49 protein-coding genes and 3 pseudogenes are annotated in these 44638 nt (G+C 38.9%); 32 read left to right on the top strand and 20 right to left on the bottom strand.

Annotated elements, in window-relative coordinates; translation table 11 throughout:
- Positions 1-257 precede the first annotated feature (257 nt).
- Positions 258-1118: a hypothetical protein gene (locus FJR08_RS15380; RefSeq protein ID WP_174783114.1), complete on the top strand. Its 861-nt coding sequence runs from the start codon at positions 258-260 to the stop codon at positions 1116-1118.
- On the opposite strand, the gene FJR08_RS15375 is transcribed toward FJR08_RS15380, so the two are convergent.
- Positions 1093-1545, bottom strand: a complete 453-nt coding sequence (locus FJR08_RS15375; RefSeq protein WP_323294447.1) for a site-specific DNA-methyltransferase — start codon at positions 1543-1545, stop codon at positions 1093-1095. The two genes, FJR08_RS15380 and FJR08_RS15375, sit on opposite strands and share 26 nt — an antisense overlap.
- Before the next feature lie 135 nt (positions 1546-1680).
- Positions 1681-2532: a DNA methyltransferase gene (locus FJR08_RS15370; protein WP_254435770.1), complete on the bottom strand. Its 852-nt coding sequence runs from the start codon at positions 2530-2532 to the stop codon at positions 1681-1683.
- A 275-nt stretch (positions 2533-2807) separates the two neighbouring features.
- Between FJR08_RS15370 and FJR08_RS15365 the strand changes: the two genes are divergently transcribed.
- The 4 genes from FJR08_RS15365 (at position 2808) to FJR08_RS23680 (ending at position 4331) form a co-directional block, all read left to right on the top strand.
- Positions 2808-3140, top strand: coding sequence for a DUF433 domain-containing protein (locus FJR08_RS15365; RefSeq protein WP_168633750.1), 333 nt, complete (start codon positions 2808-2810; stop codon positions 3138-3140).
- Positions 3137-3496, top strand: coding sequence for a DUF5615 family PIN-like protein (locus FJR08_RS15360; RefSeq protein WP_168633749.1), 360 nt, complete (start codon positions 3137-3139; stop codon positions 3494-3496). The genes FJR08_RS15365 and FJR08_RS15360 overlap by 4 nt, the downstream gene beginning before the upstream one ends.
- Before the next feature lie 119 nt (positions 3497-3615).
- The gene (locus FJR08_RS15355; RefSeq protein WP_071188346.1) at positions 3616-3864 is read left to right on the top strand and encodes a type II toxin-antitoxin system ParD family antitoxin; all 249 of its coding nucleotides are present in this window, start codon (positions 3616-3618) and stop codon (positions 3862-3864) included.
- A gap of 5 nt (positions 3865-3869) precedes the next feature.
- Positions 3870-4331 (top strand): type II toxin-antitoxin system RelE/ParE family toxin, encoded by a 462-nt coding sequence (locus FJR08_RS23680; RefSeq protein WP_254435769.1) that lies wholly within the window; start codon positions 3870-3872, stop codon positions 4329-4331.
- 240 nt (positions 4332-4571) lie between these two features.
- On the opposite strand, the gene FJR08_RS15345 is transcribed toward FJR08_RS23680, so the two are convergent.
- On the bottom strand, positions 4572-4910 hold the full coding sequence (locus tag FJR08_RS15345; RefSeq protein WP_168633748.1) for a hypothetical protein: 339 nt from the start codon (positions 4908-4910) through the stop codon (positions 4572-4574).
- Positions 4911-4925: 15 nt separating this feature from the next.
- Between FJR08_RS15345 and FJR08_RS15340 the strand changes: the two genes are divergently transcribed.
- The 3 genes from FJR08_RS15340 (at position 4926) to FJR08_RS15330 (ending at position 7010) form a co-directional block, all read left to right on the top strand.
- Positions 4926-5228 carry a hypothetical protein gene (locus FJR08_RS15340; RefSeq protein ID WP_168633747.1) on the top strand — a complete coding sequence of 101 codons (303 nt, stop codon included), beginning with the start codon at positions 4926-4928 and terminating at the stop codon, positions 5226-5228.
- Positions 5229-5240: 12 nt separating this feature from the next.
- The gene (locus FJR08_RS15335; protein ID WP_168633746.1) at positions 5241-5642 is read left to right on the top strand and encodes a type II toxin-antitoxin system VapC family toxin; all 402 of its coding nucleotides are present in this window, start codon (positions 5241-5243) and stop codon (positions 5640-5642) included.
- A 450-nt stretch (positions 5643-6092) separates the two neighbouring features.
- Positions 6093-7010, top strand: coding sequence for an endonuclease NucS domain-containing protein (locus tag FJR08_RS15330; protein ID WP_168633745.1), 918 nt, complete (start codon positions 6093-6095; stop codon positions 7008-7010).
- A gap of 122 nt (positions 7011-7132) precedes the next feature.
- On the opposite strand, the gene FJR08_RS15325 is transcribed toward FJR08_RS15330, so the two are convergent.
- The 3 genes from FJR08_RS15325 to FJR08_RS15315 form a co-directional block, all read right to left on the bottom strand.
- Positions 7133-8536: an NAD(P)(+) transhydrogenase (Re/Si-specific) subunit beta gene (locus FJR08_RS15325; protein ID WP_168633744.1), complete on the bottom strand. Its 1404-nt coding sequence runs from the start codon at positions 8534-8536 to the stop codon at positions 7133-7135.
- A complete protein-coding gene (locus FJR08_RS15320; RefSeq protein WP_039199511.1) occupies positions 8533-8826 on the bottom strand; it encodes an NAD(P) transhydrogenase subunit alpha in 294 nt (97 codons plus the stop codon). Before FJR08_RS15320 ends, FJR08_RS15325 begins: the two co-directional genes overlap by 4 nt.
- A gap of 149 nt (positions 8827-8975) precedes the next feature.
- Entirely contained in the window at positions 8976-10130 is a 1155-nt protein-coding gene (locus tag FJR08_RS15315) for a Re/Si-specific NAD(P)(+) transhydrogenase subunit alpha (RefSeq protein WP_168633743.1), read from the bottom strand.
- Positions 10131-10993: 863 nt separating this feature from the next.
- Between FJR08_RS15315 and FJR08_RS15310 the strand changes: the two genes are divergently transcribed.
- The 9 genes from FJR08_RS15310 (at position 10994) to FJR08_RS15270 (ending at position 16218) form a co-directional block, all read left to right on the top strand.
- Positions 10994-11500 carry a DUF2808 domain-containing protein gene (locus tag FJR08_RS15310; protein WP_168633742.1) on the top strand — a complete coding sequence of 169 codons (507 nt, stop codon included), beginning with the start codon at positions 10994-10996 and terminating at the stop codon, positions 11498-11500.
- A gap of 234 nt (positions 11501-11734) precedes the next feature.
- Complete coding sequence (gene rpmH / locus FJR08_RS15305; protein WP_015081067.1) at positions 11735-11869, top strand: 50S ribosomal protein L34; 135 nt, start codon at positions 11735-11737, stop codon at positions 11867-11869.
- 27 nt (positions 11870-11896) lie between these two features.
- The gene (gene rnpA / locus FJR08_RS15300; protein ID WP_168633741.1) at positions 11897-12286 is read left to right on the top strand and encodes a ribonuclease P protein component; all 390 of its coding nucleotides are present in this window, start codon (positions 11897-11899) and stop codon (positions 12284-12286) included.
- The gene (locus tag FJR08_RS15295; protein ID WP_168633740.1) at positions 12273-12659 is read left to right on the top strand and encodes a PH domain-containing protein; all 387 of its coding nucleotides are present in this window, start codon (positions 12273-12275) and stop codon (positions 12657-12659) included. The genes rnpA and FJR08_RS15295 overlap by 14 nt, the downstream gene beginning before the upstream one ends.
- Before the next feature lie 231 nt (positions 12660-12890).
- The gene (gene yidC / locus FJR08_RS15290; RefSeq protein ID WP_168633739.1) at positions 12891-14036 is read left to right on the top strand and encodes a membrane protein insertase YidC; all 1146 of its coding nucleotides are present in this window, start codon (positions 12891-12893) and stop codon (positions 14034-14036) included.
- A gap of 2 nt (positions 14037-14038) precedes the next feature.
- Complete coding sequence (locus FJR08_RS15285; RefSeq protein WP_168633738.1) at positions 14039-14554, top strand: R3H domain-containing nucleic acid-binding protein; 516 nt, start codon at positions 14039-14041, stop codon at positions 14552-14554.
- An 86-nt stretch (positions 14555-14640) separates the two neighbouring features.
- On the top strand, positions 14641-15144 hold the full coding sequence (locus FJR08_RS15280) for a DUF177 domain-containing protein (RefSeq protein ID WP_168633737.1): 504 nt from the start codon (positions 14641-14643) through the stop codon (positions 15142-15144).
- Between the two features lie 389 nt (positions 15145-15533).
- Positions 15534-15833, top strand: a complete 300-nt coding sequence (locus FJR08_RS15275) for a type II toxin-antitoxin system HigB family toxin (protein WP_168633736.1) — start codon at positions 15534-15536, stop codon at positions 15831-15833.
- Positions 15817-16218 carry a type II toxin-antitoxin system HigA family antitoxin gene (locus FJR08_RS15270; protein WP_168633735.1) on the top strand — a complete coding sequence of 134 codons (402 nt, stop codon included), beginning with the start codon at positions 15817-15819 and terminating at the stop codon, positions 16216-16218. Before FJR08_RS15275 ends, FJR08_RS15270 begins: the two co-directional genes overlap by 17 nt.
- Here FJR08_RS15270 and miaA read toward each other — a convergent pair.
- Positions 16215-17144 (bottom strand): tRNA (adenosine(37)-N6)-dimethylallyltransferase MiaA, encoded by a 930-nt coding sequence (gene miaA, locus FJR08_RS15265; protein WP_168633734.1) that lies wholly within the window; start codon positions 17142-17144, stop codon positions 16215-16217. The two genes, FJR08_RS15270 and miaA, sit on opposite strands and share 4 nt — an antisense overlap.
- Positions 17145-17151: 7 nt before the next feature.
- Between miaA and FJR08_RS15260 the strand changes: the two genes are divergently transcribed.
- The 3 genes from FJR08_RS15260 (at position 17152) to rpoD (ending at position 21846) form a co-directional block, all read left to right on the top strand.
- The gene (locus tag FJR08_RS15260) at positions 17152-17322 is read left to right on the top strand and encodes a hypothetical protein (RefSeq protein WP_174783113.1); all 171 of its coding nucleotides are present in this window, start codon (positions 17152-17154) and stop codon (positions 17320-17322) included.
- Between the two features lie 241 nt (positions 17323-17563).
- Complete coding sequence (gene gyrB, locus FJR08_RS15255) at positions 17564-19501, top strand: DNA topoisomerase (ATP-hydrolyzing) subunit B (RefSeq protein ID WP_168633733.1); 1938 nt, start codon at positions 17564-17566, stop codon at positions 19499-19501.
- A gap of 1169 nt (positions 19502-20670) precedes the next feature.
- A complete protein-coding gene (gene rpoD, locus FJR08_RS15250) occupies positions 20671-21846 on the top strand; it encodes an RNA polymerase sigma factor RpoD (RefSeq protein ID WP_015081056.1) in 1176 nt (391 codons plus the stop codon).
- A 37-nt stretch (positions 21847-21883) separates the two neighbouring features.
- Here the strand turns inward: rpoD and FJR08_RS24045 are convergent, their stop codons facing one another.
- The 3 genes from FJR08_RS24045 to FJR08_RS23670 all read right to left on the bottom strand — a co-directional run bounded on the left by FJR08_RS24045 (position 21884) and on the right by FJR08_RS23670 (position 23079).
- Positions 21884-22006 (bottom strand): hypothetical protein, encoded by a 123-nt coding sequence (locus FJR08_RS24045; RefSeq protein ID WP_256369731.1) that lies wholly within the window; start codon positions 22004-22006, stop codon positions 21884-21886.
- Positions 22007-22714: 708 nt separating this feature from the next.
- Complete coding sequence (locus FJR08_RS23675) at positions 22715-22867, bottom strand: four helix bundle protein (RefSeq protein WP_235335026.1); 153 nt, start codon at positions 22865-22867, stop codon at positions 22715-22717.
- Between the two features lie 56 nt (positions 22868-22923).
- Entirely contained in the window at positions 22924-23079 is a 156-nt protein-coding gene (locus FJR08_RS23670; protein ID WP_254435768.1) for a four helix bundle protein, read from the bottom strand.
- A 345-nt stretch (positions 23080-23424) separates the two neighbouring features.
- Between FJR08_RS23670 and cysC the strand changes: the two genes are divergently transcribed.
- The 8 genes from cysC (at position 23425) to FJR08_RS15205 (ending at position 30715) form a co-directional block, all read left to right on the top strand.
- Complete coding sequence (gene cysC, locus FJR08_RS15240; protein WP_168633732.1) at positions 23425-23997, top strand: adenylyl-sulfate kinase; 573 nt, start codon at positions 23425-23427, stop codon at positions 23995-23997.
- Between the two features lie 208 nt (positions 23998-24205).
- Positions 24206-24913 carry a hypothetical protein gene (locus FJR08_RS15235; RefSeq protein WP_168633731.1) on the top strand — a complete coding sequence of 236 codons (708 nt, stop codon included), beginning with the start codon at positions 24206-24208 and terminating at the stop codon, positions 24911-24913.
- A 9-nt stretch (positions 24914-24922) separates the two neighbouring features.
- Entirely contained in the window at positions 24923-25330 is a 408-nt protein-coding gene (locus tag FJR08_RS15230) for a heme-binding protein (RefSeq protein ID WP_168633730.1), read from the top strand.
- Positions 25331-25332: 2 nt separating this feature from the next.
- Positions 25333-26463 (top strand): sulfotransferase, encoded by a 1131-nt coding sequence (locus tag FJR08_RS15225; protein WP_168633729.1) that lies wholly within the window; start codon positions 25333-25335, stop codon positions 26461-26463.
- Between the two features lie 43 nt (positions 26464-26506).
- Positions 26507-27853 carry a flippase gene (locus FJR08_RS15220; RefSeq protein ID WP_168633728.1) on the top strand — a complete coding sequence of 449 codons (1347 nt, stop codon included), beginning with the start codon at positions 26507-26509 and terminating at the stop codon, positions 27851-27853.
- Between the two features lie 68 nt (positions 27854-27921).
- Positions 27922-28896, top strand: a complete 975-nt coding sequence (locus FJR08_RS15215; protein WP_168633727.1) for an acyltransferase — start codon at positions 27922-27924, stop codon at positions 28894-28896.
- Positions 28897-29013: 117 nt separating this feature from the next.
- Positions 29014-29382: a tautomerase family protein gene (locus FJR08_RS15210; RefSeq protein ID WP_063871683.1), complete on the top strand. Its 369-nt coding sequence runs from the start codon at positions 29014-29016 to the stop codon at positions 29380-29382.
- Positions 29383-29587: 205 nt separating this feature from the next.
- Entirely contained in the window at positions 29588-30715 is a 1128-nt protein-coding gene (locus tag FJR08_RS15205; protein ID WP_168633726.1) for a phytanoyl-CoA dioxygenase family protein, read from the top strand.
- A 58-nt stretch (positions 30716-30773) separates the two neighbouring features.
- Here FJR08_RS15205 and FJR08_RS15200 read toward each other — a convergent pair whose 3' ends face one another.
- The gene (locus FJR08_RS15200; protein WP_168633725.1) at positions 30774-31679 is read right to left on the bottom strand and encodes a 2-hydroxyacid dehydrogenase; all 906 of its coding nucleotides are present in this window, start codon (positions 31677-31679) and stop codon (positions 30774-30776) included.
- A gap of 102 nt (positions 31680-31781) precedes the next feature.
- On the opposite strand from FJR08_RS15200, the gene FJR08_RS15195 reads away from it, so the two are divergent.
- Both FJR08_RS15195 and FJR08_RS15190 read left to right on the top strand, forming a co-directional pair.
- Positions 31782-32585: an SDR family oxidoreductase gene (locus tag FJR08_RS15195; protein ID WP_168633724.1), complete on the top strand. Its 804-nt coding sequence runs from the start codon at positions 31782-31784 to the stop codon at positions 32583-32585.
- 114 nt (positions 32586-32699) lie between these two features.
- Entirely contained in the window at positions 32700-34283 is a 1584-nt protein-coding gene (locus FJR08_RS15190; RefSeq protein WP_168633723.1) for an FAD-dependent oxidoreductase, read from the top strand.
- Here the strand turns inward: FJR08_RS15190 and FJR08_RS15185 are convergent.
- Positions 34257-34721 (bottom strand): annotated as a pseudogene (locus FJR08_RS15185) (group II intron reverse transcriptase/maturase); the annotation flags it as partial. The gene FJR08_RS15190 and the pseudogene FJR08_RS15185 overlap by 27 nt on opposite strands.
- A 172-nt stretch (positions 34722-34893) precedes the next feature.
- Between FJR08_RS15185 and FJR08_RS15180 the strand changes: the two are divergent.
- A pseudogene (locus FJR08_RS15180) lies at positions 34894-35034 on the top strand (IS4 family transposase); the annotation flags it as partial.
- A gap of 45 nt (positions 35035-35079) precedes the next feature.
- Here FJR08_RS15180 and FJR08_RS15175 read toward each other — a convergent pair.
- From FJR08_RS15175 to FJR08_RS15145, 7 genes are all read right to left on the bottom strand, one after another.
- On the bottom strand, positions 35080-35991 hold the full coding sequence (locus tag FJR08_RS15175; protein ID WP_168633722.1) for a lipopolysaccharide assembly protein LapB: 912 nt from the start codon (positions 35989-35991) through the stop codon (positions 35080-35082).
- Between the two features lie 209 nt (positions 35992-36200).
- Positions 36201-37484 (bottom strand): RNA-guided endonuclease IscB, encoded by a 1284-nt coding sequence (iscB, locus tag FJR08_RS15170; RefSeq protein WP_015081054.1) that lies wholly within the window; start codon positions 37482-37484, stop codon positions 36201-36203.
- Positions 37485-37717: 233 nt separating this feature from the next.
- Positions 37718-38149 carry a PIN domain-containing protein gene (locus FJR08_RS15165; protein WP_015081053.1) on the bottom strand — a complete coding sequence of 144 codons (432 nt, stop codon included), beginning with the start codon at positions 38147-38149 and terminating at the stop codon, positions 37718-37720.
- Positions 38139-38396 carry a ribbon-helix-helix domain-containing protein gene (locus FJR08_RS15160; RefSeq protein WP_015081052.1) on the bottom strand — a complete coding sequence of 86 codons (258 nt, stop codon included), beginning with the start codon at positions 38394-38396 and terminating at the stop codon, positions 38139-38141. Before FJR08_RS15160 ends, FJR08_RS15165 begins: the two co-directional genes overlap by 11 nt.
- Positions 38397-38837: 441 nt before the next feature.
- On the bottom strand, positions 38838-40730 hold the full coding sequence (gene ilvB / locus FJR08_RS15155; RefSeq protein ID WP_148764448.1) for a biosynthetic-type acetolactate synthase large subunit: 1893 nt from the start codon (positions 40728-40730) through the stop codon (positions 38838-38840).
- A 134-nt stretch (positions 40731-40864) separates the two neighbouring features.
- Positions 40865-42121 carry an MFS transporter gene (locus FJR08_RS15150; RefSeq protein WP_015081050.1) on the bottom strand — a complete coding sequence of 419 codons (1257 nt, stop codon included), beginning with the start codon at positions 42119-42121 and terminating at the stop codon, positions 40865-40867.
- 31 nt (positions 42122-42152) lie between these two features.
- Complete coding sequence (locus tag FJR08_RS15145; protein ID WP_168633721.1) at positions 42153-42710, bottom strand: hypothetical protein; 558 nt, start codon at positions 42708-42710, stop codon at positions 42153-42155.
- Positions 42711-42919: 209 nt separating this feature from the next.
- Here FJR08_RS15145 and FJR08_RS15140 point away from each other — a divergent pair, with 209 nt between their 5' ends.
- Complete coding sequence (locus tag FJR08_RS15140; RefSeq protein ID WP_015081048.1) at positions 42920-43900, top strand: aldo/keto reductase; 981 nt, start codon at positions 42920-42922, stop codon at positions 43898-43900.
- A gap of 190 nt (positions 43901-44090) precedes the next feature.
- On the opposite strand, the pseudogene FJR08_RS24270 reads toward FJR08_RS15140, so the two are convergent.
- Positions 44091-44468, bottom strand: a pseudogene (locus tag FJR08_RS24270) (T4SS efffector SepA family protein); the annotation flags it as partial.
- Positions 44469-44638: the final 170 nt, after the last annotated feature.

Below are 44638 nucleotides of genomic sequence, written 5' to 3'. Positions count from 1 at the left end.
TTAGCTGCGGCTATGTTAGCTCATAATATCACACATTTATTGACATTTAATGTTGATGATTTTAAACGGTTTTCGGATATTGTAGTTGTTGATCCACGTAGTATTGTTTAATTATATTAGAAAAGCGATTCCTAGGTCGCGCTTCGCTATCGCACACCTTCATCCTAAGTATCACTTTTTTGAGAAAGATATGGACAAGAATACCACTATTGTTTATATTAATAACCTGTACTGATCATAAAAATAAGGAAATAATTTTGACTACATTTGCTAGTTACAGAGCAACAGCATCTAAGTGGATTACTATATTTGATTCCCCTTTCTATCCAGATTACTTAGATGAGGCTAAAATACTTTATGAAAAAGTACAAGTACGCTTTATAGAACTTGTTGATAAAGCACAAACTTCCACAGAATTATTGGAAATTATCACCAAACAGCCTACTTCTTTGCGAATTCAATTACTCAGAATCTTTCGTAGATACGTCTCTCCAGATACATCAGTTGAAATGACTAAAAAGAAAGGTAACATTCCTCATATTATCATAAACTTTAGTGATAAATTTCGTCCGATAGAGGAAGTTAAACAAAATTTGCAAAGCCGTCCTATACCTGATGAAATTCTCATGGCACTTCTTTTTCAACATAAGGGAAAAGGAGAAAAAGGGTATGATTTAACAGAAAGTTTTTTCTTATGGTTTAACAAGGTATTCAGCCAAAATTATTCTATCCAAGGACCAGTTCGTGGGGGGAAAGATGTCATGTTGCATAAGGCTTTGAATAACTTTCCATCTCAAATTCCTGCGGATATGTTAATTTCTCGCTTAGATGGGACTCCATTAGTAGTTGGATTTGCTCGTTATGACTCCGACAGAGGAGGTTCTCAAGAAGATGATAGAATAGGAGGAAATCGAGATAAAATCACAGAAATTTTGGGTCATGCTAAAACATACAATTTGCCATTAAAAGTATTGATTCTGAATGATAGTCCTGGATTACTTCTAGGTTCTATGTGGAATGATTACGCTAATTTAGAACAATATGGACAAGGTAGAGTTATGGTTTGTACTTTGAAAATGTTAGACGAGAGATTTACACAAAGCTGGTTAGATAGTTAAGTTTACTATTCCAATTTTTGATGATTTGATCAGAAATTAACGCTAAACTTTCTGATTCTTCAATATACAAGTCTAAACCTGTTTTTAAAATTCTATTAACGTCAATTAAATTTATTTGTTTATATTTACAATTACCATTTTTGCCATTAACAAAATCACCCATTGCTTCAGTACCATTCACTAAACGTTTAATTATAGTATCAATAGATAATGGAGAATTATCAATACCTATCCATTTTCTATCTAATTCTTCAGATACTGTTAGAGTAGTTCCACTTCCCGCAAAGGCATCTAAAACAATATCTCCTAGATTTGATGAAGCCATAATTATCCTTTTGATCATCTCTGAATTTTTCTCCGTTGGATAACCAGTGATTTTAATATTTTGATTGTGAGCGTCTTTAAAATCCAGCCAAATATCTTGAATGGAAATACCCTGACTAAGTAGGTCGGCGTTAAAGAATCAATCTATGTAACGAAATATAAATTAACGAATACCTTATAAATAGGGTGTTTCACGGTTTTTACAAAACTAAACATATATCGATTTTATTGGGCCGACTTACTTATTATCTAAATATACTTTTCTTCTGGGATTACCTGTTGAAGACCAATATATTTCCCCTCGTGCATCCATTTCGTCTAATGTTTCTGGTGTATATTGCCAATGTTTACCGGGAGGTGGTAGCATACTCCTCCAAGGTTGACCAGTTGCTCCTTTTCTTACCCCTGGGGCATGAATAGGAACTTTTTTATATAGTCTTCCTGTTCCTTCTTCCACATATTGATATTCTTTTTTAATCGAGTCTTCTGTCCAAGCGTCAAAAGGTTGATTCCATACATAATTATCTGTTTTTGTATAAAAAAGAATAAAATCGGCAACATTACCATATTGTTTGCGTGTATAGTTTTTAGGATTGCATTTTTTTCTAGTAATCCAATTACGAAAATTTTTAACTCCAAAAATTTCATCCATAATAATTTTGACAGTACAAGCCATTTTTTCATCTAAATGTACATAAATAGAACCTTCTTCTGATAGAATTTCTCTAATTAAAATAAGACGTTGACGCAAAAATTCTAAATATTCTGCACCTTCCATGAGATCATGATAAGCATGATTGCTGTTACGAGACTCAAAACTGCTACCTGTGGAGTATGGAGGATCAATATATACTAAGTTAACTTTTCCGGCAACATTCTCATTATTTAATAATGTGCGAAGAACTGTTAAATTATCTCCATATATTAGTTGATTTCTAGGATATCCCTCAACGCTAATTATATGATTTAAGTTAGCTGGCTGAATTTTTAATATATCTTCTATAGGCATTTTTCCTTCATATTCAATTCGGAAAGATATTGTATTTTGTTTATGATTACGCCCATTTTTACTCGGTATTCCTGTTGCCATATTGTTTAAAATTTTGAATTTTTTATAATTATACTATAGCGATCGCACCCTCTCCAACTTCCCAAAAGCGATTCCTAGGTCGCGCTTCGCTATCGCACCCCCTCAAATCCCCAAACAGCGAACTGCTTGCAGCAGCGCTTCGCTATCGCACCCCCTCAACTTCCCAAATAGCGATTCCTAGGTCGCGCTTCGCTATCGCATCCCCTCAACTCCCAAACAGTATATAATGACTTATAATAAATTAATATGGCAACAAAATTTGTAGGGTTAGAGTAATGCAATTAGAAGGTTATTTTGACTTTATCTCAGAGAGAGATATTCGACTGAAAGGACACCGTATTGGTATTGATAATGTACTTGATTATTATTTAGAAGGATATACACCAGAAGAAATCGGTGCTAATTTTCCTGATTTGAGTTTAGAGCAAATTTACGCGACCATTACTTATTATTTACATAATCGTCCTCAAGTTGATTCTTATCTTTCTAATTTGGCAAAATATAGAGAACAACGTTATCAAGAATCAATTACTCATCCTTCACCTTTGTTACAAAGATTGAGAAAGTTGAAAAGTGCAAAATTTCAACAGCAGGTAACTGTACTGTGAAAGTGCATTTTTTACTTGATGAAAATTTGCCACCCCGTCTAAAATTAGCTATTTTAAGGTTAAATTCCGAAATAGATATTTTGCGTGTGGGTGAAGATAATGCACCACCAACAGGTACTTTAGATCCTGAGATTTTGCGTTATTTACAATTATCTCAAAGAGTTTTAGTAACAGATAATCGTGCTAGTATGCCAGGACATTTGGAAGTACATTGGGGAGAAGGTGGTCATATTTGGGGTTTATTTTGGTTGCGTCCCCGAACACCAATAGCAAAAATAGCACAGGATCTTGTGTTTGTTTGGGAAGCTACAGAAGCGGAAGAATGGATTGATAAGTTGGAATGGATTCCATTTTAAGGTAAAAGCGATTCCTAGGTCGCGCTTCGCTATCGCACCCACATCCCTACACAACATTTGACAAAAATTGACAATATTTGCCATAATTAAAGAATCAGAAATATAAAGACTTATTAGCTATGACTACAGTAAATATTTCTCTTCCCGATTCCATGCGGGACTTTATCAATGAACAGGTTGCAAAATGTGGCTACAGTACCACAAGCGAATATATTCGACATTTGATTCGTCAAGATTTAGAAAAAGTGGCACAAGCACGACTAGAAACATTGCTATTAGAAGGCTTAGATAGTGGTGAAGCGATTGAAATTACGGATGAGTGGTGGCAACAAAAACGCACTCAGCTTCTGGAGAGACTCCGCAAGTAATAGCAATGACTAGACGAATTGTAATTAGACCAAAGGCTAGTGTTGACCTTGATGAACAGTTTGCTTATATTGCTGACAGTAATTTTGATGCAGCATTGAGTTTTTTTGATGCTACGAGGCAGACTTTTTCACAATTAGCACGACTACCTGGTATTGGTAGTGTTTATAATGTTAAAAATCCGCGTTTAGTTGGTTTGCGGAAGTGGGGAGTTAGAGGATTTGAAAAGCATCTAATTTTTTATTTAGAAGGGGATGAGTATATTGAAATTGTTCGGTTAATTCATAAGACCTCGCGGTATGCGGGAAACGAGCGTGTCTTTAGATCTGAGAGGGAAGCGACACGGGCGGTTTTAACCGCATTGAATCTTGTTTCATTACCGCCTTGGAGTTGGGAAATTCGGGGTACTTTTGTGATGTACTTTCAACGGGACAATTACCGATTCAAATTTCCAACTCTGTACGCATAATGTTTTGCTCCAAAGAGCCTCCCATTTCTGGGGTAATGTTAGCTTAGACCAGTTATAAGAGCTTGTTAGACTTGCAACACTGTTCCAGTGACCTTAGAACTGTTTAATCACAAGCGACAGAGCAGGGAACTAGCTACGCATTCCGGGGTGTCGTGACTCAAATAACGGCTACCCTTAGACTATGCTCAGGGTGGTCTGGTCAGTACAGCTTGTTTGATTTCTCTTGCAAGCTCAGTCCCTTTAGGGCTGGGTTACTGACTCTGCACGGGATATTTCACAAATTTTAGCAGAAGAAGAATAGCTATAGTCATCAGCTATGCGATCGCATCCCCTCAACTTCCCAAACAGCGATCGCACCCCCTCAACCTCCCAAACAGCGAACTGCTTGCAGCAGCGCTTCGCTATCGCACCCCTCAAACTTCCCAAATAGCGATCGCACCCCCTCCAACTTCCCAAACAGCGAACTGCTTGCAGCAGCGCTTCGCTATCGCACCCTCTCCAACTTCCCAAACAGCGATACTTTGGGTAAGTTACACTTGCTAATTCTGATCTGATATACTGATAATATGTAAAAATCATCAAATGTAGTATTTTATGATTAATAATCACCAACTCATCACAGAAACATCCTCAACGACACCCTGGAACGATTTATTATTAGAAATTGCCCAAACTCCAGAAGAATACATACCAGAAATATTAGAAATTATCCGTTTATTTCGTCAAAATTTGATCAATAAACCAACAAATTTGATAAACACAGAAAAACACAATTTAGACTGGCAAGAATTTATTAACCAAACAGCAGGAAGTTGTGCTGATGATCCAATTATTCTGGATGATTTAGGTATTGATGATACTTTAGATGATAGCTTAGAAGAAATGATTAATGGTTAGGAATACAAACTGATGAAATATTTATTAGATAGTAATGTTTGTATTCAATATCTTAATCAAAGATCAGAAAAGATTATTCAGCGTCTTCAAGATTTATCCGATATAGATATAGTAGTTTGTTCTATTGTAAAAGCCGAATTATTTTATGGTGCAATGAGAACTCATAATCCTGCGAAAACTATGCAAAAGCAGCAGAAATTTTTAGACCGTTTTGTTTCTTTGTATTTTGATGATGAATGTGCTGTAATTTATGGTGAAATTCGTAGTAAATTGGCTGCTAAAGGTACTCCTATAGGAAATAATGATTTACATATTGCTGCTATTGCTATAGCTAATAATTTAACTTTAATTACTCACAACACTAGAGAGTTTAGTAGAATTGATAATTTAAAATTAGAAGATTGGGAGATTTAGTAAACTAAACAGCGATCGCACTTCCTCCAACTTCCCAAACATTCTTTTTTTAACGAACCACTCCAGACACAGAGGACACAGAGAAAGAGAGATCGCACTCCCTTTAACCTCCCAAACAGCGAACTGCTTGCAGCAGCGCTTCGCTATCGCACCCCCTCAAATCCCCAAACAGCGATCGCATTCCCTCCAACTTCCCAACAGCCTTTTTTAACGAACCACTCCAGACACAGAGGACACAGAGAGTTTCGCGCAAAGTCGCAAAGGAGCAAAGACGCAAAGAATCGCACTTTTCCCCAATATCGTTTTTTAATGAACCACGAAGACGCGAAGAACACGAAGGAAGAAGAGAAGAGAGAGCGATCGCATAGCTTACTGTATCGTATCAAATGAAACAGGTTGAGGTAAAATATCTAAATATACCCACACTCATAGTTTTACAGATTGATACAGATGAAATTAAGACAAGTAGCAAGCGGATGGGAATTTGAAAGCGAAAAAGATTTAGAAAATTTGGTTTGGAACAACTTAGAAAAGATATTTGGATATAAACCTTTAAAGCGACAGTATCAAGTCAGTGGACAATATTGTGATATTTTAGCTTTTGGTAAAAATAAGGAACTTGTAATCATAGAGTTAAAAAACTCTGAAGATAGATATATTGTCCAACAACTTACTCGTTATTATGATGCTCTTTTAGATGAAAAACCTTTTCCTGAATATATAAATTTTCAAGTTCCTATAGTTTTAATTGCTGTTACTCCGAATTTTCATAGAGATAACTATACTGATCGAAAATATCATCAACTAAAATTTAACTTCTTGCAGTTTAAAATTATTTGTCAAGAGCAAAAATTTAGTCTAAACATAATTAATGTAGATACTACTCTCAACTGGAAATTAGATTTTGATTATTTACGAGAAAATCATCTTAAAAAAGAAATTCCTAGTCCTCATAAACGGTTTTATCAATTAATTGAAAAATGTACACCTCAAGAAAGAGGTAAATTACTCACATTTCGAGAAACAATTTTACAATTTGATGATCGTATGCAAGAAATATCCCAAGATGGTGGTATTTATTATGGTAACGCGAAAACTAAACATTGTGCTGAATTAAGGCTAGATAGCAAAAAAGAACTTGTGCTATTTTTATGGCTACCTCGCAATTTCTTATGGGAACAACAAGGTAATATTTTTAGATTCAGAATTTGGACAGATTGGAAGAATGCAGCTATTGTTATGCCTGTCTCCAGAGGACTTGGTAAAGTAAATCCAACTCGTATTAAATTTGCAAAGGAAGATGCTAAAAATCGAAGTTTAAATATCTTTATTTATGAAGCTTTACGTAGATGGTTTGAAAGAATTTAATCTTACCTCTTCTTTGCGCCTTTGCTCCTTAGCGACTTTGCGCGAAACAAAACTCTCCGTGTCTCTGCGCCTCTGCGTGAGAAAAAAGGGCATAGTCAACAAACTACACCCCTAGCCTATATCTAAAGTTGCTTCACCTCACTAACCAACTTAGCCACCATATCCTTAGCGCTACCAAACAACATAGTCGTTTTAGCCTTATAAAACAACTCATTATCAACACCAGCAAAACCAGCACTCATACCGCGCTTAATCACAATAGTTTGCTTTGCGCGATCAACCTCCAAAATTGGCATCCCATAAATAGGACTATTCTTATCACTACGCGCCGCCGGATTGACCACATCATTAGCACCAATCACCAACGCCACATCAGCCTGTTCAAACTGGGGATTAATATCCTCCATATCATACAACTGCGTATAAGCCACATTAGCTTCCGCCAATAATACATTCATGTGTCCCGGCATTCTCCCCGCCACCGGATGTATCGCATATTTCACATCCACACCCATGCGCTCTAATTGATCAGCCAACTCCCGGACGCTATGCTGTGCTTGAGCAACCGCCATACCGTAACCTGGGACAATCACCACAGAACGGGCATAACCCAACATCATCGCCCCTTCTTCCGCATCAATACTGCGAACAGGTTGATCACTAGCACCAGCAGCAACACCAGCAGTAGCAGTAGAGACAGAACCAAAAGCACTAAATAAGACACTGAACAAAGAACGGTTCATAGCCTTACACATAATTTCCGTCAGGATTAAACCAGAAGCCCCCACCAAAGCACCGGCGATGATTAACATATTGTTCATCACCACAAACCCAGCCGCAGCCGCAGCCACACCGGAGAGAGAGTTTAACAGAGAGATTACCACCGGCATATCACCCCCACCAATGGGGAGGACGAACATCACACCCAACACCAAAGAAACAGCCACCACTCCCAAAAATACGGGGAGGCTATCGGGTGTCATGATTAAATAGGCACTTCCAGCCAGATAAGAACCCAACAGCAACAGGTTAAAAGGTTGCTGTAACGGGAAAGTAATCGGTGTACCGCTGATTAAACCTTGCAATTTGGCAAAAGCGAGAAAACTACCTGTTAAAGTCACACCACCGATTAACACATCTAACAACATAGAAATGTTGACATCGAGGGGGATAGGCTGTGAACTATCTAATAACCGCCAAAATTCAGCAACAGCAATTAATGCGGAAGATGCTCCACCTAACCCATTTAGTAAACCCACCATTTGCGGCATTTCCGTCATTTGCACTTTGTAAGCAATAACAGCGCCAATTACCGAACCAATAGCCAAGCCTACCAAAATCATCTCGTAATTTAATACGTGCTGATCTAGCATTGTGGCGACAATTGCTAATAGCATTCCCACCGCAGCGACAAGATTACCGTTTCTTGCACTAGCAGGAGAACCAAGTTTTTTCAAACCCAGGATAAATAATGATGCAGCGACTAAGTAAGTTAGCTGAATCCCAGTTGGTAAAAAGTCGCTCATGCTTTAACTTCCTTTTTTTTAAACATTTGCAGCATTCTGTCAGTAACTAAAAAACCACCGACAACGTTCACCATTGCTAAAATTACGGCAATTAAACCGAGAATTACCGATAAATTCGTGTTTCTTTCCCCCGCAGCCAGGATTGCACCAATTACCGAAATCCCGGAAATGGCGTTTGAACCGGACATTAACGGGGTGTGTAATGTGGGGGGAATTTTGTTGATGACTTCAAAGCCGATAAAAGAGGCTAAGACGAGTACAAATAAGGCTGGAAGTAATGCTTGTGTCATGTGATTTTTGGATTTAAGAGGTTTCGCGCAAAGACGCAAAGGCGCAAAGGAAAGAAAGATAGGATACGCAAGAACTCTCTCAAACTCGTATTTCTCTGTGAACTCTGTGCCTCTGTGGTTCGTTATTCCGTGATTTTTATTGATGTAAACTAAACCGCTACCGTTTGCAAAGCGTCCTTTACTCGTTGGTTTCTAATTTCTCCACCATGAGTAACACAAGCTGCGTCAACGATATCGTCACTAAAGTTGATTTCTAAGGCTTTATCTTTAATCAACAGTTGCATTAATGAGGTAATGTTTTTTGCGTACAGTTGGCTGGCGTGTACTGGCATTGATGAGGGTAAATTAATTGGTCCGATAATTGTTACCCCGTTCCAAATAATATCTTTACCTGCTTCTGTACAAGCGCAGTTTCCACCTTGTTCTGCGGCTAAGTCTACTATTACTGAACCGGGTTTCATTTGTGCTACCATTTCCTCTGTCACCAGTCTGGGGGCTTGTCTTCCTGGTACTTGGGCGGTGGTAATAACGATATCGGAGTTTTTGACGTGGCTGGCTACTAGTTCTTGGGTACGCTTTTTACTGTCTTCTGAAATTTCTTTAGCGTAACCACCCGCTGCAACGGTTTCTTCTTCGAGTTTGACTTCGACGAATTTCGCCCCTAAGCTTTGTACTTCTTCTTTAACGGCTGGGCGGATGTCAAAGGCTTCTACTACTGCTCCTAGTCGTCTTGCGGTGGCGATCGCTTGCAATCCTGCCACACCTGCACCCATAATAAATACTTTGGCCGGAGCAATTGTCCCCGCAGCGGTGGTTAACATGGGGAAGTATTTCGGTAATGCTGCTGCGGCAATCAATACGGCTTTATAGCCCGCCAGTGAAGCCTGGGAAGACAAAGCATCCATGCTTTGCGCCCTGGTGGTACGGGGGATTAATTCCATACTCAAAGCGGTAATTCGCCGATTTGCCAATTGTTGGGCAATTACGGGATTTCCCAGGGGATTCAGGAAGCTAATTAATACAGAACCTGATTTAAGTAATTCAATTTCTGTCCGGCCATCTTCTCTAGTTTGCGGTGGGCTAACTTTGAGTAAAATATCTGCTTCACTCCATAATTGAGCAGAATCATGGCTAATTTTTGCCCCTGCGGCTTCATAGTCAGCATCACTGAAAAATGCTTTTTCTCCCGCACCAGCTTCTACCCAAACTTCTAAACCTTGTTTGACTAATTTAGCTACGGTGTCAGGAATTAAAGCTACACGCCGTTCACAAACTTCTATTTCTTTCGCAACTGCTATTTTCATGAAATCTCCTAGAAATAAATCCCTTGACTATTAATTAAACTGTCGGGATGATTAACCATGAATTACCTTTGTAGATAGAACTTTCAACCTTTTTGTTTTTCCTATCCTTGGGCTTTATTCACAATCTCAACTTGACAATATGCAAATATCATCCTGGCAAAATAGCTATAAGTAGAATTAGTTATCGCACATCCTATGCCGATATCTACATTTTGTATATTGTTCTTCAGATTATTTTATATTTGGAAAAAATCTCACTCTGAAAGTTTTATTTATTTAAAATATACTTGTGTAAGTAGAACGGCTTGAATAATTCAAAGTTTGTAGTGAGGAATTTATTCCTCATTTGAGGGCTGAAGCCCTTACTACGAAATCATCTCCAGATTTTTTACATTACTTAATCTACTTTGATTTATTTTCGTCTACTTACTTACTAAAATATTTATAATTAGCAATAAAAATTATCCTTTAGCAATACAAAACTATCAGGACTTACGCAAAATATCTCTCAAACCCTCATTTCTCTGTGTTCTCTGTGCCTCTGTGGTTCGTTTATTCCGTAACTAGTGCGTAAGTCCTAACTATATAATCTGGATTTTATCTCTTGTTGGCTGGGTCAAACCCAATAAACACCTACTCAATAATTTATTCACAAAGCCAAAAACAACACAATTTCGTTTATTCGTCTCATCGCAGGTTGGTACTGCGCGTAAGTCCTATAATCTTAGTTTCAGGAATGGAAGTTTTCACTAAAAAGGCACTTTTATCTTTCACCAACGTCAATTGTCAAGTATATAGTAGTAAAGTTTAGTTACAAATACTGATACTTCGTGACAAACTACCAACTAGAGGAAACCTAATTTATGAAACGCCTACTTTCTGCCTTAGCTGTGACTAGCTGCTTATTAGCGGGTTTACCAGCGATAACTTTAGCCCAGAATGGTTTAACACTTTTTAGCGGTGTTAACAGCGCAAATCAGTTACCCTTTCGGTTAGATTTTGGCGGACAAACCAACAGCACAGATCGTTATATACTCAGAGTTCCTGCCAAACAAATGAAACTAGCAGTAGCTCAATTTACCATTACTTATCCTGATTATTACAAGGGAACTTTCGATCCCAAAAGTGTTGAAGTCATAGTTAAAGGTAAAAAAGTCCCCCTATCTGAAGTCAAATGGGATAAAGAAGGTGGTGTGATTCAAATATTTCCTGAAGAACCAGTTCCCGCCGGTCGCAAAGTCGAGTTAGTCTTATCCAATGTACAGAATCCAGCTTTTGGGGGAGTTTACTATTTCAAATGTCAAGTTCTTTCCCCCGGTGATGTCCCATTACTGCGTTATATTGGTACATGGATTATCAGTATTACTTAAAAAGGGAACTGACAACGAACAACGAACAACGGACAACTGACAACTGACAACTGTACGGGCGAAGCATTTGGAGAACTATTTTTAGCAATGACCGATAATTTATCTTCCAAATGCTTCGCCCCTACTGACAACGAACAACTGACAACTCTATCCAGAAATATGTTTTTGTTGCCTGTAAAGTGGTAAAATATCAGATTGTGACTTTTTATGAAAATCGCCTAAAAGGAGAACAGTATGCAAAGAACCCTGGGCGGCACTTGCCGTAAGAGAAAAAGAACATCTGGATTTCGCGCCAGAATGCGGACACCAGACGGCAGAAACGTGATTAGTGCTAGAAGAAAAAAAGGACGGCATCGTTTGAGCGTGTAGGGTAAAATTCAGCAATTAATAACTGTTGTGGCTTTGCCCAAAGCATATCGTCTCAAATCCCGTCAGGATTTTCAGGCAGTTTTCCGGGAAGGAATTCGGCGACATAGTTCTCATTTCACTTTGAGAGCTTTAAAACCTACTCTTTTGACAGAACCTTCTTTGGATACTGCCCCCCCTGCCACAAAAATTGGTATTGCCATTAGTACAAAAGTCAGTAAACGCGCCGTTGTTCGCAACAAAATCAAAAGACAAATGACAGCAGCATTACATCAATTATTGCCTAAATTAGTCCCAGGATGGCGGCTAGTATTAATTGTGAAACCAACAACAACAGAATCTGAGTGCGAAACCCAGAAATTTCTGCAAGAATTAGAGCAGTTGTTGGCACAAACTGAGGTATTAAATGGGTATTCGTGAAGAAGTTTATTATGAGGGTGGTCCCCACATTGGGGATTTGATTTTCAACCTGCTAATTGGACTGACAGTGGTGGGTATCCCCTTAGCTGTGGGGGCAATAGTCAGGGCTATATGGCTGCGCTTCCGGATCACAGATCGAAGGATATGTGTAACTGGCGGTTGGATGGGACGCGATCGCTTTGATGTAATTTATTCAGAAGTAGTGAAAGTTGTCAAAGTTCCCCGTGCCATCGGCCTATGGGGAGATATGGCAATCACTCTCAAAAATGGTACTCTCATAGAAATGCGGGCTGTTCCTAACTTTCGGGAAGTCTATGACTACATTAATGAAAAAGTTGCTGCTAAAAATCCCCAATATAGCAGTTCTAAATAAGTCATTTGTCCAGAGCGGCAACATTCAGATTTTTAGATAATGTGCGGCTATCCGTAGCTTCCCTCGCTGGCGTAGCTTGTGGATAGTCACAGCAATGCTTAACAAAAACCTCTACAATATAGAGCAAAAGCTTGGGAGAGAACCCCCTCTAGTCAGAGGATAGGCTCAACTAAGCATCCCATTCCTCACCGGGGTGGGAGTGTCAAAGTACCGCAGGTTGAATTCAGAATAATGGATTTTGGTATCGGGTTTCTCTCGAACAACGTGATGTTGCCAATCATAGACCTTTTCTATGGTTTTGTCCCTAGCTATGGGTTGGCGATAGTAGCCTTAACATTGATTATCCGCTTTGCACTCTATCCCCTGAGTGCCGGTTCTATCCGTAGTATGCGACGGATGAAAGTCGTGCAACCGCTGATGCAAAAGCGCATGGCAGAAATCAAAGAACGCTATAAAGACGATCAGCAAAAGCAACAAGAGGAAATGCTCAAGGTCCAAAATGAATTTGGTAATCCCTTAGCAGGATGTCTCCCTCTACTTTTGCAGATGCCAGTATTACTAGCACTGTTTGCCACTTTGCGGGGGTCGCCTTTTTCCGGCGTTAACTATTCCGTTAATCTGCAAATCTTCCCTCAAGAACAAATTGAGCGCATTCAACCCCAAGCCTTTGCCACTTCTCCGCAAAATATTTATATTGCTGATGGAGAGCATACTCCCATTTCTGCCATCTTACCAGGCGGTAATAAGTTAACAGTGGGAGAAAAAACTAAGATTCAATATCAAACCGTAGAAGGTAAATCATTTGATTCCCTCTTAGTAGAACACCCAGAAGCTAAGTTAACTCCTCAATGGAAAATCATGAAAGGGGAAGAGAGGGTCAAAATTGATGCCCAAGGCAATATAGAGGCTCTAGAACCCGGAGACGTGACCATTCAAGGCACAATTCCCGGACTAGCCGCAGAGAAAGGATTTCTCTTTATTGATGCTTTGGGTCGAGTCGGAGCTATTGATGCCGATAACACAGTCCACTGGGATATTGTGGGGATGATTGTCTTCTTTGGTATCAGCCTTTATGTGAGCCAAATGCTGTCTGGACAAAATTCCAGCGGTGGCAACCCTCAGCAAGATACAGTAAATAAAATTACCCCTGTCATCTTTTCTGGGATGTTTTTATTCTTTCCCCTACCGGCTGGGGTACTCATGTATATGGTAATTGGTAACGTTTTCCAAACCGTCCAAACCTATATTCTCTCCCGTGAACCTCTACCAGAAGAAATTCAAAAAATCGTAGATTTACAAGAGAAAGAAGCCCAAACTATCGAAGTAAAAGCGTTGCCATTTGAACCCAAAAGTTCTAAGAAAAAGGCTAATGGTTGATTATGAGCGACATTTCTATGCAAAGTAGTGAACAATGGTTACAGAATTTGCTACTTCTGACTGGTGTATCTACCCAAGTACGGGCTAATTTAGAAACTACCCCATCTTCTGAGCAAGATGTCCCAGCAGGAGCAAGCTACTGGTTGACAATAGATCAAACTAATTTAACATCAGAACAAATTAGGATTTTAATTGGTGCTGGTGGTTCGGTGCTAGACGGAATTCAGTATCTAGCAAATTCCGTTCTCAACTTAAACCAACCAGAAGACAATCAAACAGCTTACACGGTTGAATTAAGTGGTTATCGGGTGAGACGAGAATCTGAAATCCGCACTTTAGCAGAAAATGCTGCCGCAGAAGTTCGCTTTTCGGGCAGAGAGGTAGAACTTCAATCTCTCAGTTCTTCAGAACGTCGCCAAATCCACACGTTATTGCAGGAATTTTCTGATTTAGAAACCTTCAGTCGCGGTAAAGAACCTTATCGTTATTTAGTTGTTCGTCAGGCAGTTACACCATAATTAGGGAATAGGGAATAGGTGATGATTTTATCAATCACCATTTACCCATTACCCATGCTCAATTTTAAGGGTATTTCACAAATCCTATGGACGCTATTTTTATTCCGCAGCTAACTAAAGCCCCGGAGCGGACAGAGGAAATTCAAGTTCAAGAGTTTCTGCCTGGACTAGAAACATTGACACCAGTTCGCGGAGTTATCCAGGTTAAACATCAGGGTAATTATTTAGAAGTTTCATCTCAGGCAGAAACAATTGTTACCTGTACCTGCAACCGCTGTTTGCAGCAGTATAACCATCGTTTGGTTCTGAATACTCAGGAAGTCATTTGGTTAGATGAAACCGCTAATCAAACGGAAGATTTGCCTTTAGAAATGGAAGTTGCTGTCGAAGATTTACTGGAAACTTTACCACCTGATGGTCATTTTGATCCCGGTGAATGGCTATATCAGCAGATGTGTTTAGCGTTACCTCAGCGTCAATTATGTAATGTTAATTGTCCAGGTATTTTGAATACTGCTGTTTCTGAACTACCTACTGATAGCCGTTGGGCTTTATTAGATGCGTTGAAAAAACAACTTCCAGATAATTAGTAAATTTACTATTTGCTATGTTATGGCTTAATTCTTTATGGCTCTGTAAAAGCTGTTAATACTCTCTCAAGCTCCTCAAGGATTTTTTATCTTTGTGGAGTTTTTAATTACAGAGAAATGAACCACGTTCGCGGAGCGTCCCGAAGGGATAGAAACGAAGAACACGAAGGGAAGAGGGTTTTAGAGAGATTTTGCGTAAGTCCTAATTAGGGCTTGACAAATTCCTCTCATTTTGAGAGAATAGAGCAGGTGACAAGCACAAACATAAGCAAGAACCTAAGCAAGAACCTAAGCAAGAACCTAAGCAAGAACCTAAGCAAGAACCTAAGCACAAATGAGGAATTAAGCTATGTACACCAACCACTATTATTTCAAATCCAAAATATATTATGCACTTAATTCACATTCGCACCCTCCGCGAAGAAGCAGCAAAGTACCCTGATATCAAAAAACAAATTGAAGATTGGCATAAAACAGTTAAAAAAGCAGAATGGCAAAGTTTAAATGATGTTCAAAAAACTCACCGAGATGCTGAAGCTGTTGGTAATTTTACTGTTTTTAATATCAAAGGTAATGATTATCGTTTAATTGTAGGAATGGATTATGAAGATCAAACGGTGTACTACAAATACTTGCTAACTCACGCCGAATATAGTAAAAATAAATGGAAAAATGACCCTTACTTTTGACCGAAATACTTATAGTCAATTACTAGCAGAAATCGCTCCTCAAGTAATTGACACAGAGGAAGACTATGAACGGTTTTTAAAAGTTGCAGAATATCTAACTTTTAAAAAAAATCGTAGTCCAGAGGAGCGAGTTTTACACAAATTATTAGTCAGACTAATTGAAGATTATGAGGAAGAAAATTATCCAATGGATGAATCTACACCTCATGATATATTGCTACATATCATGGAATCTAGCGGAATTCGTCAAGCTGACTTAGTACGTATTCTTGGTTCTAGTAGCGGTGTAGTTTCAGAGGTTGTCAACGGTAAACGTTCAATTAGTAAAGCACAAGCAAAAGCCTTGGGAGAATATTTTAAGGTTTCTCCTAGTTTATTTATTTAGAGTTCGGTTTTACCAGATCTCCGACTTCTTGAAGAAGTCGGGGATCTATTTATTCGTCTCCAAACAGTTTCTAATAAATCAGGATTATCCATATTAACATATTCAAGATTAGGAGATTGTCTAAACCAAGTTCGTTGACGTTTGGCGAATTGTCTGGTATGTAAAACAATTAATTCTTTAGCTTCCTCTAAAGCAAGTTCACCAGTTAAATATTGCTTGATTTCTTGATATCCTAATGTATTTAATAAAGATAAATCAGTACCATATTTTTGACAAAGATACTCAACTTCACCAACTAAACCATCAGCTATCATTTGCTCAGTCCGGTTGCGAATTCTCACATCCAAATGTTCTGCATCAGAATCTAAACAAATTTGCAAAATTGGATAATTCGGAGGATTTTCTCCTTGCTGCTCAGAAATGGGAATACCAGTTGTATAGTAAACCTCCAAAGCTCTTAAAGTTCGCACCAAATCGTTAGCATGAATTTTTTTAGCAGCGATCGCATCAACTTGTCGCAATATCTGGTAAAGTTGAATTTGCCCAAGAGATTCTAATTGCGATCGCAATTCTGGCTGTGGTGCAACTCTGGGAATCTTCATTCCTTGCACAATGGAACGAATATATAAACCAGTCCCTCCAACTAACAACAGTGTTTCAACTCCCAAACTAGCAATTAAAGCTTGTGCTTGTTCCTGATAATCTGCTAATGTCATTATTTCAGTTGGTTCACAGATATCTATCAAATAATGGGGAACTGATTTTTGTTCAATCACATTTGGTTTAGCTGTACCAATATCAAACTCACGATACACTTGACGAGAATCCGCACTAAGAATTACAGTATTTAATCTCCTCGCTAAACTCAAAGCCAAACCAGATTTACCCGTCGCTGTTGCCCCACAAATTACAATTAATTTAGTCATTAGTCAGTTGTCAGTTGTTCGTTGTCAGTTGTTAGTAGGGGCGAAGCATTTGGAAGATAAATTATCGGTCATTGCCAAAAATAGTTCTCCAAATGCTTCGCCCGTACAGTTGTCAGTTGTTCGTTGTCAGTGGGGAAAAGAACGAAAAATAGGGAATTTTCTTGCCAATTATCACTAGTACATCACGGCGTAAATAAAGCAACCATATTCAATCGCCAAAAAGCCTACTGTATATTAGTTTTGACTTTTGACTTTTGACTTTTGACTTCCGCCCTGCGGTACTAGGGTGATAACCCCTATATAAACTTCTCATTAAATTGCGCTACAGACGGCAGGAAGGCTTTTGTGATATACTATTGGGGTGATTTAACTTTTTTCGCCTTTTGGCGATATTAACCCCAAGCATCAGGAGAATTTTCATGACGAGCAGTTACAGTGCCGATCAGATTCAAGTTCTGGAAGGTCTGGAAGCCGTCCGCAAACGACCAGGGATGTACATTGGTACTACAGGTCCGCGAGGACTCCACCATTTAGTTTACGAGGTAGTGGACAACTCTGTTGATGAAGCTTTAGCTGGTCACTGTACCCATGTTGAAGTGGATATCAATGCTGATGGTTCTGTGACAGTAACAGATGATGGTCGGGGTATTCCCGTAGACATCCACCCAAAAACCGGGAAATCAGCTTTAGAAACAGTGTTAACTGTTCTCCACGCTGGTGGTAAGTTTGGTGGTGGTGGCTACAAAGTTTCCGGTGGTTTACACGGGGTGGGTATTTCCGTTGTTAACGCCCTGTCTGAGTTTGTAGAAGTTACGGTTTGGCGTGATCACAAGGTACATAACCAGCGATATGAACGCAGTTTCGCCGTTACGGAATTGGTCGCAACGCCTTATGAAGAAGATAGAACGGGTACTTCTATTACCTTCAAGCCAGATACACAAATTTTTACCACCAGCATAGAATTTGATTACATTACTTTATCAGGTCGTTTGCGCGAGTTGGCGTATTTGAATGCAGGTGTCAGAATTATTTTTACGGATCATCGTTTAGAAATCCTGAAAAGCGACACACCGAGAATAGAAACTTACGAATATAAAGGCGGTATTAAAGAATATATCGCCTACATGAATCGTGATAAGCAACCACTCCACGAAGAAATTATCTATGTCCAAGGGGAACGGAATAACGTCCAGGTAGAAGTTTCTTTGCAGTGGTGTACGGATGCTTACACAGATAATGTTCTCGGTTTTGCTAATAATATTCGGACTATTGATGGTGGTACGCACTTAGAAGGTTTAAAGGCAGTTTTAACTCGGACATTAAATGCCACCGCTCGTAAACGGAATAAAATTAAAGAAGGTGAATCTAACCTCAGTGGTGAACACGTCCGTGAAGGTTTAACGGCTGTAATTTCTGTTAAAGTCCCTGATCCTGAATTTGAAGGACAAACTAAAACTAAACTGGGAAATACTGAAGTTCGCGGTATTGTTGATTCTTTCGTGGGTGAAGTTCTCACTGAATATCTAGACTTTCATCCCGCGATCGCTGATGCTATTTTAGATAAAGCTATCCAAGCGTTTAAAGCTGCTGAAGCTGCCCGTCATGCACGGGAATTAGTCCGTCGGAAATCAGTATTAGAATCTTCTCCTCTTCCGGGTAAATTAGCAGATTGTAGCTCTCGTGACCCTGCCGAGTCTGAAATATACATCGTGGAAGGCGATTCAGCGGGTGGAAGCGCAAAGCAAGGACGCGATCGCCGGACTCAAGCAATTCTCCCTCTGCGTGGTAAAATCCTCAACATTGAAAAAACTGACGATGCCAAAATCTATAAAAATAACGAAATTCAATCGTTAATTACTGCACTCGGTTTAGGTGTCAAAGGTGAAGAATTCAACGCTGGACAATTACGATATCATCACATAGTCTTGATGACCGATGCTGACGTAGATGGAGCGCACATCCGCACGTTGTTGTTGACTTTCTTCTATCGTTATCAACGGGCATTGATTGAACAAGGTTTCATCTATATTGCTTGTCCTCCACTGTACAAAGTAGAACGAGGAAAAAATTATCAGTATTGTTACAGCGAACGGGAATTGCAACAGCACTTGGGGACTCTTCCCAGCAATGCTAACTATACCATTCAACGTTTTAAAGGTTTGGGAGAAATGATGCCAGAACAACTGTGGACAACCACCATGAATCCAGAAACCCGTACCCTCAAACGAGTGGAAATTGAAGACGCAGCCGAAGCTGATCGGATTTTTACCATCTTAATGGGCGATCGCGTCGCACCAAGACGGGAATTTATTGAAACTTATGGTTCTAAACTGAATATGACAGATTTAGATATCTAAGGTCATGGGTAATGGGTAATGGGTAATTGGTAATTAAGTTTCTACCTCCCCTGTTCCCTGTTCCCATAACTTTTTCGCTAAAAATCACAAATTTTCTCCACAAATAGGGAAAGCATTTGCTATGCTTAGAAAGCGCAACTAGATATTATCTACAAAGCAAAGATTGGTAAGCATACACAAAACTTTTCATAACCAGATGACAGCCGCTTTCTTAAAATCAGAAGTATTCAAAATCACAGTTGGCATACGTAAGATTACTTAAATAGATCATTAGGTAACTTTAGCAACAATATTATTTATCACCTGATTAAAATATCGTTGTATACAATAGGAACAGTTTGTCAAGTTGCACAGGGTAGAAATCTCAACTCTGCGCTAATGTGTGAATAAGGCTAAATTGAGATTTCTCTCAATTCATCTTTTACCCAGCTAAAAATATGCCATAACTTTAACTCCTTAGTTCAGGTTCTTGGTATAGCATATACAAGGGTTAGTTCCTGGAAACAAAAACCAATCACTAGCGCCAAAGTGAATATGTCCAATTAGTTCAACCAGAACTAATTTCTGTAAACAATTACCCGTCCTCGGGTGAAGTTACAACAGAACATAAATACTATTTGTGCAGTTGGGAACAATTTGTGTAAGTTTTATAAAAGTGTGCCTACCTTTTAATTTAATGAGAATGCCACTGTCAAACCAAAAAGTTTTCAACAAGATTTAATGGTGTCACCACCATTTTTAATGTCTTTTTGATAAAGGTGGCTTAATCTTAGTAAATGAGTTCATAAATAATGCACAAAAAGAGGGCAATTTTTGTGAAACAGGCTACAATCGGAACAGTATTTACAGTTAAATTTGCCAAATGTCATATACTTGTATCTCCATCAGGAAACTTTTTGAAAAAAAATGGATCTAGGCTATAGATTTGCTCAATCAAAAGTGACATGGGGAATTACCAAGAATGACAATTTAAAAAGCGAGCAATTCACTAAAAAGTGATATTTGCCACTTTTACTAAACCATCCTGCATAAAACAGGAAAAAAATCACCGAAAATATTTTGAGGGTAATCAGCCAAACCCTAATTTTCGGTTTTAGAGATTACTTAATGCCAAAAGTAATCAAAATGTCTTGAGTAACTGATTCTGCAAGGAGCATGAGGAACGCGGCATGAACCAGGCTAACAACGTACTCGATAATATTTATCAGCCTGACCTAGAAATGATAAATCCGCCTGAGATCGAATTACAAGCACTCTTAATAGAAGAACAAGAGGACTTATTGCTGACTGATGACGGCGAAATTGATGATTTTTTAGAGCCTCAGTCTGATGAGGACGACGCAAAGTCTGGAAAAGCCGCTAAATCGCGTCGTCGGACACCAATTGCCAAGAAAAAGCACTACACCGAAGATTCCATTCGTTTGTATTTGCAAGAAATTGGGCGGATTCGTTTGTTACGCGCAGACGAAGAAATTGAATTAGCGCGGAAAATTGCTGAATTACTGGAACTAGAACGAGCGAGGGAAAGGCTTTGTGAACGCCTAGAACGCGATCCTAGAGACAGTGAATGGGCAGCAGAAGTATCGTTACCATTACCGACCTTTCGTTATCGGCTGCACGTTGGCCGCAGAGCGAAGGACAAAATGGTACAATCTAACCTGCGGCTTGTAGTTTCCATTGCCAAAAAATACATGAATCGGGGCTTGTCCTTCCAAGACTTGATTCAAGAGGGTAGTTTGGGTTTGATTCGTGCCGCTGAAAAGTTTGATCACGAAAAAGGCTATAAGTTTTCTACCTACGCTACATGGTGGATACGTCAAGCAATTACAAGAGCGATCGCTGATCAGTCCCGCACTATCCGGTTACCAGTTCATCTCTACGAAACCATTTCTCGGATTAAGAAAACCACCAAACTCCTCTCCCAAGAAATGGGACGCAAACCCACAGAAGAAGAAATTGCGACTCGCATGGAAATGACCATCGAGAAACTGCGGTTTATTGCTAAATCTGCCCAGTTGCCAATTTCCTTAGAAACACCTATCGGTAAAGAAGAAGATTCCCGTTTAGGTGATTTTATCGAATCTGATGGCGAAACACCAGAAGATCAAGTTTCTAAGAACCTGCTGCGGGAAGACCTAGAAAAAGTTCTAGATAGTCTCAGTCCCCGTGAAAGAGACGTTCTCCGACTTCGCTATGGTTTAGATGATGGTCGCATGAAAACTCTGGAAGAAATCGGCCAGATTTTCAATGTTACCCGCGAACGCATTCGCCAAATCGAAGCTAAAGCACTCCGTAAACTACGCCATCCTAATCGGAATAGTGTACTGAAAGAGTATATTCGTTAATTGTTAGGGGTGGGTATGAACCTGCCCCCAGCATTAACTACATCTTGCCTTGCTGCATAACTTCTTGCAGATGATGACGAATTTCGTGTGCTTGTTCAATTTCTGATTGCCGTAATTTTTGGAACAGTTCTACACAGGGTTGAGAATTAGCTTCCGACACGAGCGGTTTTAACCGCTGTGGATATTAAAATTGAAACCAGATTTTTGATTGGAATCTGGAAACCAACTCCCATTTCTGGGGTAATGTTAGCTAGATGCCTCCGGCACGCTGGCGCGAACGACCAGTTATAAGAGCTTGTTAGACTTGCAACACTGTTCCAGTGACCTTAGAACTGTTTAATCACAAGCGACAGAGCAGGGAACTAGCTACGCATTCCGGGGTGTCGTGACTCAAATAACGGCTACCCTTAGACTAGGCTCAGGGTGGTCTGGTCAGTACGGCTTGCTTGATTTCTCTTACAAGCCCAGTCCCTTTAGGGTTGGGTTACTGACAAGCTTGAACTGCTACCGATTTAGTATGCAGCACACTAATAAAATCAAACTCTAAGTTACTAATGGGTTCTTGAGTTTTGGTTTTAGTCATTTTTCGACTCTGTTGGTTATTTAATTAATTTCTACTTATTCCCTGAGATTTATTCATCTGTCTAAAAGCTGATAAAATTCTCTGTTGTGAGCAATACTATTGCCAATTTTCCCAAATATGTCTGAAACCCAATAAAATCGTGACGATATCAATAGGGTTTCAGGGTTTTGGCAATAGTATTGAATGAGTTGACCAAAATCTTCGGCTCTTCGGTACTTGTTATGCTAAACCGAGAAATTGAGAGAAGGGAACTCTTAACAGGGAACTCTTAACAGGGGAAAAATTTTAATTTTCTAGTTTTTTAATAAGACTAATAATCATTCTACTTTCTTCTTTTAATAAATTAAGAATCATTTCTACATCTTTTTCTGAACATAATCCTACTCGGTGAGATAAAATTAGATGAGTTTCTAATTCATTAACTGACCCTTGAGCTATGTTTAAAAATCTTATATATTCTCCTCTATATCTTCGTCCATATCATAAGAGATATATTAGCACCGAATAGATACAGCACTTCTTCTAATTTGTTGAACCATACTATATAACTCATCTTTGGGAAAAAGTTTAGTGAGGAAATAGCATCTTTGAGCAATATCCATTCCTTTTTGCCAAATTATTAAGTCTTTAAAGTCATTAATATCTGACATTCTTCCTGTTCCCTGTTAAGAGTTCCCTGTTCCCTCCAGTTTAGCATACTAAGTCCGGTAGAGCCAAATCTTCTTGCTGTTATCAAGTATAGACTTGACAATAATCACTGTTTTAGTATAAAGTTCTTAGAACGCAGTATCAAATGAGTCAATTATCCATGAAGGACAAGAACACCATCTCTACCGACCACTGATCAAACTACCCGATTCTTTCATCAAAGAAGGCCGTTACAATTCAGTATTTGATGGGCATATATTCCACACACCAGAGACGGAAGGATCTCCCGGCGCTGGAATATTCTTCCGACGAGTAGACATGTAGTATACAACAATTGAACAGACATCATGAGCCGAATTAATCATGAAATTCAGTCACAACATCTTGATGTAAAGACGACAAATATGGATCAAGTTAATAATTTGTCTGGAACAACGGTTTGGTTTACAGGCTTAAGTGGTGCAGGAAAAACTACCATTTCTCAAGTAGTTGAACAGGTCTTAAGAAGCGAAGGATACCGAGTTGAAAGATTAGATGGCGATATTGTTCGTCAGTTCTTGTGCAAGGATTTAGGCTTTAGTAAAGCTGAACGTGACGAGAACGTAAGACGAATTGGCTTTGTAGCACATCTGCTTACCAGAAATGGGGTGATTGTCTTAATCTCTGCAATTTCGCCTTACCGAGATATTAGAGCAGAAATGCGACAAAACATTGGTCAGTTTGTAGAAGTGTACGTAAATGCGTGTTTAGAAACCTGTGAAAAACGTGATGTCAAGGGTTTATACCGCAAGGCGCGAACTGGGGAAATTAAGAATTTCACCGGCATCACCGATCCTTACGAGCCACCCTTGAATCCAGAAATCACTTGCTACACTGATTGCGAGTCAGTAGATGAAAGTGCTGCCAAAGTAATTCAATAAAAATTGGCAATTTAGCGATTATCCGTACAATAATAAGATCCTGGATTTACCTGATTGTGAATCATCCCCTAAAGAAGTTTTTAATCACCATTTTCATAGTCATTTCTCTCAAGATTTTCTCTATAGCATAGACAATAATTATGAGAACTGGGAAAACCCGGAACCGAATGAGAGGTTTTGGTTTAGATGGATTACGGGTCATCAAACAATGTTCATATTTTGGTTTTTTCTCTCCTCTGAATTGATGGATATTGTTAATACCAACGAGGTAGGAATTATAGAGCAAAAACTCAATCTCTGTTGTAAATTATTCCAAGGGTGTTATGTTTTATTTGAATATGCGGGTTCTTGCTCTGTGGATTTTTATGGCAGCAACACTAGACCTTGGATGGCTCTTTTTCACAAAGGCTTTAGTGGAAAATGGTCATCAGATTATCAATTAATTCCTCGTCTCGTTGATCACATTATCAAATCCCACTATCCTGAAGAGTTAAAAACATCTCAGAAGGCATTCAAACAGGCTTTTATTGAGAGTCAAAAAAATCATTACGGCATTGCTAAAAGGCTAATCCCTTCCAATGGATCTTTATCAAAAGAATTCAAAGATGCTCTATCATCTTCTGAAATTACCAAAGAGCAACGCACCCTTTATGACTATTTCTTTTTAGTCAAACGAAGTTCTCAACCAGAATATCCATTATTCTTGAGTTTAAGCGATCGCATCAAGGCAATTATTCTAGATTTAACCCTAAATGGGTTGCACCCAGAAATCTTGTCAGATGCCGATGATTCGCAATGGAGAGAAAAACAAATCTCAAAATACCAAGAGGAAACACCCCAAGATATACTGTTTAAAACAGCAACTGCTTTATATTTTGCAAAATATTCAGCGCAACTTATACCCATTGAAAATTAAATTTGTATCATGGTTGATTTAACTCTAGAAATCGCAAATACTGTGGCACGCGCAGCACTGGCTAAAGCGCAAGAATTAGGTGTATCTATTACTGTCTCGATTGTTGATGAATCAGGACGACTGGTTCTCTGTATGCGTGGAAATAACCTTTCTTTTCTCACGCCAGAATTTGCCCAAGCTAAGGCTGTCGCAGCCGTAGCATTCCGAAAAGGTACCGATGAACTGGCTATTAGTCGGGAGAAATTTCCTGCTTTCTGGGGTACTGTTCCCTCGATCGCATCAGAACCCCTTTTACCGTCTAAAGGAGGAGTCCCTTTAAGGGTTAATGGCCATGTTATTGGTGCTGTAGGGTGTAGTGGTGCAAGTTCTGAGGACGATCATGAATGCGCGATCGCGGGCGCTTCAAAGGTGGAATAAAAATGAGATCAAACGTAAAAAAAGAATATAAAGATTTGCCTATTGCGGGAATCTCTTTAAGTAACTGGGTACGATTGCTAATTGAAAATCAAGGAGTAGACAGGAAGTTTTTTGAAAAAGCCTTTTATGTCTCAAGTGAAAGCTGTAAAACGCTTCCTCTCAGAGTTCTAGAAAGCTTAAAGTATGAAGAAAAAATAAATAATTGCGAGGTTAAAAATCCTCCTATATTTATATTAGGATACTTCCGAAGTGGCACGACTTACTTCAATCGGCTCATGGCGAAAGATAAAAACTTAGGATATATCACAAGGGCGCAGGTTAATACCGGAAGCTCAGAAATATATTTAGCTAGTGACAAAGTTGTTCAGCAGAGAGCTAGTGCGACTTTTCCCTTGGCGAAAGAAATCGATTCCGTAATTTTACAAGCTGATGATCCTGGTGAAGAAGAATGGGCTTTGGCTAATTCATTTCCTTATACTTATGCTGTAGGATTCTATTTTCCGAGAAACTTTAGGAAGGCTGTCTCTCAAGCCCTGTTCTTAGAAGATACAGATAACAGAATAAAGAATCAATGGAAAGAAAGCTATCAAAGGTTAATCAAAAAGATAACTTTAGGTGTACAAGGAAAAAGATTGATTCTCAAGAATCCTCCCAATACTGGCAGGATTAAAACCTTGTTGGAACTTTTCCCTGACGGTAAGTTTATTCATCTGATGCGAGATCCTTTTAAGGTATATGCCTCTAACCTAAATATGAGAAAAAAATATTTTCCTCTGTATGGTTTTCAAACTATATCAGAAGCAGAAATTTCGGAGGACATTTTGTGGTCTTATCAAAAGATAATGGGTAAGTTCTTGGAAGATAAAAATACTATTCCTCCTGAGAACTTAATTGAGATTAAGTATGAGAATTTTCTAGGAAATGAGATGGAATATATGGAAGCAATTTATAGACAGTTTGACATAGCAGGTTTTGAAGAAGCATCGCCCACCTTTCGAGAACATATTAGTGAGGAGAAAGAGCAGTATCTTCGGTTCAAGTCTCAAAATAAACCAAATCCCTTGGATTTACAGATGAAAAATAGAATCTCTGAGGATTTAGACTTTGCGATTCGCTATTGGGAAAATATGTAGAATAAGTGTTTAATTTTTTCGTCCAATTCAAGAGGGACAAAGAGTGACTCAAATACATCTCAGTGAGACAGAGAGCAACGTTAAAATCAATGCTTTAGCTAAGAATTCAATTGTAATTATAACATTGAAAATTGTAGAGATTATTTTAGGATATCTTGTACAATTCTTCTTAGTAAGGTGGATGGGGACAGAAGAATATGGAATCTATGAATATGTCATTTCTTGGTCCTTAGTTTTAGCAATACCTGTTAGTTTTGGATTACCTCGTGCCGTGTTGCGCCTGCTATCGGAATACCGCGTCCATCAGGAATGGGGAGAATTATGGGGCTTGCTCTTGAGTAGTTGGCAATTTACCGTAGCGATAGGTCTGCTGTTTGGTTTAGGAGCCACAGGAGCAATTTCTTTGATTAATCAACATCATAGCTTTATGTACGCTTCTGTCTTAATAGTAGGGGTCTGGCTAGTACCACTACAAGCATTAATACAACTTCAAGAAGATATGGCTCGCGGGGCAGATGATATTCCCCTGGCTTATACTCCCTCAAAGGTTCTGTGGCCTATCCTACTGCTAGGAGGAGGATTTGTCCTTTTTAACCAAAACCAGGCATTGAGCAGCATTTCTGTAATACAAACATCCATTTTTACATTACTACTAGTAGCAGTCTTTCAAGTGTCGTGTTTATGGTCAAAATTTACCGATCAACTTGGTGTAATAGAACCCATTTATAAGCACCGTCAATGGTTACTAACGGCGATCCCATTATTGTTAGATCGAACTTTCTTAATCCTATTAACACAAACAGATATTATTATGGTGGGATCTTTTATAGGAGCAGATGCTGTTAGTAACTATAGTGTAGCGAGTAAAATAGCATTTTGGACAAGTGCTGTTTTACAGACTCTTAACTTAGCTGTGGCTCCTGCATTTGCCATTCTTTATAAAAAAGGCTATCGGGAAGATTTGCAAAAAGTTATCTCCGAAGTAATGATTTGGATTTGTGTCCCATCTCTTATTATTGCCATGACCACAGTAATTTTTGCCAAGCCCATTTTAAGCACTTTTGGACCAGATTTCGTGACAGCCCATTGGACTCTTAAGGTTCTTGTTGTGGGAGAGGTTATCAGCGTCCTACTAGGTCCAGTTGGAACTTTAATGACAATGACTGGTCATCAGAATAGTTCAGTCATTGTTTCAGGCGTTTGCGCTCTTACTAACTTAGGATTAAACGCAATTTTAATCCCCCAGTACGGAGGGTTAGGGGCGGCTATCTCAACTGCGTTAACACTTATTATTTGGAATAGTTGGCTTGCCATTCTAGTATTGATAAAGATCAAGGTCAATCCTTCGGTTTTGGGAATACTAAAAAAGTGGGATATGGAGGAAGTCTGAAGTTATGGGAGTGCGAATTGATTGTGAAGCGCCAGCGGGAATAATCGGATTATAAGGAGAGAGGAGTGATGATTCAGTGGCCAGTGCTAGGAGGTCTTAGGTTTTTTCTCGCATGGGTTGTCCTTTGCAGCCATCTGCGCCATTCTGTTCCCGCTGGTGATTTACTGATGTCATTTCAGAACTTCAATAATTTTTCAGCTGTTCTAGGCTTTTTGCTAATTTCAGGATTTTCGATTGCCCACTCTGTTTCAAAAGCGACTGAGGGGTTCTATAGACGCAGATTCATCAGAGTCTATCCGCTGTATTTAGCCGCAATCATCATATCGCTCATTCCTTTTTTCTTAGTCAGCTCGCCTATTACATCCTTGGACTCCACTCAGTATAGTCAGCCAACTTTAACGAATTTAATTGGAAATCTAATATTTCTTCAGGGCTTCATCGTCTTTCCCCTTGGATCAAATAGCGTGGTTTGGACCCTGAGCGTTGAGATATTTTGTTATCTTCTAGCTCCTGTATTCATCAAGCTAAATTCCAAAATAATTTTGAGCTTAATTGGTATATCCGCTGGAGCCTACATTCTATTTTCTCAGCTAAAGCCTCCTGATGCAAATATTGCGTTCCTGCGCTATGGATTACCGCTAATTTTGCTGCTCTGGGCGTGGCTACTAGGATTCTTCTACTTTCTGAATGCCGAAAAGCCATTAGCCAAAGCGCTGATGATTGGCTTGGGCTGTCTTTTACTAGAATTCCACAGCGGCAGAATTGGCGATTTTGACAGCTTTACCTATGTCATTAGCGCTTTAGTTTTAATCTATTCGGGTTCGATTCAACTTTCCGAACCTATACTCCGAGCATTTAACTACCTGGGAGATTTATCTTATCCACTTTATCTGTTTCATTCACCAGCTATTCTTTTTGGCTATGCGGTACTCGGCTTGAGAACTTCTTGGTCTTTAGTCTTGCTAGCATTGATCAGCTCAATCTTTTTCTATCATCTTATTGATCAACCAGTCCGCATCAAAAAAAATCAAAAGCTTGCCTAAGTGGAGGAATCTATGCATGGTTGTGAATTCAAAACCCGCAAATTCATAGAAGAAGTTTTAACTTTTGTTAATCGACCCAAACTTTGGTAAAATAACCATTAGAAGTTATTAATTATTATGCCAGTTACCCTTATTGAATTAAGTCAATCTATCAATCTCGAAGACAAACAACAGATGGTTACATTTGTACATACAACCATGGTTGAAGTTCTCAAAATTCCAGAAAGCGATCGCTTAGTTAGAGTCATAGAGTACGATAGCAATAATTTTTATCCTCCCCTTAATGCGTCGGATAAGTATGCTCTTATTACAATTTCTATGTTTCCAGGGCGATCTCTTGAATCTAAAAAACTCCTTTACCAAAAGCTCTGTCAAGGTTTAGAAACATTTGGATTTTCCCCTACAGATACGAGAATTATTATTAACGAAATACCTGCTGAAAACTGGGGATTACGAGGGGGAATTTCCGGTGATGAATTGCTCTAAAATGCCCATTACAGCGGTTTCCGCTCTTATGAGGTACATCTTAGCCCCCTCATCGCTTGCGGGGAGGGGGTTGGGGGTGGGGTTCTTGTACCTCATAACATCGGGAAGTGCTGTAAATCATGATAAATTGATAATATTCTCTACTTTTGACAGCAATATATTCAATCAAATCACTATTATTTATCTCAACTGAAGGAAATCTCAAATGAGAAATCAATCTAAAATTTTGTTTTGTTGCAAGCTGACTGTTCTTTATCTTCTTGCAAAACTAAAGTTTCTTCATGTTCTGTTACCCAAAGAATTGAAAAATGAATTGCCAATTGATTGGAATAATCGAATGTTTTGGACAGCTTTCCAGTCTGGAGGTCAGAAAATTTATTTTGATTACTACAGCGAACTGAAAAAACCTGTTTCTTATGAACCCAAAATAAAAGTTGATTCTGAGTTGCAATTCACCGAAAAGGATCTTAAATTCTTTTACGATAATGGCTACCTCGGTCCCTTCGATTTAATCTCTCCAGATGAAGCTAAAGCATTACAAGAACATTTAGTTAATCTTTATAATAAGGAATCTAAAATTTATTCTTATAGCAGAGGAGATTATGAATTTGATGATCCTACTGATCCAGATTTAGCAAAAGTAATACAATTAGAGTCGGTCAAACGACAGGGACATGATCGCCATCTGGAAGATCCTACCCTCTTGAATTTGTTTAAAAGACCAGAAATTACTGAGCGATGCGCTCAACTTTTGGGATCAGATCTAATTTTATGGTACTCTCAATTTTTCCAAAAACCTCCTCATAGTAATAAAACAGAATTGCATCAAGAATCAACTTGGTTATCTTTTGACCAGAAAAGATCGATTCTCCATCCCGAAGATTCTGAAGAATTGTTTCAAGTAAGCTGTTGGATTGCTCTAACTGATGCGACCAAGTACAACGGATGTATGACAGTAGTTCCAGGGAGTCATTGGGAAATATATCCCGTCCAACTGAGTACGGCCCAAACAACAACGGGATACGGGGCTTATCAAGGAACACTTTGTTATCCCATTGACGAACAAAAAGTCAATTTAATTGAAATGAAAGCCGGACAATTTTTTATCTTCACCGAGCGAGTTATTCACGGTTCAGTGGATAATGTCTCAGATGATTGGAGATGGGCTGTTAACGGTAGAATTGCGAAAACAAATACAAAAGTTTTCACTAAAGAAATGCTAGAAGAGAATCTGGAAATCAGCATTTATCGCATTAAAAAATTTAAGCTAGATAACTGGAAAGCTGTTCTTTTACGAGGGCAAGATCGTTTTGGCTATAATCGATTACTTTAGAAGTGACCAGTCTTTTTTTTATGAGGCAAGTATTGAAAATATAGAGAATGTTGAAATTTTACTGCGGCGAAGAAACAACATTTTCAATAAAATCATACAAATTTTGGATGAATTTTTCTTGCCTCGTAGAAATTGATTCTAATGTAGCATAAGCAGATTGCTGGCAGCGAATGGCGTTACTCTGAGAAAAAACATTTGGGTAGGTTTGAGCCGCAAGTGCATCAAATATTACAGTATTATCAGAACAGGATAGCCATTTGATTAAATCTTGCTCATCAAAAACTCTACCAATACAGGTATTAACCAGAATAGCTTGACGACGTAGATAAGAAAAATCTTTTGTAGTTAACGCTCGAACATGAGGAGGAACGTGTAAAGAAATAATATCACTTTGAGATAAAAGTTGTGGCAAGTCTGCGTACTTTAACTGATGATTTTCTAGAGTAGGTTTGCGATTTTTGCTGTAGTATAAAACCTGCATTCCCATACTAATTGCTAACCGAGAAAGAGACATTCCCACATTTCCCATTCCCACAATACCGAGAGTTTTACCGTGAAGTGAATAGGGAAACTCTGGCCAATCATTTCTTAACAAACCGCGAACTAAAGCACCAACTACTAAGATAACAAATTCAGCCGTTTCCCGATCACAATAACCAACAACTTTAGACACACAAATTCCCAATTGAGTCGCCATATCTAAATCAATATTATTCAAACTTGAACCATAAACTCCGACATATTTGAGTTTCTTGGACTCAGTTAAAAAAGAAGCATTGATGTTGATGCGAATGCTAACGAGCAAACAATCAGTTTGATGAATAATCGTTTCATTTGTGTCTTCAATCTTCTCAAAAATAATAATTTCTGCTTGGGATAGCTCTTGAAAGCGATCAAGAATTGGTTCGGGAAGTTCCGCTATACCAATAATAGTAATTCGATTAAATGTAAATTCTTTGGACATACCTCGATTAAATCCAAATAGATCGATGACAATTGAATTAGGTTTGCGATCAGACTATTTACTATGATACCATAGAGATTGAATATAGAAAATAAGTCAACCATGAGCGATCTTTCTCCATTTTTGGATCTTACGCATAAAAACGCAATTGTTTGTGGCAGCACATCAGGAATAGGTCAAGCAACAGCAATAGTTCTTGCTAATTTGGGTGCTAATATTACCCTCATTGCCCGCAATGAAGAAAAGTTAGCAATAATGGCTAACGAACTAGATAATAAGTTAGGACAAAAACACGATTACATCGTAGCAGATTTTTTGCAACCAGAACAATTAAAAACACAAGTTGATCGCTATTTAGCAGACAAAAAAACTATTCACATCCTCATCAATAATACGGGTGGACCTCACAAAGGAGAAGCAAATACAGCCAAAGTATCAGATATTCAAGCAGCTTTTGCTCAACATTTAATTTGCAATCATTTGTTGACACAAGCAGTGGTATCAGGAATGAAAAAAGTTGCCTATGGTAGAATTATTAATATTACCTCTTATGAAGCAAAAGAACCGGTTGGAGCTAGAGGAATTTCTGCTACAATGCGAGGGGCTATTTCCAACTGGGCAAAAACAATGGCTAACGAACTTGGCAGGTATGGCATCACTGTTAACAATATACTGCCTGGAGTTGTAGAAACAAGGCGATTATCTTATCGAATTCAAGAGGAAATTGAGAAGACAGGCAAAACTAAAGAAGAAGTAATGCAATATTTAACATCTCCTATTCCAGTGGTTAGATTTGCTCAACCCGAAGAAATTGGTTGGGCAATAGCCTTTGTAGCATCTCCTCTTGCTGCTTATATAAATGGTATTAATCTACCTGTTGATGGCGGTATAACTAAATGTTTATGACTTCTAGAAAGTAAGTTATAAAAAAAGTTTTTTGTTAGAGTTTATACTCTACTATTAGCGTCATCAAAAAATATCAAAAACAGACTTTAACCTTTATCAAAAACCGTTTTATTTATGATAGTTCAATCGAATACAATAGACGTAGCAATTATTGGTGGTGGAATTTCAGGAATATACTCAGCCTGGCGTTTAGCGAATGAAAAGAATGATTTAAAGATCAGCTTATTTGAGAGTAGTGAGCGACTAGGAGGTCGTTTATACTCTGTAGCTATACCTGGTATTCCTGAGCGCATAAGCGAATTAGGTGCAATGCGTTATCGCAGCAATCAATTAATCATTAATAATTTAATCGAGAAGATGAATTTAACTTCTGTTAAATTTGAATCAAGTTCTGGGGAAAATCTTCTGTATTTAAGAGGAAAGCACTTTAAACATCAAGACTTTTATTCTTCCTCAGAAATTCCTTACAATCTCCATCAAGATGAACTCGGAAAAAATCCAACAGAATTGTTAGCCACAGCGATTGAAAAATTTGTTCCTGATGCGAAAAAAATGTCCTCAGAACAGTGGAATCAGCTAAAAAAATCTTTACTAATAGATGGCGAATCTATTCATAATATAGGCATTTGGAATTTACTTTTTAGAAGCTTGAGTGTTGAAGCTTACAACCTTTTAGTAGATGCTGGCGGCTATTGTGCAAGTCTTACTAATTGGAATGCTGCCGAAGCTCTCCAATGGTTTATGATAACTTATGGTGAAAAAACTGAATACCGCACAATACTAGAGGGGTTTCAATCTCTTACCCTCCGATTAGCAGAACAATTTATTGATCGAGGAGGAGTAGTCCAAAAAAATCAGCAATTAGAGACTTTTAATTGTCTAGACTATAACGAAGATAATAATAAACTAATAAAATTAATTTTTACTGATCAAATAAATGGCACTACAAATGTCCTTTACACGAAACACTTAATTCTAGCTATTCCGCAATATCCCTTGAAAGTTTTAAGTGAAAAAACTGATTTTTTTGAAGAAGATATCAAGCAAGATATTGATTCTGTGATAGCACAACCTGCCTACAAACTATTTTTAGGTTACGAAAGACCTTGGTGGAAAGACTTGGGATTAGAATATGGCCGTTCAGATACAGATTTACCCATTAGAGAAGTTTTTTATGCAACCGTAAAAGCTAATTCCCCTAAAATTGAACATCAAAATAATCTTAATTCATTTATTTTAGCTAGTTATCATCGAGGGTTTAATCAAGCGATGAGTTTTTGGCAACCATTGATTGAAGGGAAACCCTATCTAGGGACAAAAAATCCGTTCTCCAACTCAACTGGTTTGGATGGACTATGGGCAACAAAAAATATGGTATTAGCCGTTCAAGATCAGCTAAAAGAGTTACATCAAATAGAACATATTCCTCAACCTTATATTGCTGTGTTTAAAGATTGGTCAGCTAAACCTTTTGGTGGAGGGTTTCATTTTTGGAAAACTCATATTAAACCTTGGGAGGTTGCTAAAAGACTTCGACGACCAAAACAAAATGAAAATGTTTATCTTTGTGGTGAAGCCTATGCTGCTAGTGAACAAACTTGGGTAGAAGGGGCTTTAAAAACTACAGAGTTAATGCTTCAAGAAAACTTCAAGTTAGAAAAACCAGAGTGGTTATCCCAATCTTATAAGCTTGATTAAATTTAATCCATATTTTCTTTTTCCTTCCCCAAATTTTCCTTCTATTCTATTTCTTATTAATTGATCATCATTTAATAGAGATTCCCCGCATACAGGACAGACATATTGTTGCCTTTGGGCTATCTTCTGCCTACTTTTGATTAATTCGGATTTAGTTTTAGCTGCCTGCCGTTTAATCCAGTAGTCTCTTAATTTGGGGTCATCGGGTGATGATTTGCCCCTAACAAGAATGTGCCTTTCAACCTTGAACCAGGAAAATTTCAACAGATAGGCTCCGGTTTGTTTATTGCCGAAAACCCATCGGTCAAATGGTCTATCAAGATTTAAATTCCCCCAGTATTTCGCCTTACGCCAGCTATCAGATTTATTTCGATGAGTGCGTTTGGCATACATTTTCTGCTTCTCATATAACCAGTGGTCAAGAGAATTGAAAATTTTTGAGGAAACCGCAGTTGGTTGAGTCGAGGGGGAATATTATTTCCCGCCCCTCTCAGTTAGATCCGGACGTGCCACTTTCACGGCATCCGGCTCCCGATGTTCTTAGCTTTCGCGTTTGCTCATGTGAGTATAATCGTGGCAGCTTTCGTGAATTGCTAGAAGGTTTTTAGGCTGTCGTGGTTTTCGATATGTTCGTGAAATGTTAAAAATGCTTCCGGAACAACCAGAGCCTATTTTATTAGCCCAGATTTTTGCCAAGCTTACCTCTCTTGGTCGTGTTCACAATGCTCCTACAGCCGTTGAACCCTCGTAATTTGGCTACAGTATTGGTGAGTAGAGACGTTTTGTCAAAATGTCGCTACTTATTTAATTTTTGCGCTTCTTGTAATAACTGCTGGGAATTTTTCACCCATTGCAAATTACCTTGAATATTATATAAATCTTTAGAATATTGGAAGACTTGCACAGCTTCTTTATACTGCTTTAATTGCATAAAAACTAACCCTGCACCATAATAAGCATTAGCATAATTAGGGTTAGCTGCGGCTGATTTTCTGAAAGCTGCTAAAGCTTCGCTTAATTTACCCTGGTTAAATAAAATTGAACCAAGATTATAGTGTGCTTCTGCGTATTTAGGATTGATTTTAATTGCTTGATTAAAAGCTGCTTTTGCTTGCTCAATTTTCCTTTGTTGCAAATAACAGATCCCTAAATGATAGGCTGGTTCAGGAGCATTTTGACTCATTGTTCTGGCTTTTTGAAAAGAGGCGATCGCACTTTCCCAATTTTTTTCCTGTTCCTTAACTAACCCCATGTTATAGTGGGCAAAACCCAGATTTGGATTTAACTTCAAAGCCTGATTTAAATAATCTTGCGCCAATTTTAAATTATTTCCTTCTAATAATGCTGCACCTAAATTTGCAAAAGCTAAAGCAAATTGAGAATCGGCTTGGGTAGCTTGATAAAAAGCATCTGCCGCAGGTTGTAACCGTCCCGATTGTCGTAGTGCTAAACCCAAATTATAGTGCGCTGCTGCTAATTTAGGATCTAGTTTAATAGCTTGACGAAAAGCGGTAATTGCTGCTTCTAATTGTCCTAGTTGAATTGCTTGTAGTCCTTGATTTAACGATTCTGTAGCTGCTTTGCTATTTGAGTTTTGTGCCAGTATTAGAGTAGGGGGAGAATTGGAAAATACGGGTTGAATATTAATACTTAATAATAACAGACTGATTATCCCCAAAATAGGATATTTAATTAATGGTAATTTCATGGATTTATTTCGCGCAATCTCTCTTAGAGATCCCGCAGGGTAGGCACAAAGGAGCAAAGACGCAAAGGAAGATCAGGAAAAATCAATGTTGTTCTGGTAAACTTGGACTTTCGATAATTAATCATAAGACCTCGCGGTAAGTGGGAAACGAGCGCGTCTTTAGACCTGAGAGGGAAGCGACACGAGCGATTTTAATCGCCGTGGTCTTTTTAATTGGCATAACTATATCCATCCTTTTTATGAGTTGCTAAACAATATTTGTGACTAATTCCTTGAACTAATCCGCTATTGGTCGAGATATTAAAAGTTCCACTAGTTCTAATAGCAACTCTCCCAAAATATTCACCTACTTTCTTGCCCGCTGTTACTACTGCTTTTACAATGTCGCCAGTTTGAAAACCTTTAACAAACTTAAACCGTGGAACGTATCTAGAAGGAAAACCAAACTTGTCTGTTCTACAAGATTGTCTAGAACCGTGACCATTAGCAGCAATCAACAATGGTTTAATCCCCTTGATGGTTAGAATTGGGGTTGATTGACCAACACAAGCCGCATCAATCCAGTGAGTTTTTGCTAGATTTTGTTGACTACGATTAAACTTTGTTAAACCTCCTGAACCTGTTTCTACTGGTAGTCCTGTATCTTTCAAAACTCTAAATAATGCCCATCTAGTCGCGTTTACTGCGGCTGCATCAGCCAAAGGACGTTTAGCTTGTTTCAAGATTTTCTGTAATCTTGTTGGGTCTTTTTTGAGGAAGTCTTTAATATCCTTAGTTCCTTTTTTGGTATTACATTTCTCGCAACTCAATGTCAGATTTGTAATTGAATTACTACCTCCTTTTGCACGAGGATGAATGTGTTCTACTTGGAAGGGAACGTCTTTCACTCCACAGTAGGCACATTGTCTATTCCACTTTTCTAGTAAGTATTCTTTAGTTTCGTAACCAGCAAGAGTACCTTGCTGATACTCCTTACCTTGAATATCAGGATTAGCCATTAACTGCATATCAAACCGTACCAATTCTTGACTAATAGCTTCAATTGGTGCGAATTTCCGTAACTTCTTAACCCAAGTTTTGATGTTCTCAACTCGACTTTGTAAACTTGGTGCTAACCATCCATTTGGACGGGTTCTATTCAAGAATCTTGGTTGTCTATAACGGGTTTTCCTGGCACGTCTAGAACGTCTTAATTGTCGTCTAGAAGTTAAAGCATCTCGAATTACAAAACCTCTATGCTTTAATTCGGCTGCAAATACAACCTCTCCAGTCGAGTCGTTAACTAATGCCATTCCTGTGAATTTTGCACCAGGGTCAATCTTTAATCTTAGAGGTGATACTGGTGAATCTGGACGTGATTCTTTGAGGATAATTGTGAATGGGAATTGTCTGAATACGGCTGCTTTTTTGTTTCTTAATAGTTGTCTAGCTTGCGCTGGATGAATTGGATCTAATGGTCTTTTGTTTGTGTCTAATACTAATGTTTTGGACATAAGTCCCTCCATTTCTGGGTAATGTTAGCTTCGACCTGTTATAAGAGCTTGTTAGGCTGTAAGCACTGTTTCAGTGACTTTAAAACTGTTTAGCTTACAGCGACAGAGCGGGGAACTAGCAACGCATTCCGAGGTGTCGTGACTCAAATAACGGCTACCCTTCGACTACGCTCAGGGTGGTCTGGTCAGTACAGCTTGCAATTTCTTACAAGCTCAGTGGCTTTAGCCCTGAGTTACTGACTCAGTTTAAAAGGATTTGTAAACTTTACACCCTCAACAGTTGCACCTGATGGAAAATCTTCACTGTAAATTTCTTCAATTTGATTGAGTCTTGCTGTTGCCCAAATTTGCGCGTCCCAAAAACTAAAGTTATGGGTTTCTAGTCCACGAATCGCTTCTAGGGAGATTAATTTTGTCATATCAACAATATGGCAAATAGCTAAGTAGTTACGCATTCGCACCAATGCCTCAGCAGGAGTTAAAAGCGAGCGTCTAGTGCGGGTTGTAGCCATAAAAAACTCCCCTATCACCTGGGTACTAATTACTGCTTTCCCCGAACGAATTAACCTATCAACAACTGCGATCGCTTGTTCCTGTTTTGTGGTATCTAATGGATCGTAGATGTACACTAGAATATTAGTATCAATAAAAACTCTACCGTTCATAAAGGTCTTCCCGCTTCCAGTCTCTACCTCCAGCTTGAACAGGTCGAGTTTTGATTTGTGCAATAAATTCTCTTTCGGCTTCCCACAGTGAGATATCGGTTTGGGGGACAGTGATTTCACCAAGATGAAGGTCAATGGCTTGACGGATAATCTCGGCTTCACTTATACCTGTTTGTTGTGCAATCTCTTTGAGTAGATGTTCTTGACGTGGTTGGATATAAATCTGCTTGCGAATTTTGGTTGACACAATTTAGAAGTATATTTAGTGTATACATTACATTATACATTATTTATGGGAAAATTGTGATGCCTTCGTTAATTGAGGTGTTAGTTTTTTCCCTTGGAAGATCATCTGTAAAAACTTCTGGAAAAGCAAACTAAGCTCCTAATTTCTGTACCTAACTCAGATGAAATATGCTGTAAATTCTTCCTTATGTTATTCCAAAATTGTCGTTATCGGTTCTGAAAAGGGAGGAATACCTATTTTAATTCAGCCAGAGTCAGGAGTATCAAAACCTTAAAAGGTTCTCTATTTTTGGACTTTACTTTTCGTTACATATTACTCTTCGAGAAGCCGCTCCGCGTCTACGGTTTTTTCCGTTCACCTACTTAATTGATGTTGCTTAAAATCATAAATTACAATTCTGTATAAGGGTAAAGCATCATGCTAAACCCCTACAAAATCTAACTACAACTTTGTTCCACAATCAGAACAGAAATTATGGTTAGGTTGGTTTTGAGTCCCACAATTGCTGCAAGAAATTGATTCAACTGCGGTTCTTGGTGTTGGCTTAGGTAAACCAACCATTTGCGAGTTATTCTTACCAGGCGCTACCATGGGATAGCAATTTTCATCTCTGGTAATGTGGACATTCACAATTACAGGGCCATTGTGTGCCAGCATTTCGGCAATTTTATCTGCCAACTCTTCCCGCTTAGTAATTACCATCCCCTTGATGCCATAAGCCTGTGCTAAAAGCTCAATATCAGGCATTCCGACTTCCATGTTAGAAGATGAATAACGCTGTCCATAGAAGGCTTCCTGCCACTGCCGCACCATGCCCTGCCAACCGTTATTTAAGATCAAAGTCTTGACATTAATGCCATATTGTGCTAAAGTTCCCAACTCCTGCAAACACATTTGGAAACTGGCATCACCGCTGATACAGATTACTTCTTCGTCCGGGAATGCCACCTTTGCACCCATAGCCGCAGGAACACCAAAACCCATTGTTCCTAAACCCGCGCTAGAAATCCAGCGTCTTGGACCATTTTTGAGGAATTGGGCTGCCCACATTTGATGTTGACCAACATCTGTAGTATAAAATGCGTGGGGGGCTTGACTACCAACTTCAACAATTACCTCTTGAGGAGAAATGCTGTCGGCATGATGGGGGACAATTAAAGGATAATCTTGTTTCCAACTGTTAATTAAGTTTAACCATTCTTGGTTTTGGTTAGGTGTGGCTTTGGTATTTGCGTCTTGACATCGCCGTAATAAGTCTTTTAAGACGTTTTTGACATCCCCCACAATGGGAACTTGGGGAACGCGGTTTTTACCGACTTCTGCGGGGTCAATATCAATGTGAATGACTTTGGCTAAAGAGGCAAATTCGTCTAATTTACCTGTCACGCGGTCATCAAATCTCGCCCCAACACAAATTAATAAATCGCAATCTGTAACGGCAAAGTTAGCGTAGGCTGTGCCGTGCATTCCCAACATTCCCAAGGACAGGGGATGATGTTCATCAAATGCACCGATACCCATTAAGGTAGTAGTGACGGGGAGATTAAATAATTCTGCCAGTTGTTTGACTTCTTCGTGGGCATTAGCGGCGATCGCTCCTCCCCCAACATACAACAATGGGCGACGACTTTCTCTAATTAATTGAATTGCCGCATTAATTTGGCGCGGATTTCCCTTGACTGTGGGACGGTAGCCAGGTAACTTAATTGAACCCGGTGCCACAGGCACATAATCAAATTCTTCTAATGCTACATCTTTGGGAACATCAATTAAAACAGGTCCAGGTCTACCAGTGCTGGCAATGTGAAAAGCTTCAGCCACAATCCGCGCCATATCTTTGGCATCACGGACTACATAAGAATGCTTAACAATGGGTAAGGTAATTCCATAAATATCTGTTTCCTGAAAAGCATCTGTACCAATAGAAGCTCTTGGTACTTGTCCCGTAACCACAATCATGGGGATAGAATCCATGTAAGCCGTAGCAATACCCGTAACTAAGTTAGTTGCTCCAGGACCGGAAGTACCAAAGCATACTCCCACTTTACCAGTAGCCCGGGCGTAACCGTCGGCGGCGTGGGAAGCACCTTGTTCGTGTCTAACTAAGATATGTTTGACCGTACCCCCAGCTTCTATTTTATAGAGGTCATCATAAATCGGTAGAATCGCACCACCGGGATAACCAAAAATATGCTCAACACCATGACGGATGAGACTATCTATCAACGCGAAACCGCCAGATGCCCGTTTTGGTGAGGGAACTGACGAATTAGATACGGGAGACTGCTGATTATTTTCAGATTTTGGGAGACTGATTTGAGAAGACGAAACCACAGTTAACCTCAAAGTATAGCTAAAATTAACGCTTAGATTCTGTATTTAAAACTTCATTTTAATGTAAAAATTCTCACAATTGCAGAGAAAGCCGGATTTATTAGCGTTAAGAATGGATTATGATTGTACAATTTTTAGATCACATCTTGCAATACCCGCCGAGTATTTTGCCAAGTCCAGACACCAACAGCCCCGACAACTATACTCATTCCCAACAATACCGCTGATAATCCAAAGGCATTAACTAGCTTTGTGGTAATTAACAAGGGTGCTGTAAGAGCAATATTAATGGCATGATTTTGAAAGCCAAATACCTTACCGTGCATTTCTGGTGGTGTTTGTTGTTGAATCAAAGTTTGCATTGGCACGTTGACAAAAGCTGCACCCACGCCTAAGAAAATACAAAGTCCTAATGCTAGGGGTTGGTTATCAATAAAAATGAATAAACCTAATGAAACCGCCATCATCAAAAATCCGATTAAAGGCAAGGGTTTATGATGGAGACGATGACCAAAATTCCCCAAAATAGCCGCACCTATTACCATACCCACCCCAGCCGCAGCTACGAAAGAGCTAAATTCTTCTGGTGCTAAATGTAACCTAGCCGCCATACCAATGGCTAATTCTATCAGGGCGGCAAATACGCAGTATAATGTAACTATTTGTAGCATGGCATTCCATACCAGCCGATTTTGTTTGAGATAGCGTAGTCCTAACAAAAATTCAGCCCAGGGATTAATTGCGGCTGTTTCTTCGTGAATCCGTTTGTGTTCTTGAAACTGAATCGGCATCATAATCACGGCAGAAATTAGATATAAGCAGCCAACGACCAATTCTTTACCAAAGCCCTTATTAAAGGTTTCAAACCAATTCAACATCGGAGTAGCCACCGCATTACCAATAATTAATGCAGCCATCATTGTGCTGCTAAATAAGGCATTGGCAGCCATTAAACCTTCTTTTCTTACCAACAGGGGAATTGAAGCCTGTTCTGCTGGGGCAAAAAACTGGGTAACGGTGGAGATAGAAAAGGTGAAGAATAAAAGTATCCCAAATTCTCGTGGCAGGAAGGGAATTAACAGCATGAATATCCCCCGTACCACATCTGAACCCACCATAATCAGTTTTTTTGGCACACGGTCAACGATCACACCACCGGCAGAACCAAACAATATTGCGGGTACGGTAAATGCCATATACAAATAGAAGCGTGCATCACCGCCTATCTGATTCGGGGGTAAATAGAGTTGCAGTAAGGCAATCATTAAGACAAAGAATACCTTATCAGCTAATTGGGAAATTAGTTGACCAATCCACAGGAGCATAAAACCCCGGTTTTTCAGCAGTCCGGTAAAACCGTTATTAACAGCAGTAGGTTCAGTGGGAAACATCAGATACTTGGGAATGGGGAATAAATAGTCACTATTTCTCTTTATAGCGTTCTAAGAGGAAATTGAGAAATTCAGATGCACTGAGGTAGTTTTTGGTGGGAGAGAACCCCAATGATGGATTTACCCATTGGCCTGGGACAGATTGGGGGGAATGCCACATTGATAAATGGTCAACTGCTGGCTCGGCATAAAAGTTGTTTTCTCCCATACCGAGATAAGCTGAAGTCCAATGGGTGTAATAATCATGACTTAAACGATGAATCGGGAAATTGCCCGCTAAAGGGACTCCCCAACCATCAATAGCAATGAAGGCTTGCACATGACCGCCCAAAAGTTGCCACGCTGTGGCTGCACCTATACCGCCAATTACACCAGCACTAAAGCATAAGAATATAACAGGCGATTCTAGCTTATTACCAAGGCGATTGTGCAAAAAATGTAAAATATGAAATGTTGATAAAGTTAAATAACCCTGTTCCGGGAAAATCAGTATATCTACGGAGTTTTGATGACTTTGATTCAAGCACCCTTGGATAAAGCTTTTAGTTAATTCTGGTTCATGGATTCCCGGACAAATAATAATGGGCATTTATTTTTTATCTTTGAAAAGTCTGTAAAAAATTAAAGGTATTTTCGCGCAAAGACGCAAAGGAGCAAAGACGCAAAGAAAGAGATTAACTCAGATTGTGGTCTAATACATGAAAACTGCTGTAAGAATATATTACATGAGTGGTATAGTATTGACCTATTTATTCCTTGATAATGAGTTTTGGGACAACTTTAAACAACTGCCTAAATATGCTAACTAACAATTTATTAAATCTCCCTCTCATGGGTTGCGGTACTTGGGCTTGGGGGAATCAACTACTCTGGGGGTACGATGAAAGTATGGATAACCAATTACAAGAGGTTTTTAATCTCTGTATTGGCAATGGTATTACATTATTTGATACGGGTGATTCCTACGGTACTGGCAAGTTAAAGGGACGCAGTGAGTTACTTTTAGGAAAATTTGCCCAAGCATATCAAGGCTTAAATCAAGAGCATATTTGCATTGCTACTAAGTTAGCTGCATACCCTTGGAGATGGACTAGAAATTCAATTATATCAGCTTGTCATGCCTCGGCAAAAAGATTAGGACGCAATGTTGATTTGGTGCAAATGCACTGGTCTACTGCTAATTATGCACCTTGGCAAGAGGTGGGTTTATTAGATGGTTTAGGTGATTTATATGAGCAAGGTTTAGTTAAAGGTGTGGGTTTATCTAATTATGGTACAAAACGACTTTTATGGGTACATAAAAGATTTCAGGAAAGAGGTATACCGATTAAAACTTTGCAGGTACAATATTCGCTTTTATCTACTTATCCTGTGACGGAATTAGGTTTAAAGGAAGTTTGTGATGATTTGGGAATTGCATTAATTGCTTATAGTCCTTTAGGGTTGGGTTTATTAACCGGGAAGTTTTCGGAAAATGGCAGTTTTCCTAAAGGTATTCGCGGTTTTTTATGTAAGCAGCTATTACCAGGAATGAAGCCGCTTTTAGGCTGTTTGGGAGAAATAGCAAATACGAGAAATAAAACTATGTCTCAAGTGGCTATTAATTGGTGCATTAGTAAAGGCACAATTCCCATTCCTGGGGCTAAAAGTTTGAAACAAGCAAAGGAGAATATTGGGGCTTTGGGGTGGGTTTTGAGTGATGGTGAGGTGGTAGAGTTGGATAATGCTGCTGATAGGGTGGAGAAGAAAATGGTGCAGAATATTTTCCAGACAAGATGAAATTTCTTATAAATTGTGCAACACATAATATATATATGTTACACAATAATATAAAAACAGTATAGGACTCACGCATCAGTCACAGAATAACGATAGCGAAGCGTGGCGTTAGCCATACCACAGAGGCACAGAGGTCACAGAGAAATGCGAGTTTGAGAGGTATTTCGCGTAAGTCATAATTCATTTCAATCTATTTGGGTATCCAAATAAGTTTTCCTTTCTGACCAGGATAAGCAGATCCTTCTTTCATGCGCCACTCGAAATATACTTCAACTGGTATGTTCAGGTTTTTTGAGAGATGTAGAGTATTCCGCCATGCTAGATTTGCTTCTACTCCTTGGATCGAAATATCTATCTCTCGTAAGTAGTCGAAACCAGGGTCATTGCTCTCTCCCTTGACAACCCTTGCCAAACTAAGTTTTATTAGAGCTTCTGAAGATAAACCTTGTTTCCATGCAAGTATATGTGCCTCATCAAGTATTTTACTCCAGTTTGGCTGACGAATTTCCTTACCACCAATAACAGATCGAATAACCCTCGTATGGCGTAAATTACTAGATGCTTCAGGATCAAGAACTAAGAATTTGTTCTTCTATTTTCTCTGTGTTCTCTGTGCCTCTGTGGTTCGTTTTAAAAAAGAGTTGTAGGCTTAACTGAACCCTGAAAAATTACGACAACTCACCTTAAAACAAGAAAATTCCAGATAATTTCTGCTGCTGAGAATCAGATTGTTCCACA

The sequence above is a fragment of the Dolichospermum sp. UHCC 0260 genome (genome assembly GCF_009711985.1).
GTDB classification, from domain to species: domain Bacteria; phylum Cyanobacteriota; class Cyanobacteriia; order Cyanobacteriales; family Nostocaceae; genus Dolichospermum; species Dolichospermum lemmermannii.
This window is presented reverse-complemented; position numbering and strand designations above follow the sequence as displayed.

Excerpts from the sequence above, each read along its gene's own strand:
- FJR08_RS15370 (WP_254435770.1), bottom strand. The coding sequence starts at position 2,532 with ATGGCAACAGGAATACCGAGTAAAAATGGGCGTAATCATAAACAAAAT.
- FJR08_RS15365 (WP_168633750.1), top strand. The coding sequence starts at position 2,808 with ATGCAATTAGAAGGTTATTTTGACTTTATCTCAGAGAGAGATATTCGA.
- FJR08_RS15355 (WP_071188346.1), top strand. The coding sequence starts at position 3,616 with ATGACTACAGTAAATATTTCTCTTCCCGATTCCATGCGGGACTTTATC.
- FJR08_RS23680 (WP_254435769.1), top strand. The coding sequence starts at position 3,870 with ATGACTAGACGAATTGTAATTAGACCAAAGGCTAGTGTTGACCTTGAT.
- FJR08_RS15345 (WP_168633748.1), bottom strand. The coding sequence starts at position 4,910 with ATGATTTTTACATATTATCAGTATATCAGATCAGAATTAGCAAGTGTA.
- FJR08_RS15340 (WP_168633747.1), top strand. The coding sequence starts at position 4,926 with ATGATTAATAATCACCAACTCATCACAGAAACATCCTCAACGACACCC.
- FJR08_RS15335 (WP_168633746.1), top strand. The coding sequence starts at position 5,241 with ATGAAATATTTATTAGATAGTAATGTTTGTATTCAATATCTTAATCAA.
- FJR08_RS15330 (WP_168633745.1), top strand. The coding sequence starts at position 6,093 with ATGAAATTAAGACAAGTAGCAAGCGGATGGGAATTTGAAAGCGAAAAA.
- FJR08_RS15325 (WP_168633744.1), bottom strand. The coding sequence starts at position 8,536 with ATGAGCGACTTTTTACCAACTGGGATTCAGCTAACTTACTTAGTCGCT.
- FJR08_RS15320 (WP_039199511.1), bottom strand. The coding sequence starts at position 8,826 with ATGACACAAGCATTACTTCCAGCCTTATTTGTACTCGTCTTAGCCTCT.
- FJR08_RS15315 (WP_168633743.1), bottom strand. The coding sequence starts at position 10,130 with ATGAAAATAGCAGTTGCGAAAGAAATAGAAGTTTGTGAACGGCGTGTA.
- FJR08_RS15310 (WP_168633742.1), top strand. The coding sequence starts at position 10,994 with ATGAAACGCCTACTTTCTGCCTTAGCTGTGACTAGCTGCTTATTAGCG.
- rpmH (WP_015081067.1), top strand. The coding sequence starts at position 11,735 with ATGCAAAGAACCCTGGGCGGCACTTGCCGTAAGAGAAAAAGAACATCT.
- FJR08_RS15295 (WP_168633740.1), top strand. The coding sequence starts at position 12,273 with ATGGGTATTCGTGAAGAAGTTTATTATGAGGGTGGTCCCCACATTGGG.
- yidC (WP_168633739.1), top strand. The coding sequence starts at position 12,891 with ATGGATTTTGGTATCGGGTTTCTCTCGAACAACGTGATGTTGCCAATC.
- FJR08_RS15285 (WP_168633738.1), top strand. The coding sequence starts at position 14,039 with ATGAGCGACATTTCTATGCAAAGTAGTGAACAATGGTTACAGAATTTG.
- FJR08_RS15280 (WP_168633737.1), top strand. The coding sequence starts at position 14,641 with ATGGACGCTATTTTTATTCCGCAGCTAACTAAAGCCCCGGAGCGGACA.
- FJR08_RS15275 (WP_168633736.1), top strand. The coding sequence starts at position 15,534 with ATGCACTTAATTCACATTCGCACCCTCCGCGAAGAAGCAGCAAAGTAC.
- FJR08_RS15270 (WP_168633735.1), top strand. The coding sequence starts at position 15,817 with ATGACCCTTACTTTTGACCGAAATACTTATAGTCAATTACTAGCAGAA.
- miaA (WP_168633734.1), bottom strand. The coding sequence starts at position 17,144 with ATGACTAAATTAATTGTAATTTGTGGGGCAACAGCGACGGGTAAATCT.
- gyrB (WP_168633733.1), top strand. The coding sequence starts at position 17,564 with ATGACGAGCAGTTACAGTGCCGATCAGATTCAAGTTCTGGAAGGTCTG.
- rpoD (WP_015081056.1), top strand. The coding sequence starts at position 20,671 with ATGAACCAGGCTAACAACGTACTCGATAATATTTATCAGCCTGACCTA.
- FJR08_RS23670 (WP_254435768.1), bottom strand. The coding sequence starts at position 23,079 with ATGTCAGATATTAATGACTTTAAAGACTTAATAATTTGGCAAAAAGGA.
- cysC (WP_168633732.1), top strand. The coding sequence starts at position 23,425 with ATGAGCCGAATTAATCATGAAATTCAGTCACAACATCTTGATGTAAAG.
- FJR08_RS15235 (WP_168633731.1), top strand. The coding sequence starts at position 24,206 with ATGTTCATATTTTGGTTTTTTCTCTCCTCTGAATTGATGGATATTGTT.
- FJR08_RS15230 (WP_168633730.1), top strand. The coding sequence starts at position 24,923 with ATGGTTGATTTAACTCTAGAAATCGCAAATACTGTGGCACGCGCAGCA.
- FJR08_RS15225 (WP_168633729.1), top strand. The coding sequence starts at position 25,333 with ATGAGATCAAACGTAAAAAAAGAATATAAAGATTTGCCTATTGCGGGA.
- FJR08_RS15215 (WP_168633727.1), top strand. The coding sequence starts at position 27,922 with ATGATTCAGTGGCCAGTGCTAGGAGGTCTTAGGTTTTTTCTCGCATGG.
- FJR08_RS15210 (WP_063871683.1), top strand. The coding sequence starts at position 29,014 with ATGCCAGTTACCCTTATTGAATTAAGTCAATCTATCAATCTCGAAGAC.
- FJR08_RS15205 (WP_168633726.1), top strand. The coding sequence starts at position 29,588 with ATGAGAAATCAATCTAAAATTTTGTTTTGTTGCAAGCTGACTGTTCTT.
- FJR08_RS15200 (WP_168633725.1), bottom strand. The coding sequence starts at position 31,679 with ATGTCCAAAGAATTTACATTTAATCGAATTACTATTATTGGTATAGCG.
- FJR08_RS15195 (WP_168633724.1), top strand. The coding sequence starts at position 31,782 with ATGAGCGATCTTTCTCCATTTTTGGATCTTACGCATAAAAACGCAATT.
- FJR08_RS15190 (WP_168633723.1), top strand. The coding sequence starts at position 32,700 with ATGATAGTTCAATCGAATACAATAGACGTAGCAATTATTGGTGGTGGA.
- FJR08_RS15175 (WP_168633722.1), bottom strand. The coding sequence starts at position 35,991 with ATGAAATTACCATTAATTAAATATCCTATTTTGGGGATAATCAGTCTG.
- iscB (WP_015081054.1), bottom strand. The coding sequence starts at position 37,484 with ATGTCCAAAACATTAGTATTAGACACAAACAAAAGACCATTAGATCCA.
- FJR08_RS15165 (WP_015081053.1), bottom strand. The coding sequence starts at position 38,149 with ATGAACGGTAGAGTTTTTATTGATACTAATATTCTAGTGTACATCTAC.
- FJR08_RS15150 (WP_015081050.1), bottom strand. The coding sequence starts at position 42,121 with ATGTTTCCCACTGAACCTACTGCTGTTAATAACGGTTTTACCGGACTG.
- FJR08_RS15145 (WP_168633721.1), bottom strand. The coding sequence starts at position 42,710 with ATGCCCATTATTATTTGTCCGGGAATCCATGAACCAGAATTAACTAAA.
- FJR08_RS15140 (WP_015081048.1), top strand. The coding sequence starts at position 42,920 with ATGCTAACTAACAATTTATTAAATCTCCCTCTCATGGGTTGCGGTACT.